53 protein-coding genes and 3 pseudogenes (2 of these 56 only partly in view) are annotated in these 56641 nt (G+C 73.5%); 37 read left to right on the top strand and 19 right to left on the bottom strand.

Going from position 1 to position 56641, the window contains the following annotated elements; translation table 11 throughout:
* The 8 genes from ABT112_RS05115 to ABT112_RS05080 all read left to right on the top strand — a co-directional run.
* A protein-coding gene (locus tag ABT112_RS05115; RefSeq protein ID WP_351505677.1) for a M20/M25/M40 family metallo-hydrolase crosses the window boundary here: on the top strand, window positions 1–10 show its final stretch. 1523 nt of this gene lie to the left of the window's left edge; 10 of the gene's 1533 nt are visible here — the last part of the coding sequence; its start codon lies off the left edge, out of view; the stop codon is at window positions 8–10.
* Window positions 7–2106, top strand: a complete 2100-nt coding sequence (locus ABT112_RS05110) for a prolyl oligopeptidase family serine peptidase (protein ID WP_351505675.1) — start codon at window positions 7–9, stop codon at window positions 2104–2106. Before ABT112_RS05115 ends, ABT112_RS05110 begins: the two co-directional genes overlap by 4 nt.
* 315 nt (window positions 2107–2421) lie before the next feature.
* Window positions 2422–3951, top strand: coding sequence for a sensor histidine kinase (locus ABT112_RS05105; RefSeq protein WP_351505673.1), 1530 nt, complete (start codon window positions 2422–2424; stop codon window positions 3949–3951).
* Between the two features lie 243 nt (window positions 3952–4194).
* Window positions 4195–4839, top strand: coding sequence for a LuxR C-terminal-related transcriptional regulator (locus tag ABT112_RS05100; RefSeq protein ID WP_351505671.1), 645 nt, complete (start codon window positions 4195–4197; stop codon window positions 4837–4839).
* 412 nt (window positions 4840–5251) lie between these two features.
* A complete protein-coding gene (locus ABT112_RS05095; RefSeq protein ID WP_351505670.1) occupies window positions 5252–5509 on the top strand; it encodes a DUF1049 domain-containing protein in 258 nt (85 codons plus the stop codon).
* Window positions 5510–6000: 491 nt separating this feature from the next.
* Window positions 6001–6207, top strand: a complete 207-nt coding sequence (locus ABT112_RS05090; RefSeq protein WP_351505668.1) for a hypothetical protein — start codon at window positions 6001–6003, stop codon at window positions 6205–6207.
* A gap of 299 nt (window positions 6208–6506) precedes the next feature.
* Window positions 6507–7943 (top strand): CoA transferase, encoded by a 1437-nt coding sequence (locus ABT112_RS05085; protein ID WP_351505864.1) that lies wholly within the window; start codon window positions 6507–6509, stop codon window positions 7941–7943.
* Window positions 7944–8211: 268 nt separating this feature from the next.
* Window positions 8212–8862, top strand: a complete 651-nt coding sequence (locus ABT112_RS05080; RefSeq protein WP_351505666.1) for a GNAT family N-acetyltransferase — start codon at window positions 8212–8214, stop codon at window positions 8860–8862.
* Between the two features lie 70 nt (window positions 8863–8932).
* Here ABT112_RS05080 and ABT112_RS05075 read toward each other — a convergent pair.
* Together ABT112_RS05075 and ABT112_RS05070 are read right to left on the bottom strand one after the other, a co-directional pair.
* Window positions 8933–9092, bottom strand: a pseudogene (locus tag ABT112_RS05075) (NF041680 family putative transposase); the annotation flags it as partial.
* 38 nt (window positions 9093–9130) lie between these two features.
* The gene (locus tag ABT112_RS05070) at window positions 9131–9283 is read right to left on the bottom strand and encodes a hypothetical protein (RefSeq protein WP_351505664.1); all 153 of its coding nucleotides are present in this window, start codon (window positions 9281–9283) and stop codon (window positions 9131–9133) included.
* A 595-nt stretch (window positions 9284–9878) separates the two neighbouring features.
* Here ABT112_RS05070 and ABT112_RS05065 point away from each other — a divergent pair.
* Entirely contained in the window at window positions 9879–10382 is a 504-nt protein-coding gene (locus tag ABT112_RS05065; protein WP_351505662.1) for a DUF3885 domain-containing protein, read from the top strand.
* A 36-nt stretch (window positions 10383–10418) separates the two neighbouring features.
* On the opposite strand, the pseudogene ABT112_RS05060 reads toward ABT112_RS05065, so the two are convergent.
* A pseudogene (locus ABT112_RS05060) lies at window positions 10419–10609 on the bottom strand (IS5/IS1182 family transposase); the annotation flags it as partial.
* 117 nt (window positions 10610–10726) lie between these two features.
* On the opposite strand from ABT112_RS05060, the gene ABT112_RS05055 reads away from it, so the two are divergent.
* Window positions 10727–11170: a hypothetical protein gene (locus tag ABT112_RS05055; protein ID WP_351505660.1), complete on the top strand. Its 444-nt coding sequence runs from the start codon at window positions 10727–10729 to the stop codon at window positions 11168–11170.
* Window positions 11171–11212: 42 nt separating this feature from the next.
* Here ABT112_RS05055 and ABT112_RS05050 read toward each other — a convergent pair whose 3' ends face one another.
* A complete protein-coding gene (locus ABT112_RS05050) occupies window positions 11213–11494 on the bottom strand; it encodes a hypothetical protein (protein ID WP_351505658.1) in 282 nt (93 codons plus the stop codon).
* A 138-nt stretch (window positions 11495–11632) separates the two neighbouring features.
* Entirely contained in the window at window positions 11633–12367 is a 735-nt protein-coding gene (locus ABT112_RS05045) for an SDR family NAD(P)-dependent oxidoreductase (RefSeq protein WP_351505656.1), read from the bottom strand.
* A 68-nt stretch (window positions 12368–12435) separates the two neighbouring features.
* On the opposite strand from ABT112_RS05045, the gene ABT112_RS05040 reads away from it, so the two are divergent.
* From ABT112_RS05040 to ABT112_RS05020, 4 genes are all read left to right on the top strand, one after another.
* Window positions 12436–13008: a MarR family winged helix-turn-helix transcriptional regulator gene (locus ABT112_RS05040; protein WP_351505654.1), complete on the top strand. Its 573-nt coding sequence runs from the start codon at window positions 12436–12438 to the stop codon at window positions 13006–13008.
* Between the two features lie 590 nt (window positions 13009–13598).
* The gene (locus tag ABT112_RS05030; protein WP_351505652.1) at window positions 13599–14117 is read left to right on the top strand and encodes a hypothetical protein; all 519 of its coding nucleotides are present in this window, start codon (window positions 13599–13601) and stop codon (window positions 14115–14117) included.
* A gap of 462 nt (window positions 14118–14579) precedes the next feature.
* Window positions 14580–17051 carry a DUF5107 domain-containing protein gene (locus ABT112_RS05025; protein WP_351505651.1) on the top strand — a complete coding sequence of 824 codons (2472 nt, stop codon included), beginning with the start codon at window positions 14580–14582 and terminating at the stop codon, window positions 17049–17051.
* Window positions 17052–17402: 351 nt separating this feature from the next.
* Entirely contained in the window at window positions 17403–18320 is a 918-nt protein-coding gene (locus ABT112_RS05020) for an NADP-dependent oxidoreductase (RefSeq protein WP_351505649.1), read from the top strand.
* 78 nt (window positions 18321–18398) lie between these two features.
* Here the strand turns inward: ABT112_RS05020 and ABT112_RS05015 are convergent, their stop codons facing one another.
* From ABT112_RS05015 to ABT112_RS04995, 5 genes are all read right to left on the bottom strand, one after another.
* On the bottom strand, window positions 18399–18755 hold the full coding sequence (locus ABT112_RS05015) for a VOC family protein (protein WP_351505647.1): 357 nt from the start codon (window positions 18753–18755) through the stop codon (window positions 18399–18401).
* Between the two features lie 155 nt (window positions 18756–18910).
* Complete coding sequence (locus ABT112_RS05010) at window positions 18911–20287, bottom strand: serine hydrolase domain-containing protein (protein WP_351505645.1); 1377 nt, start codon at window positions 20285–20287, stop codon at window positions 18911–18913.
* A gap of 121 nt (window positions 20288–20408) precedes the next feature.
* Complete coding sequence (locus ABT112_RS05005) at window positions 20409–21230, bottom strand: methyltransferase domain-containing protein (RefSeq protein ID WP_351505643.1); 822 nt, start codon at window positions 21228–21230, stop codon at window positions 20409–20411.
* Window positions 21231–21507: 277 nt separating this feature from the next.
* A complete protein-coding gene (locus ABT112_RS05000; RefSeq protein ID WP_351505641.1) occupies window positions 21508–23010 on the bottom strand; it encodes a bifunctional phosphatase PAP2/diacylglycerol kinase family protein in 1503 nt (500 codons plus the stop codon).
* A gap of 361 nt (window positions 23011–23371) precedes the next feature.
* On the bottom strand, window positions 23372–23755 hold the full coding sequence (locus ABT112_RS04995; RefSeq protein ID WP_351505640.1) for a DUF2795 domain-containing protein: 384 nt from the start codon (window positions 23753–23755) through the stop codon (window positions 23372–23374).
* A 126-nt stretch (window positions 23756–23881) separates the two neighbouring features.
* On the opposite strand from ABT112_RS04995, the gene ABT112_RS04990 reads away from it, so the two are divergent.
* The 6 genes from ABT112_RS04990 to ABT112_RS04965 all read left to right on the top strand — a co-directional run bounded on the left by ABT112_RS04990 (window position 23882) and on the right by ABT112_RS04965 (window position 28452).
* Window positions 23882–24160: a DUF6158 family protein gene (locus ABT112_RS04990; protein ID WP_351505638.1), complete on the top strand. Its 279-nt coding sequence runs from the start codon at window positions 23882–23884 to the stop codon at window positions 24158–24160.
* 447 nt (window positions 24161–24607) lie between these two features.
* A complete protein-coding gene (locus tag ABT112_RS04985) occupies window positions 24608–24775 on the top strand; it encodes a hypothetical protein (RefSeq protein WP_351505636.1) in 168 nt (55 codons plus the stop codon).
* Entirely contained in the window at window positions 24772–25374 is a 603-nt protein-coding gene (locus tag ABT112_RS04980) for a phage holin family protein (protein ID WP_351505634.1), read from the top strand. Before ABT112_RS04985 ends, ABT112_RS04980 begins: the two co-directional genes overlap by 4 nt.
* Window positions 25371–25760, top strand: a complete 390-nt coding sequence (locus tag ABT112_RS04975) for a DUF3618 domain-containing protein (protein WP_351505633.1) — start codon at window positions 25371–25373, stop codon at window positions 25758–25760. Before ABT112_RS04980 ends, ABT112_RS04975 begins: the two co-directional genes overlap by 4 nt.
* A 361-nt stretch (window positions 25761–26121) precedes the next feature.
* On the top strand, window positions 26122–26934 hold the full coding sequence (locus ABT112_RS04970; protein ID WP_351505631.1) for a SigB/SigF/SigG family RNA polymerase sigma factor: 813 nt from the start codon (window positions 26122–26124) through the stop codon (window positions 26932–26934).
* A gap of 282 nt (window positions 26935–27216) precedes the next feature.
* Window positions 27217–28452 (top strand): aminotransferase class I/II-fold pyridoxal phosphate-dependent enzyme, encoded by a 1236-nt coding sequence (locus ABT112_RS04965; RefSeq protein ID WP_351505629.1) that lies wholly within the window; start codon window positions 27217–27219, stop codon window positions 28450–28452.
* Window positions 28453–28470: 18 nt separating this feature from the next.
* Here ABT112_RS04965 and ABT112_RS04960 read toward each other — a convergent pair whose 3' ends face one another.
* Window positions 28471–29097, bottom strand: a complete 627-nt coding sequence (locus ABT112_RS04960) for a DedA family protein (protein ID WP_351505628.1) — start codon at window positions 29095–29097, stop codon at window positions 28471–28473.
* Complete coding sequence (locus ABT112_RS04955) at window positions 29094–29873, bottom strand: MBL fold metallo-hydrolase (RefSeq protein WP_351505626.1); 780 nt, start codon at window positions 29871–29873, stop codon at window positions 29094–29096. The genes ABT112_RS04960 and ABT112_RS04955 overlap by 4 nt, the downstream gene beginning before the upstream one ends.
* Before the next feature lie 444 nt (window positions 29874–30317).
* On the opposite strand from ABT112_RS04955, the gene ABT112_RS04950 reads away from it, so the two are divergent.
* Window positions 30318–32567: a phage holin family protein gene (locus ABT112_RS04950; RefSeq protein WP_351505624.1), complete on the top strand. Its 2250-nt coding sequence runs from the start codon at window positions 30318–30320 to the stop codon at window positions 32565–32567.
* Between the two features lie 496 nt (window positions 32568–33063).
* On the top strand, window positions 33064–34656 hold the full coding sequence (locus ABT112_RS04945) for an amino acid permease (RefSeq protein ID WP_351505622.1): 1593 nt from the start codon (window positions 33064–33066) through the stop codon (window positions 34654–34656).
* 69 nt (window positions 34657–34725) lie between these two features.
* Here ABT112_RS04945 and ABT112_RS04940 read toward each other — a convergent pair whose 3' ends face one another.
* Window positions 34726–34980 carry a hypothetical protein gene (locus ABT112_RS04940; RefSeq protein ID WP_351505620.1) on the bottom strand — a complete coding sequence of 85 codons (255 nt, stop codon included), beginning with the start codon at window positions 34978–34980 and terminating at the stop codon, window positions 34726–34728.
* Window positions 34981–35243: 263 nt separating this feature from the next.
* Here ABT112_RS04940 and ABT112_RS04935 point away from each other — a divergent pair, with 263 nt between their 5' ends.
* Window positions 35244–37316 (top strand): SpoIIE family protein phosphatase, encoded by a 2073-nt coding sequence (locus ABT112_RS04935; RefSeq protein ID WP_502975243.1) that lies wholly within the window; start codon window positions 35244–35246, stop codon window positions 37314–37316.
* Between the two features lie 534 nt (window positions 37317–37850).
* Window positions 37851–38516, top strand: coding sequence for a 4'-phosphopantetheinyl transferase family protein (locus tag ABT112_RS04930; protein WP_351505861.1), 666 nt, complete (start codon window positions 37851–37853; stop codon window positions 38514–38516).
* Between the two features lie 81 nt (window positions 38517–38597).
* Here ABT112_RS04930 and ABT112_RS04925 read toward each other — a convergent pair whose 3' ends face one another.
* Window positions 38598–40367 carry a hydroxysqualene dehydroxylase gene (locus ABT112_RS04925; protein ID WP_351505616.1) on the bottom strand — a complete coding sequence of 590 codons (1770 nt, stop codon included), beginning with the start codon at window positions 40365–40367 and terminating at the stop codon, window positions 38598–38600.
* Window positions 40368–40551: 184 nt separating this feature from the next.
* Here ABT112_RS04925 and ABT112_RS04920 point away from each other — a divergent pair, with 184 nt between their 5' ends.
* The 11 genes and pseudogenes from ABT112_RS04920 to ABT112_RS04870 form a co-directional block, all read left to right on the top strand.
* Window positions 40552–40866: a 4a-hydroxytetrahydrobiopterin dehydratase gene (locus ABT112_RS04920; RefSeq protein WP_351505614.1), complete on the top strand. Its 315-nt coding sequence runs from the start codon at window positions 40552–40554 to the stop codon at window positions 40864–40866.
* A gap of 549 nt (window positions 40867–41415) precedes the next feature.
* Window positions 41416–42762: an NAD(P)/FAD-dependent oxidoreductase gene (locus tag ABT112_RS04915; protein ID WP_351505612.1), complete on the top strand. Its 1347-nt coding sequence runs from the start codon at window positions 41416–41418 to the stop codon at window positions 42760–42762.
* Window positions 42759–43505: a DUF1365 domain-containing protein gene (locus ABT112_RS04910; protein WP_351505610.1), complete on the top strand. Its 747-nt coding sequence runs from the start codon at window positions 42759–42761 to the stop codon at window positions 43503–43505. The genes ABT112_RS04915 and ABT112_RS04910 overlap by 4 nt, the downstream gene beginning before the upstream one ends.
* A gap of 164 nt (window positions 43506–43669) precedes the next feature.
* Window positions 43670–44902 carry a class I SAM-dependent methyltransferase gene (locus tag ABT112_RS04905; protein WP_351505859.1) on the top strand — a complete coding sequence of 411 codons (1233 nt, stop codon included), beginning with the start codon at window positions 43670–43672 and terminating at the stop codon, window positions 44900–44902.
* Complete coding sequence (locus tag ABT112_RS04900) at window positions 44899–46188, top strand: class I SAM-dependent methyltransferase (RefSeq protein ID WP_351505608.1); 1290 nt, start codon at window positions 44899–44901, stop codon at window positions 46186–46188. The genes ABT112_RS04905 and ABT112_RS04900 overlap by 4 nt, the downstream gene beginning before the upstream one ends.
* On the top strand, window positions 46185–46988 hold the full coding sequence (locus tag ABT112_RS04895) for a DUF1295 domain-containing protein (protein ID WP_351505606.1): 804 nt from the start codon (window positions 46185–46187) through the stop codon (window positions 46986–46988). Before ABT112_RS04900 ends, ABT112_RS04895 begins: the two co-directional genes overlap by 4 nt.
* 569 nt (window positions 46989–47557) lie before the next feature.
* Window positions 47558–47788 carry a hypothetical protein gene (locus tag ABT112_RS04890; RefSeq protein WP_351505604.1) on the top strand — a complete coding sequence of 77 codons (231 nt, stop codon included), beginning with the start codon at window positions 47558–47560 and terminating at the stop codon, window positions 47786–47788.
* Between the two features lie 12 nt (window positions 47789–47800).
* Window positions 47801–48460 (top strand): hypothetical protein, encoded by a 660-nt coding sequence (locus ABT112_RS04885; protein ID WP_351505602.1) that lies wholly within the window; start codon window positions 47801–47803, stop codon window positions 48458–48460.
* A 166-nt stretch (window positions 48461–48626) separates the two neighbouring features.
* Complete coding sequence (locus tag ABT112_RS04880) at window positions 48627–49370, top strand: immunity protein CdiI family protein (protein ID WP_351505600.1); 744 nt, start codon at window positions 48627–48629, stop codon at window positions 49368–49370.
* A gap of 362 nt (window positions 49371–49732) precedes the next feature.
* Window positions 49733–50272: a hypothetical protein gene (locus ABT112_RS04875; RefSeq protein WP_351505598.1), complete on the top strand. Its 540-nt coding sequence runs from the start codon at window positions 49733–49735 to the stop codon at window positions 50270–50272.
* Between the two features lie 78 nt (window positions 50273–50350).
* Window positions 50351–50482, top strand: a pseudogene (locus ABT112_RS04870) (TetR/AcrR family transcriptional regulator); the annotation flags it as partial.
* A 143-nt stretch (window positions 50483–50625) separates the two neighbouring features.
* Here the strand turns inward: ABT112_RS04870 and ABT112_RS04865 are convergent.
* The gene (locus ABT112_RS04865; protein ID WP_351505596.1) at window positions 50626–50931 is read right to left on the bottom strand and encodes a 4a-hydroxytetrahydrobiopterin dehydratase; all 306 of its coding nucleotides are present in this window, start codon (window positions 50929–50931) and stop codon (window positions 50626–50628) included.
* On the bottom strand, window positions 50822–51772 hold the full coding sequence (locus tag ABT112_RS35310; RefSeq protein WP_502975246.1) for an NsdA family TPR-like regulatory protein: 951 nt from the start codon (window positions 51770–51772) through the stop codon (window positions 50822–50824). The genes ABT112_RS04865 and ABT112_RS35310 overlap by 110 nt, the downstream gene beginning before the upstream one ends.
* A 294-nt stretch (window positions 51773–52066) precedes the next feature.
* Between ABT112_RS35310 and ABT112_RS04855 the strand changes: the two genes are divergently transcribed.
* Window positions 52067–52774, top strand: a complete 708-nt coding sequence (locus ABT112_RS04855) for a protein kinase family protein (protein ID WP_351505592.1) — start codon at window positions 52067–52069, stop codon at window positions 52772–52774.
* Window positions 52775–52825: 51 nt separating this feature from the next.
* Here ABT112_RS04855 and ABT112_RS04850 read toward each other — a convergent pair whose 3' ends face one another.
* Genes ABT112_RS04850 through ABT112_RS04840 form a run of 3 tightly spaced genes read right to left on the bottom strand, consistent with a single transcriptional unit; the run spans window position 52826 to window position 55560 of the window.
* The gene (locus ABT112_RS04850; protein ID WP_351505590.1) at window positions 52826–54190 is read right to left on the bottom strand and encodes a cryptochrome/photolyase family protein; all 1365 of its coding nucleotides are present in this window, start codon (window positions 54188–54190) and stop codon (window positions 52826–52828) included.
* A 9-nt stretch (window positions 54191–54199) separates the two neighbouring features.
* Window positions 54200–54973, bottom strand: a complete 774-nt coding sequence (locus tag ABT112_RS04845) for an anti-sigma factor (protein ID WP_351505588.1) — start codon at window positions 54971–54973, stop codon at window positions 54200–54202.
* On the bottom strand, window positions 54970–55560 hold the full coding sequence (locus ABT112_RS04840) for a sigma-70 family RNA polymerase sigma factor (RefSeq protein WP_351505586.1): 591 nt from the start codon (window positions 55558–55560) through the stop codon (window positions 54970–54972). The genes ABT112_RS04845 and ABT112_RS04840 overlap by 4 nt, the downstream gene beginning before the upstream one ends.
* Before the next feature lie 222 nt (window positions 55561–55782).
* Here ABT112_RS04840 and ABT112_RS04835 point away from each other — a divergent pair, with 222 nt between their 5' ends.
* Window positions 55783–56641: the 5' portion of a class I SAM-dependent methyltransferase gene (locus ABT112_RS04835; protein ID WP_351505584.1), read on the top strand. 14 nt of this gene lie beyond the right edge of the window; only the first 859 of its 873 coding nucleotides appear in the window; its start codon is at window positions 55783–55785; the stop codon falls past the right edge of the window.

Here is a 56641-nt window from a genome sequence, read left to right as displayed (position 1 = left end):
CGGAACATGACCACGGTCCCCTACGGCGGGTGGCGCTCGCCGATCGATGCCGCGCTGGCCGCCGCGCGCGACGGCCGGCCGGAGTTCCTCGGCACCGTCGGGGCCGAGACCTGGTGGACCGAACCGCGGCCCGGTGAGCACGGCCGGCGGGCGCTGGTGCGGCGCACCGCGGACGGCCGCACGCATTCCCTGCTTCCCCCGCCCTGGAACGTCCGCAGCCGGGTCATGGAGTACGGCGGCAGCCCCTGGGCGGCCGTGCCCCGGGACGGGGGCGGACCGCTCGGCGTCTTCGTCCACTTCGCCGACCAGCGGCTGTACGCGTTCGAACCGGACGCGCCGTCGGATTCGGCGCCCCGCCCCCTCACGCCGCTGTCGCCGGCCGGCCGGGGGCTGCGCTGGGCGGACCCGCGGATCCTGCCCGAGCGCGGCGAAGTGTGGTGCGTCCTGGAGGAGTTCACCGGTGACCCACCCGGCGCCGTGCGGCGGGTCCTCGCGGCGGTGCCGCTGGACGGCTCGGCCGCCGAGGACCGGACCGCCGTGCGTGAACTCACCGGCGCCGGGCGCCGGTTCGTCACCGGCCCGCAGCTCTCCCCCGACGGCCGGCACGCCGCCTGGATCGCCTGGGACCACCCCAGGATGCCCTGGGACGGCACCGAGCTGCTGCTCGCCGACGTCCTGCCGGACGGCACGCTCGGCGCGCCCCGGACGCTGCTGGGGGCGCCGGAGAGTGCGGAAGAGGCCGTCGCCCAGGTCGCTTGGGCGGACGACGGGACGCTGCTCGTGGCGAGCGACCGCGACGGCTGGTGGAATCTGTACCGCGTCCGCCCGGAGGACGGCCGGGCCACCGCGCTCTGTCCGCGCGCGGAGGAGTTCGCCGGGCCGCTGTGGAAGCTCGGCAGCCGCTGGTTCGCCCCGCTGTCGGACGGGCTGATCGCCGTGGTGCACGGCACGGGCACCACGGCCCTCGGCATCCTCGACCCCCGGACCGGCGAACTGTACGACGCCCCCGGGCCCTGGACGGACTGGGAACCGTCCCTCGCCGTACAGGGCTCACGGGTGACGGGTGTCGCCGCCGGGCCGTACAGCGGCCACGAGGTCGTCGAACTCGACACCGCCACCGGCCGTACCCGGGTGGTCGGGGCCGCGCACCACGATCCGGTCGACCCGGCGTACTACCCGGAGATCCGGCACCGGAGCTTCCCGGGCCCCGGCGGCCGGGAGATCCACACCCATGTCCACCCGCCCCGCAACCCCGCGCACACCGGCCCGGCCGGGGAGCTCCCGCCGTACGTGCTGTGGGCGCACGGCGGCCCCACCGGCCGCGCCGCTCCCGTACTCGACCTGGAGGTCGCCTACTTCACCTCCCGGGGCATCGGGGTCGCCCTGGTCGACTACGGCGGCTCCACCGGCTACGGGCGCGCCTACCGCGACCGGCTGCGGGGACAGTGGGGGATCGTGGACGTGGAGGACTGCGCCGCCGTCGCCCTGGCACTGGCCGACGAGGGCAGCGCCGACCGCGCCCGGCTCGCCGTCCGCGGCGGCAGCGCCGGCGGCTGGACGGCCGCGGCCTCCCTGGCCCGCACGGACGTGTACGCCTGCGGCACCGCCGCCTACCCCGTCCTGGACCTCACGAGCTGGGCCGACGCCACCCACGACTTCGAGGCGCACTACCTCGACAGCCTGGTGGGCCCACCGGACGACCTCCCGGACCGGAACCGCGAACGGTCCCCGCTGCACCGCGCGGACGGGATCAGGGCGCCCCTGCTGCTCCTCCAGGGGCTGGACGATGTCATCTGCCCGCCCGAGCAGTGCGAGCGGTTCACCGCCGAGCTGGCCGCGCGGGGCCTGCCGTACCGGTACCTCACGTTCCAAGGGGAGGGGCACGGATTCCGCCGCGCGGACACCATGATCCGGGTGCTCGAAGCGGAACTGGCCCTCTATGCGGAGGTGTTCGGCCTTGTGCTGCCGGAGCCGCCTGCTGCTTCGGGGCCTCCGGGGCCTCCAGGGGCTTCGGGGCCTCCGGGCGCTTCGGGGGAAGCCGGGAGCGCCCGCGGTGGTGCCCACCGTCCCGGGACAGCGGCGGCACCGGGGCTCGGTGTGCCGTGAGGTGAGGGGCGCTCTGTCGCGACGGCGAGGACTGCCGCCTCAGGGACCGGGGTTCGGTGGGCCGGTGTTCGGAGGGAGGGGGGTGGGGGAGGCCGAACCCCCTGGACTCGTGGTGCCACCCTGGTGAGCCGCTGGTTCCGCGGGAGATCCTGGATTCAGCACGGCAGGGGAGACGGGGAACGCAACCCCGGGTGATGACCGGGAGCCCACCCGGGATGGTGTCCGGGGGACCGTCCAGGACGCCGACTTCGTCCGGGAATCCGTGAGGGAGGCGGACCGGAGCGGGGACCGCGGAGATTCCAGGAGGGGCAGAGCATGTCCGGCAGTGGCAGTGGCAGTGGCAGTGGCAGCGGCAGCAGCGGCGGCGGCAGTGGCAGTGGGAGCAGCGACGACAGCGTCGGCAGTGGCACGACGGCCCAGGGGGGACCGCGTCGGAGACGAACGGCGCGGCTGTTCACCGTGCCGTCCGCCTCCGGCAGTTTGGCCGCCGCGCTGTACGGGATCCTCGCGCTGCCTCTCGCGCTGGCCGGGGCGGTCCTGGCGGTGGCCGGGCTGCTCGTCGGCGGTGTGCTGTCGGTGACCCCGCTGGGGCCGTGGCTGATCGCCGGTACCGTGCGCGCCTGCCTGGGCGCCGCGGGTGGCCACCGTGCCCTGGCCCGGGTCCTGTTGGGCGAACATCTCGACGCGCCGGAGCGCCGTACCGCGTCCGGCCTCTTCAACCGGCGCCGCGCGATGCTCCGGGACCCGGCCGGGTGGCGGGCGGTGGGCTGGCTGCTCGCCGCCCCGGTGACCGCGGTGCTCCCGTTCGTCACCGTGCTCGTCGCCTACGTCTACGGGCTGGTGTTCCTGACCATGCCGGTGCTTCAGCGGTGGAACCACACCACGGTCCGGGAGCCGGACGGCACCACCCGCCGTGTCGCGGTGTCCTTCGCCGGGCTGGAGGTCGACTCCTGGCCGCTGCTGGTGGTGGTGTCGGTGGTGGGCCTGGCGCTGCTGCTCTGCGGTCCCCTGGTGCTGCGCGCCGCTCTCGCCCCGCACCGGTCGCTGCTGCGCGTCCTGCTCGGTCCGAGTGCCGCGCAGAGCCGTATCCGGGATCTGGAGGAGACCCGGGCCCATGCCGTGGACGACGCCGCGGCCACCCTGCGGCGCATCGAACGCGACCTGCACGACGGTACGCAGGCCCGGCTGGTCGGCCTGGGCATGCACCTCACCATGATCCGGGAGCTGGTGGACGCCGGTGCGGAGCGGCAGCAGCTGCTCTCGGTGGTCGACACCGCTCGCGACCACGCCAAACGGGCCGTGTCGGACCTCCGTGACCTGGTGCGCGGCATCCATCCGCCCGTCCTCGACCAGGGGTTGGGGCCGGCGCTGGCCACGCTGGCCGCGGACTGCGCGCTGCCGGTCGAGGTCTCGGCGGACGGCGTCGAGCGGCCGCCTCCGGCGATCGAGAGCATCGCCTACTTCTGCGCCGCCGAACTGCTGGCCAATGTCGTCAAACACAGCGGTGGCAGCGCCGCGGCCGTGGCGGTGCGGCGGGAGGGAGAGCTGCTCCGGCTGACCGTCTCGGACGACGGCGGCGGCGGAGCGCGGATCGGCGGCGGCAGCGGCCTGACGGGACTGCTGGCCCGGGTCCGGACGGTGGACGGGACACTCGTCGTCGACAGCCCGAGCGGAGGGCCTACGGTGGTCACCGTCGTACTGCCCTGTCCCGCGCTGTCCTGTCCTGCGCTGCCCTGTCCTGCCCCGTCCCGTCCCGTCCTGCCCGCTCTGCCCTGCCCGCCGTCGAGCCGACCGCTCGACGCCGTCCCCGCTCCGCCCCGACCGGCGTCCGCCGGTGACGCATGACGGGACGGAACACGTGGCTGGACACAGCGCATGGCAGGACACAGCGCATGGCAGGACGGAAGCGCATGGCAGGACGGAACGGATGACGGGACCGTGACGCAGGCCAGGACGGTGGCGGGGCGGGGCGGGCGGTGAAGCCGGGAGCGCGTGCGCCCGGGGCGGTGACGGGGCGGCAGGTCCGCCCGGGACGCCGGTGGCGGCGCGCGTCCCGAACGGTGACGAGAACACGGGGGTTGTCCGACGATGCGCGTCGTCATTGCCGAGGATTCCGCGATTCTGCGCGAGGGGCTCGCCGGGCTCCTCGCCCTGCGGGGCGTGGAGGTGGTGGCGGCCGTCGGCGACGCGGCGGCCCTGCACACCGCGGTGACCGAACACCGGCCGGACGCGGCCGTGATCGACATCCGGCTGCCGCCCGACCACACCGACGAAGGTCTGCGGGCGGCGATCGCCATCCGCCGGGAGACGCCCGAGGTGGGTGTGTTGATCTTCTCCCAGTACGTGGAGACCCGCTACGCGGCCGATCTGCTCGCGCAGGGCTCGGCGGGGGTCGGCTATCTGCTGAAGGAACGGGTCGTCGACATCGGTGAATTCGTCGACGCGCTGCGCCGGGTCGCCGACGGCGGCACCGCCCTCGACCCCGAGGTGGTGACCCGTCTGATGGGCGCGGGACGTCAGCCCCGGGGCCTGGAGCACCTCACACCGCGCGAGCGCGAGGTCCTGTCCCTCATGGCCGAGGGACACACGAACACCGGGATCGCTCAGCAGTTGGTGGTGTCGGAGCGGGCCGTCGAGAAGCACATCTCGAACATCTTCCTCAAGCTCGACCTGCCGCCGTCGGAGGACGGCCATCGCAGGGTGCTGGCCGTCCTCCGGTACCTGCGGGTCTGAGACCGCTGATGGCTCCGACGGCTGATGGCCCCGACGGCCGGGGCCGGCCCCGGCCGTCGGGGGCGTGGGCGTGGGCGTGGGTACCCGGGGGCCGAGCGGGTGCCTGGGGCCGAGGCGGTCCTGCTGCCGGTCCTGCCGGTTCGGGGCCCGGTCCTGCCCGGCTGGTCCTGCGGGTTCGGGCCGGTTCTATGGGACTGGTCCTGTGGGGCCGGTCCTGTGGGGCAGGTCGGGTCCTGCGGGTCCGCGAACACGGCGGCCGTCCGGAGTCGGACCCGGCTCCGGACGGCCCGTGGGCTCACCCGGACGGGTCAGCCGACCTCCCCGGAGGGACGGGACCCGCAGGCCAAGCCCGCGCCGGGGGCACATGCTGGACACAGAGGGTCTGCCGATGTCCCTGGAGGAGGGTCCGGACATGAGTCCCAAGACATCCACGAGCAGGGGAGGCAGGAGTCGCGGCGCGAAGGGACGCTTCATGGAGTCCCTGACGCCCGGCCGGGTGGCGGTGATCGTCGTAGCGGTCCTCGCCCTGGTGTTCATCCTCGAGAACACCGCCAAGACCAAGATCAGGCTGATCGTGCCGGAGGTGATCATGCCGCTGTGGGTCGCCCTGCTGGCCATGGTGCTCATCGGCATCCTGTGCGGCGCGTACCTCTTCCGGAGGCGGCGGTGAGACCCGGCGGGACCCCGGTTCCGCGGCTGACCACCGTACTGGCCCTGGCCGGAGTCGCCGCCGTCGCCGCCCTCGCCGCGGCCGTCCCACCGGCCCCGGCTGTCGCCCTCACCCGGGGGCCGTCCGGCGTCACCCCCGGGTCGGGGGGAGCTGCGGCCGTCCCGGGCTCCGGCCCGTCCGCCTCTATCGGCCCCTCCGCCCCTTTCGGCCCGTCAGCCCGTACCGACCCATCAGCCCATGAGGCCGGGCCGGTACCCACGGAGCCCCCGTCCGCTGGACTCGTGTCGGCCGGGCCCATGTCCGCCGGACCTGCTCTCACCATGCCCGTGTCCGCCGGACCCGCGTCCGACGGACCCGCTCCCACCGGACCAGTGTCCGCCGTCACACCTCCCCTCGGCTCCGCCGCCACCGGGGCAGCTTCTGCCGGGCGCACTCCGGACGGGCCCGCCCCCGCCGATCGGAGACCCCTGCCCGACCTCGTCGGGAAGACGGTGACCGCGGCCCAGGAGACGGCGCGGGCCGCGGGTTTCCTCACGCCCCGTACCTACGATGCGCTCGGGCTGGGCCGTGCGGTGACGGCGGGTGACCACTGGACGGTGTGCGCCCAGGACCCACGCCCGGGCGAGGTCGAGACCACGGCCGAGATCACGCTGGCCGTCGTTCAACTGGAGGAAACCTGCCCCGTGGCCCAGGGGTGAAGGGCCCGTGGCCCAGGAGCGGAGGGTGGGTATCTCCGCCCGCTGCCCGGGTGCTGCCCATGCTCGCTGCCCGTGTGCTACCCATGCCCGCTGCCGGTCCCCGCTGCCGGTCCCCGCTGCCGGTCCCCGCTGCCGGTCCCCGCTGCCGGTCCCCGCGGCCGCTGCCCGTCCCCGCTGCCCCTCCGAGCACTTCGCCCTCCCACCGGTCCCGGACGGCTCGATCGTCCGGGCGGCACGATCCCCTCGTTCGGCCGTCGCGCCCTGGCACGGGGTGCCAGAATCCCGATATGGATCATGTAATGGACGGAACGGCCTACGCCTGGTCCGCGCTCGGCGGCGACCGGGCGTTGCCCTCGCGGATCGACTACCGGGCCACGGAGGGGGCGCTGCCTTCGTCGCTCCCGGTCATGGAGCTGGCGCGGGCGTGCGTCGCCGCGTGCTCGCTGGCCGCCGCCGAACTCGCCGCCCGGCGGACGGGCGGAGACCTTCCCCGCGTGACCGTCGACGACGCGGCCGTCGCCACCGCGTTCGTCAGCGAGCGCGAACTGCTCGTGGACGGCCGGGTGCCGCAGACGTTCGCGCCGCTCTCCCGCTTCTGGCGGGCGAAGGACGGCTGGGTGCGGACCCATGCCAACTATCCGCACCACCGCGCCCGGTTGCTCGACGCCCTCGGGATCCCCGACCCCGGCGGCGAGACCGGTGACGACGAGGCGACCGTCGGCCGGCTCGCCACCGAGCTCACGCTCCGCGCCGCGGAGGAGGTCGAGGAGATCGTGAACGCGGCCGGGGGGCTGGCCATCGCCGTCCGCGGCCCCGTCGAGTGGGCCGCACACCCGCAGGGCCTGGCCGCCGCCGCGCTGCCGCTGGTGCACCGCGAACGCCTCGACCACGGCCCGGTGCGCTCGCTCCCCGCGCTGCCGGCGGCCGGACCGGTGCTGCCCGCCTCCGGGGTACGCGTCCTGGACCTCACCCGGGTCATCGCCGGCCCGGTCGCCACCCGGACGCTCGCGCTGCTCGGCGCGGACGTGCTGCGGATCGACGCGCCGCAGCTTCCCGAGATCGCCGACCACCACGCCGACACGGGATTCGGGAAGCGGTCCGCGGTGCTGGATCTCGGCAGCCGTGCCGACCGGGACACGTTCGAGGACCTGCTCTCCACCGCCGACGTCGTGGTCACCGGTTACCGTCCGGGAGCGCTCGACCGCCATGGGCTGGCCCCCGCCGCGCTGGCCGAACGCCGGCCCGGACTGGTGGTCGCCCGGCTGAGCGCCTGGGGGACGGAGGGGCCCTGGGCAGGGCGTCGCGGGTTCGACAGCCTGGTGCAGGCGGCGTCCGGGATCGCCGCGACCGAGTCGGGGCCGGACGGCCGCCCCGGTGCCCTCCCGGCCCAGGCCCTCGACCACGGCAGCGGCTACCTGCTGGCCGCGGCCGTGCTCCGGGCGCTCACCGAGCAGCAGGACGAGGGCGGCAGCCGGCTGGCGACCCTCGCGCTCGCCCGCACGGCGGCCTGGCTGCTCACCGGCGTCGGCGGCCCGGCGCCCGGCGGGGCCGCGCGGGAAACGGACCGGACGGGTCGGACGGCTCCCGCCGACGACACCCGGAGCCGGCGGGCCGAGACCACGGGCCCGCTCGGCACGATGCGCTACGCGCGCTCGCCGGTCGCGTTCGAAGGCTCCCCCGAGGACTGGGCCAGCCCGCCCGGCATCTGGGGCACCGACCGGCCCGCCTGGCGCTGACGCGAGCACCGGCGGTCCCCGTCCTGCGCTGTCGAGGGGGCATCGAGGGGGCCGTGCGGCATCGCCGAGGGGCATTGAGGGGTCCGTGCGGCGCCGTCGAGGGGCACCGACGGGCTCTCGCTCGTCGGCCGGTGAGGGGGCGCCCCAGTCCCCCCGACGCCTCCGTTCCCCGGGCCGCTCCCAGCCCCCGGGGCGGAAGCGGCTCCCTGGGACGGAACGCGGGCCTCGCCACTGGAGCCGGACGGACCCTCGTTCCTACGATGTCCCGATGCCTGACACTCACTACCTCGCCACCGGCCCCCGGGTCGCCATCCGGCACATCGGCCCCGAGGACATGGAGGAGTTCACCGCCGCCGTCCGGGCCAGCACGGCGCTGCTCCACCCGTACGCGTTCCTGCCCTCGAACGCGGAGGAGTTCGAGATGTGGAGCGCGAAATTCCAGGTGCCGTCCGGTGAGGGCTATGTCGTCTGCGACCGGGAGAGCGGCCGGATCGAGGCGGGCATCGCCATCAACAACATCGTGTACGGGGCGTTCCAGTGCGGAGCCGTCGGGTACGGGGCCTTCGCACACTCCGCGGGCCGCGGTCTGATGACCGAGGGGCTGGGGCTCGTCATCCGCCATGCCTTCGACGCACTGGGGCTGCACCGTCTGGAGGCCAACATCCAGCCCGGGAACGTCGCTTCCCTGAAGCTGGTCAAGCGGCTCGGCTTCCGCCACGAGGGGTTCTCACCCGACTTCCTGTACATCGGCGGTGAGTGGCGGGACCACGAGCGCTGGGCCGTCACCAGCGAGATGTTCCGGGACCGGCCGGCCGCGCCGACGGAATCCGGCGAGGGCGTTCCCACCCACCGTTCCACCACGAAGGGCTGCTCCACCGAAGACACTTCCTTGGGGGACCTCGACCGGCCCGCGTCCTGAGAGCGGCGCCGGACGGCCGGACCTGCCGCCGGCCAGGCTTGCCACCGACCGGACCCACCCCACCGGGCCGCCCGAGCCGGACCACGTCCAGGATCCCGGTCCACGATGTGGCGCCGGGCTCCAGGACTGCGACGAAGGAGTAGGGCGCCAGCCCGGGATGACCTGCGAGGCGGACTTCGTCCGCCCGTTGACGTGCAGAACAGCCGGTCCGCCGAGCACGGCGCGTGGGAATGCCGAGGACCGCTGCCCAACCACATGAACGAACTTGCTACTTGAGCGTGCCCGCCGCAACTGTCGCGCTTCGGCCGGCCGCCGCGGCGACGTCGCCTTGGTCGCCGTCGACGCTACCGCGATAGTGTTTCTGATGAATGGCGGCGGCCAACTCCATCGTCGGCACCTGCTCGCTGAAGCGCGCCGCCACCTCGCCCCCAGCCTTGCACGGCTGCCGCCGTGACCCTGGCTTGGACGAGAAGGTTACGGGCGCGCACCAGACCGGCCAGGGGAGCGGGAGACCCCGCGCTGGGGCGGGCCCGGCGGAGCGCGCGGACGGTGCGCGGGCACCGTCCCGGAAAGCCACCAGTACCTGGTAGCTGGGGCAGTAGATCAACGGCCGGGCACGGGGCAGGGTGCAGATGCCGGACCACGGTGCCCAAACTCGCCGAGCGAAGTACTTGATCGACACAGGCAAGGGCACCAAGTTTCGCGTGGCGCAGCAACGAACCTCGCAGAACAGGTGGGTACCGATCGGCGTGCTCGAATTCTCCGGTACGCCGAAAGGTGCCGCTGTCGACCATCAGCATGGAAACGGTCAAGGTGCCGAGGACATCGCCTGGGACGCGGTCGCTTTCAGAAGCTGCCACGCAAGCCAAAGAAGTCGCTTCTCTTGACGAGTGGGTGCCGGGCATCATTGTCGTCGATACGGGTCATACACGAGAGGGTGAGTGCAGCAGGTGTCTGGAGATGGGCAGACGGCTTTGACAGAGCTGTGGCAGCAGCGATGGCCCCACTGCCCTCCGGTGGGCTACAAGCTTCGTGACCCGTATCGAGATGTTTGGGTGCGCTTTCACAGCCTGCCGGAGTCGAAGCGGTACGCAGAGAATGAGAGCGAGTACGCCGTCGTCCTGGCTCGTTACAACACCGTCCTCGACGAGTTGTTCGCTGGCACGGACGTATACGTGATCACTCCCCACTGGGCGAGTGAAGCCGAGGTCCCCCCGTTCCAACCCGACGCCGGCTACTGGCAGAGCCTGCTGGTGGAGGACGATCCAGAGCCGGAGTTCCGCACCTACTGTCACCTCTTCGCCGCCCGCCGACCTTGGCAACGTGGCTGCATCGACGAGTTGCTCCGTGACATCGCCGACGACAGGGTGGCGGGAGTCCTCATCACCGACACTCGGATGCGGCGCATACACCACCCCTACGACGGTGGCGCCGACGTCTTCCTCACCACACCGCAGGAACGGGACCGCACGCGCGATCGGCATACCAACTGGCTCTCCAGTCATCCGTCAGGTCTCTGACAGCCCCGGATGACACGCCCGCCCACCGTGCCTGATTCAGGCCATCAGCCGGCGGAAGCAGATAAGCCCTGCCGCGATGCCGACGAAGACGAGAAGTGCTCGGCCTCACGCTCGTAGCGGCGGTGGACCGACAGCAGCCGGCCAACCAGGACACCGTCTTCCCGACCACCCAACGGTGGCGGCCGAGTCGACGTGAGGACTCCGCCCTTGCGGACGATGCGGTGGCTGTGCCGCACTGACGGGGCAGGGGGCGCGCACCGCCGACCGGACCGTACATGTTGCTGACGTGGAATTGCCCCCGAAATGTTTGGTTGTGGGGTGCTGGCCAACTCTCAGGAGGACACGTGATGCCCATGCTGAGTCGTCGAGAAGTCGAGGCGCATGTCGAGTTCTACGCCTTGTGGGCGGAGGACGCGGATGAGGAGGAGTTCGGCGAGAGCCCTGAGCCCGGGACGGCGCTCCTGGAGTCTCGGGTGGGACGGCTCATCTTCAGGAGCGGCGGCCATACACACCGCGCCGCCTTCACCGCTGAGGTTTGGGACGAGGCTCCGCCGCAGGACGGGCGGGACTGGGAGGCGAGCGCGGAGACGGAGTGGTTCTGCCGGTCGGGGAAGGTGTCGGTGTGGTCGTATGGCGGTCCCAACGAACCGGTGGTGGAACTGGGTGCGGCAGGCAAGCTGTGGCGGACACGGGCCTACGTCACCGGACAGGAACAGGTACGGGACCTCGCCCAGGAGGAGGTCCCCGTGAGGGTGGAACACTTCCTGGTGCAGTTCTGGCCAGCATGAAGCCGCGGCGACTTCAAGGGGTAAGCCCAGACTCTTCGCGATTCAGGAGCCGACAGGCTTCTGCAAGTCATGGGTGAGCACGGTCTCGGTGAGTCCCAGCTTCCGGTGGCGCAGTTCCTTCACGCGGGCCTGGTCGTCCTCGGTCTCTCGGTCCAGCCGGGGCTCTTGGGGCGCTCGCGGCTGGACCAGTAGCCGTCCTCCTTGGTCTGCCGGAACCCTGGTGCGGGTTCCGTCGACCTCGGCGCTGTCCACGGCCGCGGCGGAGACCAGGCCGATGCCGCCCGTCCGCGCGGCGGCGATGGCCGGGACCGCCGCCGCGCTCACCGGGGCCGGCTACGGCACCCCGGTGTCCTGGCAGGCCGAGATCGCCCACCGTCTTCCGTACGGCTGCACCCAGTACGCCGATTGCCGTGAAGCACCGCGTGAGCGGTGCTTCACAACGGCCCCGCCGCTCCTGCCCTCTCACCGGGTGCCGTACTCACCACCATTGACGTTGAGCACCTGCGCCGTGATGTCGCGGGCAGCTGGAGAGGCGAGGAAACCCACAGCGCCGGCGATGTCGGCCGGCGCGCCCGGGCGGCTCAGCGCGGTGGAGGCGATCAGTTGGTCCCGCCTCTCGGGCGTGAGCTTGTCGCGGAAGAACTCGGTGTCGGCGATGTAGCCCGGCGAGACGATGTTCGCCGTGATGTCACCCGGCCCCAGCTGCCGTGCCACGTCGAGGTTCCAGGAAGCGAGCCCCGCCTTCGCGGCGCCGTAGGCCCCGGCACCTTTGTCCGCCGCGATCGACCCGATGCTGATGACCGCGCTGCCCTCAGCGAGCCGGTCCCGGACGGCCTCGGTGGTCAGGGCCGCGCTCAGCAGGTTCGCGTCCAGGTTCGCGCGGAAGTCGCGGGCGAACCGTTCCAGGGCGCTGAGACCCTCGTCGTCCGACTCCGGTGCGTCGAAGTCCCGCTGGCCTCCGGCATTGTTCACCAGAACGTCGAGTTGTCCGGGCAGCTCCGGCAACAGTCGGGCCACCGCCCCTGGATCGCTGTGGTCACAGACCACCGCCCGTGCACCGATCTCCTCGGCCGCCGCCCTGAGCGGCGCTTCCCGCCGCCCCGTGATGACGACCTTGTCCCCGTTGTCGGCGAAGTGCCGCGCGACAGCGAGTCCAATGCCGGTCGAGCCGCCGGTGACCAGGACGTCCCGTGTCATACAGTGCCCTCCACAGAAGTCGTTCAGAGCTAAATTTAGACCTGAACATAACACTGACAGGAGAGGCCATGGCAAGCGATCACCATCGGATGGAGCACGTCTCCGGCTACCCCGTGGCAGAGATCGCCGCGGCGTGGGAACGCGAGCGCCCCGGCACACCCGTCTCCTCCATCGGCATCGTCACCCCGCTGTGGCGGCTGGCCAAGCTCTTCGGCGACGACCGCCGCCGCGTACTCGCCGACGCGGGTGTGGACACCGCCACCCTCGACCTGCTCAGCGTGCTGCGGCGCTCGGGCGAGCCGTACGCACTCACCACCCGCGAACTGGCAGCCCGTTCGCTCATCACGGCGGGAGCCATCTCCCAACGCGTAGCCCGCGCCGAACGTGAGGGCCTGGTCACCCGCCGCCCCGGCCAGGGCCGCCGCCGCTCCGTCCTGGTCGAACTGACGGAGCAGGGGCACGCACTGGTCGAGTCCACGGTCGACCAGGTCCTCACCCGCGAAGCCGACCTGCTGACGGGACTCAGCACCGAGCAGCAGAACCAACTCGCGGAACTCCTACGCGTTCTGCTGCAGGATGTTCAACGGCTCCTGAACGACGCAGGGTTGAGTCAGGTGGGAGAGACGGCAGAGCGCGACTGAAGGAGGGTTTTTCAACCTGACTGAGTGGGGGGAGTTGGGTGTGGAGGGTGGTGTCTGGCTCGCCGATCCGGCAGGGGGGCTGCGGGCATCGCCCGCTGCCCCGCGCAGTCCACGACATCAAAGCCGCGCGAACCCACAACCTCATCGACGCCCTGGAGGAAGCGGGGGTGGAGCGCTGGGGCGATAGGGGCCGAGGTGCCGGCCCTCTGCGCCTCTCCCGACGAACGTTGCCTTCCTGGAACGCTTGCTGATTGCCCGGGTCTGTAAGCCGGCTACGGATGGTCCGTGCGCTCCGGGCTGACTTCCTGGGATGCACAGTCTGTCCGGATTGGGGGTTAGTGCCACGGTCTCAATCAGCTGGGCGTCCAGCTGCTCGACCAGCAGAACCTCATTGTCGCAGGCGTGCGGGTTCCTTGAGGCGATACGTTAGGACGGAAGGGAGGCGAATATTGCCCGAGGACTTGAACACATCGATGCCACAGCCTGCCAGTGCTGCAAGGAACGAACAGCAGCCCGGTACAGGGCATAGGGCACAGCCACAGGCGCCGTTGTTATCCACCTTCCGGGATCGGTCACAGTGGTCGGCTCTCGTGGTCCTGCCCCTGATCGGGGCGATCGCGTTCTGGGCTGTGCAAGGGTTGTGGGGATGGGCTTGGGAGAAATTCTCAGGTCCACCGGGCCTGACGGCCTACGCGCCGGCTGCTCGCCCCTGCGACACCGTCACGCTTCCGCTCACACTCCAGGCAAAAACCGATCAGGCCATCGTGGTCACGGGAGTTGAGGTCGACGTCCTACCTGGGCCACCTCTCCCGGAGGAAGGGGCAGGGGACAGTCCCGGCCAGTGCTCCGATACCGCACATAAGCCCATCTTCAATGCAGACCTCACGAAAGATCCCGCAATTCTCGTGCCGGCGGCCCAAAAGGCTGAACCTGACAGCACGGACTTCCCCTTTACTGTCTCTGCCGACGAGCCCAAGCAACTGAATCTCCGGCTCCACCCCGGGAATGTCCGATTTTCCCTCAAGGTGGAGTGGGTGGCCGACGGGGAGTACGGCAGTGTGACGCTCGATAGCGACGGCCGCAACGGCTCCGATACCGGGCTCAGCTGATAGCGCGCCACGGGCTGAAGCGACCTTGCGTGAGCCACGGCCACGAAGCTTGAGAGCCGTGCAGCAGTGGGCGCGGCACTGGCAGGACGTCGCCTTCGAAGACGGCGGGCCTGCCGAAACGGACCTCGCCGCGTCGTTGCGCAGCAGCTCGTACCCAGCGCACCTCCGTCGTGTTGCCGCGAACGGGCTATGCCTGTCCGGGCCTCGGCAGGGTGTTCTTGAGGGCCCATCGTGTGGCGCGGCGGGCTGGAAGGTACGGGGCCAGCAGCACAATAGCCGGGACCGGCCGGGGAACGGCCACCTCCACACGGCGCTCCACTGACCCACAGCCTGGGCCCGCCCCCGGACGGCCCTTTGCACAACCCTGACCAGGGGCGGGCCTGTTCAGCCGGCTCAGGAGCGTGTTCCATGGTCATCGGGGCGCCGGAGAGGCGGCGGCCCGTACCAGGGAGCGAGGTTGCCGTGCCCACGACCGTGCGACGGACCGTACTGACCCTGCCCGGTGTGCCCCTCGGGCCCGAGAACCCTCTGCCCGCCCTGCGGCCGCCGGCCGGCCTCCACCGCGTCGGCGAGCGGGAACGCGCCGCGCTGCCCGCCGGGATGGCCCGTCGGGCGGGCTACGGCGCCCTCGAGTCGGTGCTGCCCGTGCGGTTGCGCGACGGCTACGGCCGCGGCCGCGGACCCGTCCACCTCGACGCGATCGTCATCGAGAACGACCGGCTGCGGGCCACCGTCCTGCCGGGTCTCGGCGGCCGGATCCACTCCCTGCTGCACAAGCCCACCGGGCGCGAACTCCTCTACCGCAACCCGGTCTTCCAGCCCGCCGCCTTCGCCCTCAACGGCGCCTGGTTCTCCGGCGGCATCGAATGGAACATCGGCGCCACCGGCCACACCACCCTCTCCTGCGCCCCGCTGCACGCGGCCCGGGTGCCCGCCCCCGACAGGCCGGGCGCCGAGCCCGGCGGCGAGATGCTGCGGCTCTGGGAGTGGGAGCGGCTGCGCGACACCCCGTTCCAGATCGACCTGTGGCTGCCCGAGGGGTCGGACTTCCTGTTCGTGGGCGTCCGTATCCGGAACCCGCACGACCGCCCGGTGCCCGTCTACTGGTGGTCCAACACCGCCGTTCCGGAGGGCGAACCCGATTCCGGTGGCACCGGCCGCCGAGTGCTCGCCCCCGCCGAGGAGGCCTGGCACTTCGGCTACGAGCGCAGCCTGCGCCGCGTACCGGTCCCCGAGTGGCAGGGCACCGACCGCACCTACCCGCTGCGCGGCGCGTACCCGGCCGACTACTTCTACGACGTACCGGACGGTGCCCGGCGCTGGATCGCGGCCCTGGACGACGACGGACACGGGCTGGTCCAGACCTCGACCGATCTGCTGCGCGGCCGCAAGCTCTTCCTCTGGGGCACCGGCCGCGGCGGACGGCGCCGGCAGCGGTGGCTGACCGAACCCGGAACCGGCGGCTACGCCGAGATCCAGGCCGGGCTCGCCCGCACCCAGCTGGAACACGTCCGGCTCGACGCCCACTCGGAGTTCGCCTGGCTGGAGGCGTACGGTCCGCTGTCCGCGGACCCGGCGGCGGTGCACGGCACCGACTGGGGTGCGGCCCGCACCGCCGCGGCGGCGAGCCTGGAGGCCGCGCTGCCGCGCGCCGAGGTCGACGCCGCCCACGCCGCCTGGCTGGCCCGCGCCGACCACGAGCCGGGGGAGCGGCTGGCCACGGGGTCCGGCTGGGGCGCGCTCGAAGTGGCGCGCGCCGGCTACGCGTTGCCGGGCACCCCGTTCGAACCGTCCACGCTGGGCGCGGAGCAGCGGCCGTGGACGGAGCTGCTGCGCACCGGCGGCATGCCGGCCCGGGGGCCGTCGGCCGACCCCGGGCCCTCGCTGGTCGCACCGGCCTGGCGCGACCTCCTGGAGGAGGCCACGCCGAGCGCGGCGGTCGACTACCACCTGGGGGTGGCCCAGTGGCACGCGGGCGACCGGGCGCAGGCGGCGCGCAGCTGGGAACGCTCGCTGCACGCCGCCCGGAGCCCCTGGACGCTGCGCTGTCTGGCGGTGGCGGCCCAGGAATCCGGGGATCCGGAACGGGCGGCCGACCGCTGGCTGCACGCCGTACGGCTCGCGCTCGCTGCACCGGACGACGGGACGGACCCGGGGGAGCGGCACGCGGAACCCGCCGCCCGGCCCGGTCCGGCCGTACGCGCCGGCGCTCCTGCCGGGCCGCCCGGGCCGCGGAGCCGGGCGCGGGGCCGTGCGGTATCGGGACGACAGGGCGGCTTCTGGCCGGAGGACGCGGCGCTCCTGACAGCGCCGGGCCCGGCCGACGGAACGGAGGGGACCGGTCCGGTCCGGCCGGCCGCGGAGCGCCGCGCACCGGTCCCGGCAGCGCGGGCGGCGGGATCGACGACGGATCCGGGATCGACCGCGGGCCCGGGCCGGACCATGGGTCCGGGATCGAACGCAGATCCGGGACCGACCACGGATTCGGGACCGACTACGGATTCGGGACCGGCCACGGATTCGGGACCGGCCGCAGATCCGGTGCCGGTGCCGGTGCCGGTGCCGGAGGCGGCGCTGGCCGCGCTCGGGCGGGAGGCCGTCGAGGCCCTGCTCGCCGTCGGCCGCGCGCCGGATGCCCGCGCCCTCCTCGACGCGCTGGCCCCGGAGATCCGGGACCGGGGGCGGTTCCGGCTGCTGCGGGCGCGGATCCTGCTGGCCGAGGGGGACGTGCGGGCCGCCCGGGCCGTCTTCGACGACGGCTTCGAGATCCCCGACCTCCGGGAGGGCGAGGAGACGCTGGAGGACACCTGGTACGCCGTCGCCGAACAGCTCGTGTCCGGGGGCGCCGTGGTGACCGAGGAGGTCCGGTCCCGGGCCCGCGCCGAACACCCGCTGCCCGAGCGGTACGACTACCGCATGCGCCCCCGGGAGTGACGGCGACGGGATACGGCCCCGGCCCGGTGACGCCCCCGGCGCCGGGCCGGAGACGTCTTCCGGAACGCCGGTCCGGAACGCCGGTCCGGAAGACGGGCCGCCTGGGGAGGGCGGACTGCGCCCAGGGAGGAGGGGCCGTGCCCGGACGGACCGTGCCCGGGCAGAGCAGCCCCGGCCGGGCGCGGGGCGGACCGCGCCCGGGAGGGGACCCGGACGGAGGCGGGGCGGCTCGTACCCCGGGGAGAGCAGCCCCGGCCGCGCCCGGGAAAGCGGACCGTTCCGCTCGCCCGGGAAAGCGGACCGTTCCGCCCAGGGGGGAATGATCGCCTCCGGTCCGCTGTGCTCCCGGACATGAAGGCAGTCACGATCAACGCATACGGAGAGAAGCCGCAGCTCACCGAGGAGCCCGAGCCCAAGGTCGGTCCGGACTCGGTACTGATCCGCACCAGGGCCGCCGGGGTCAACCCGGTGGACTGGAAGGTCGCCGCCGGATACCTGGACCAGGTGCTCTACTGCCACTTCCCCTTCGTCCCGGGCTGGGACGTGGCCGGTGTGGTGGAGCAGGTCGGGCCCGCGGTCACCGAATTCGCCCCGGGCGACGAGGTGATCGGCTACAACCGCCAGGACCATGTGCAACAGGGGACGTACGCCGAGCTGGTCACCGCCCCGGTGCGCACCCTCGCCCATAAGCCGGCCTCGCTGAGCTGGGCCCAGGCCGCGGGCCTGCCGCTGGCGGGGCTCACCGCCTACCAGTCGCTGCGCGCCGCCGGCGTCGGCAAGGGCGACACCGTCCTGGTGCACGCCGCCGCCGGTGGTGTGGGGTCCCTCGCCGTGCAGATCGCCGTGGCGTGGGGCGCCCGCGTGATCGGTACGGCCAGCGAGCGGAACCACGACTTCCTGCGTTCCCTGGGAGCGGAGCCGGTCACCTACGGCGACGGGCTGCCGGGCCGGGTGCGCGCGCTGGCGCCGGACGGGGTGGACGCCGCCCTCGACTTCGTCGGCGGCGCCGCGGTCGCCCAGTCGCAGGAGGTCACCGGGTCGCCGGAGCGCATCGTCTCCATCGCCGACTTCCAGGTGGCCGCCGTGGGCGGACGCTATGTCTTCGTCCGCCCGGACACGGCCGACCTCACCGCGCTGGCTGAGCTCGCCGACGCCGGGAAGCTGACCGTCCATGTCGACAAGGAGCTTCCGCTGGCCGAGGCCGCCGAGGCGTTCCGGATCAGTCAGGAGGGCCGCACGCGCGGGAAGGTCGTCCTCACCGTCTCCTGACGGTCGGGACCGTCCCGGCGGCCCGGGACTGCGGGGGCTGACGTGTTGTCAGCCCCCGCAGTGCGTCCTGAGGTGTCGTCAACCCGCGGCTCCGCCGCGGTCGACGTACTCGAAGACCGAGCCGTCGGGGTGGCGGGCCAGCAGGTTGCGGCCGACCGGGGTGTCCAGCGGGCCCGCGATGATCTGGGCGCCCACCTCGCTCAGCACCGCGTGTGCCTCGTCCACGTCCTTCACGGCGATGGTGGCGGTGACCTTGCGCAGCACCTCCAGCTGGCTCTCCGGCCCGCTCATCAGCAGAAAGGCGCCCACGGCCGCCACGGACACACCGGCGCGCTCGAAGCGGAGTGCCTCGACGCCCGTCAGCCGTTCGTAGACGCCGACCGCGGCTTCCAGGTCGTCGACGCACACCCGCAGCGAAGTTCCCAAGATCTCCATACGAACGAGCTTAAGGGGCACCCGGCGACCCGTGGAGCCGTTCCGGAATGCCATGTGCCGGAGGAACCGACGGCGGAAACAGCCGCCGGGGGCGCGACGGACGACACGGCGCGGAGCCTGCCCCGGAGAACGGCCGGGGCAGGCTCCGGACGTCGTCAGAAGCGCTGATCGGCCAGGGCGTTGACAGCGGCCGACGGCAGCGCGCGCCGCCCCTCCCCGCCGGTACCGTCGGCCGGGCCGGGTGCCTTGCCGCAGAACTCCGCCTCGATGATGTCGAAGTACACCGCCGAGTCGGTCAGCCAGTCACCGTTGATGTTGAACGTCATCCGGCGCTTGCCGTCCGCCGTGCCGACCATCGCGGACAGCGAGCCGTTGGTGCGGCCGGACTTCCCCACCACGGACACCCCACAGGACAGTGTGGCGGTCTCCACCCCGAGCCCGTAGCCGGTCCCGCCCGCCTCCACGGTGTCGAACATCGCCCGTTGCTGGGCGGGCGGCAGCAACGTGCCGCGCAGCAGCGCCCGGTGGAAGCGATTGAGGTCCCCGGTGGTCGATATCAGGTCGCCCGCGGCACCCAGCCAGGTCATGTTCTGCTCGGTGGCGTCGTGGACCGGGGCGTCGGGAGCGGTGCTGTGCAGCCGGGAGTAGCCGACCGGGTGCGGTGACGGCATCCGCGCCCCCGTGCCGGGGAACGATGTCCCGCGCAGCTTCAGCGGCTTGATGATGCGCCGGGTGGCCTCCGCGGCGTAGGAACGGCCCGTCACCTTCTCGATGACCAGGCCGGCCAGGATGTAGTTGGTGTTCGAGTACCGCGGCTTCCCGCCGGGCCCGGACGTCGGAGGGTGCCGCAGCGCGACGGAGACCAGCTCCTCCGGGGTGTGGGTGTCGTACCGGTGCTCCGGGAAGCCGGGGCCGGCCGCGTTGTCCACGAACGCGGTGTCCTCGGTGTAGTTGAACAGTCCGCTGGTGTGGTTGAGCAGCTGCCGCAGGGTGATGCGGCTGCCGTCGTAGCCGTTGCCGTGCACCAGGCCGGGCAGCCAGGTCTCGACGGTGTCGTCCAGGCTCAGCTTCCCTTCCGCCTCCAGTTGCAGCAGCACCGTCGCGATGAAGGGCTTGGTGATGCTCGCCGCCCGGAAGTGGTCAGCGGATGAACGTTTCCGCTGGGTCGTGGTGTCCGCGAACCCCGCCGAGCCGAACCAGCCTCCCCTGCCGCCCCCGGTCTCCGCCGCCACGCCGGGCAGGCCCCCGGCCTCGACCGCGCGGCGCAGCGCGGCACGGGTGGCGGCGTGGTCGCGCGCACCGGCCCGGCCCGTCGCACCGCCCCGCTCGCGCGCACTGTCCCGGTCGCGCGCGTCGTCCCGGCGCAGCGCATCGGCCCGGTTCGGCGCGGTGGCCCGGTCCGGCGCGGTGGTTCGGTCCGGCACACGGGACCGGTCCGGTGCGGTGGTGGCGTGGGCCGGGCCGAGCGCGGTGGCCCCCACCACGGCTGCGACCACTGCGCTGAGTAAGCCGGTACGTCCGCCTCGCTGCATCGTGCTGCTCCTCCCGTCGACCCGCGGCGGACGCACTGCCCGCCGCGTAACGCGAGTGACGCGGGGGGCGCGTGGAGGGTTGTTCCTGCTGCGGCCTTCGGGGCGCGGCCCGCCCGTCCGGTCAACGCCCCGGCGGCACCCGGCACAGCAGTTCGCCGTGGAGCAGGGCGAACCAGCCGTCCTCGGCCTGCCCCCACTGCCGCCACGCGGCGGCGATCCGGTGCAGCTCCGCCTCGGTGGCGTGCCCGCCGTCCACCGCGCGCCGGGCGTAGTCCGAAGCGGTCGTCCGGTCCGCCCAGAGGCCGCTCCACCAGGCGCGTTCCTCCGGTGTGGCGAAGCACCAGGCGGAGGCGGTGGCCGTGACATCGGTGAAGCCGGCCCGGTGGGCCCAGGAGCGCAGGACCCGTCCGGCGTCCGGCTCACCGCCGTTGGCGCGCGCCACCCGCCGGTACAGCTCCAGCCAGTCGTCCATGCCCGGAACGGCGGGGTGCCACGTCATCGTCGCGTAGTCGGAGTCGCGGACGGCCACCACGCCCCCGGGGCGGCACACCCGGCGCATCTCCCGGAGAGCCTGCACGGGATCGCCGACGTGCTGGAGCACCTGGTGGGCGTGGACCACGTCGAACGAGTCGTCGGGGAAGCCCAGGGCGTGCACATCGGCGACCGCGAACTCGACGTTCGCCCGGCCGCGTTCGGCGACGGTCGCGCGGGCCCGGCCGAGGATGTCCGGGGCGGCGTCGACCGCGGTCACCCGGCCGGGGGCCACCAGTCCGGCCAGGTCCGCGGTGATGGTGCCCGGCCCGCAGCCCACGTCGAGAACGGACCGGCCCGGCCGCAGCTCGTCCAGGAGGTACGCGGCCGAGTTGGCGGCGGTGCGCCACTGGTGCGAGCGCAGCACGGACTCGTGGTGTCCATGGGTGTAGACGGCGGCCTTCTCGGACATGGCGGTCCCCTCTCGACGGCGGGTCGGGCGCGTCACGGGCAGCCTAGAACCGCGTCCCGCATGACGAGAAGGGCGTATCAACATGTGGTCAGGAGGTGGGGCGGGTGGGGTGAGGAGGGCGGCCGAAGGGTGCGGCGGGACGCGATCGGCGCGGGTGGCCGGGAGAGTGACCGGACGGCGGTTCCGGCCCCGTCCGCGAGCGTCGCCCTGCGGGTGGGCCGGCGGGGTTGCCCGGTGGGGTTGCCTGGTGGGGTTGCCTGGTGGGGTGCCGCCGGGCTCAGTCGAAGTCCGGCCGGTAGACCGTCAGGGCCTCCTCCGCCTTGTCGAGGGTGAAGGCCGGGGGAGCGGGCGTCACTTCGCCGTCGAACGCCAGATGCGTGCCCGGTGCCAGACCGGAGATCCGCAGCCGCTGGGTGCGGATGGCCGCGTACACCGGGGAGCTGCGCAGCGCACCGCTCACGGCCGCCGCGAGCAGTCGGGTCCGGGCGAAGTGGCCGCCGTGGGCGATACGGACGTCCAGCAGGCCGTCCGCCAGGTCGTACCGGCGCACCGGCGCGACGCCCACGCTGCGGTAGGCGCCGTTGCCCGCGAACAGCAGCCACATGGACCGCCGCCGGCCGTTCACCTCGGCCCGCACGGGCCGTGACGTCCGCAGCACATGGATCACTCCGAGCATGCTCGCCAGGGGCCCGCCCAGCCGGGGAGACCAGCGCTCCCGGACCCGGACCAGCTCGGGATAGGAGCCCAGGCTGAAGGTGTTGAGGAAGTGCAGGGGCTCCCCGCCGTCGCCCGTGGGGGTCACCCGGCCCACGTCCACCTTCACCGCGGTGCCCGCCGCCACCGCGGCGCACGTGTCCTGGATCGTCTCCACCCCCAGGTCCACGGCGAAGTGGTTGAACGTCCCGCCGGGGAAGACCGCCAGCGGCACGTCGTGCTGCAGGGCCGCCGTCGCCGCGGCGTTCACCGTGCCGTCGCCCCCGCACACGCCCAGCGCGCCGCCGCGCTTCACGGCGTCCCGGGCCGCCTCCGCCAGCACGGCGGGCAGCGGACCGGCGCTCTCCTCGTACAGCACCACCTCCGCCTTCGGCAGCGCCGTCCGCAGCTGGCGCACCGGGTCGGTCACCGTGGGCTGGGCGCCGGAGCCCGGGTTCACCACGACCACCAGGCCGTCGCCGTCGGGGAGCACCGGCGCACCCGTTCGGGGCCGCGCCGGGGGCGGGAGCTGGGTCCGGGACGGCACGAGTCCGCGCACCGCGAACGCCGCGCCCGCCCCCAGCGCCGCGCCCGCCACCACATCGCTCGGGTAGTGGACGCCGGTGTACACGCGGGAGAAGGCCACCGACGCGGCGACCGGCGCCAGCACCGCGCCCCAGCGGCGCGATTCGAGCGCCGCTCCGACGGCGAAGGCCGCCGCGGAGGCGGCGTGCCCGGAGGGGAAGGAGGTGGTGACCGGCTGGCGCCGGAGCTGCCGGATCAGCGGCACCGAGTCCTGCACCGGCCGCGCCCGGCGCACCGAGCGCTTGCCCACGGTGTTGACCGTTGCCGAGGCCAGCGCGAGGGACGCCACGCCCCGCGCCGCGGCGCGCCGCCCGCGGGGGCTGCCGACCGCCCACATGCCCGCCGCGAGGCCGAACCAGAGCAGACCGTGGTTGGCGCTGCGGCTCAGCCGTGGCAGGGCCCGCTCGGCGCCCGGCCACTCGCGGGCCGCCACGAGCTCGAAGACGGACCGGTCCCGCGCGCTGAGCAGGCTGCGGACGCGGTGCCTCAACTGTTCATCCATGCCGACCGCATACCCGCTGTCGGCCGTGCGATGGGGGAGCCCTACGTCACGTGGCGGAACGGGGCCGCCGCACGGATCCCGGACGGCCGCCCACCGGCAGGTCTCCCGGGCGCCCACCGATGGGGCTCCCGGCCGCACACCGGTAGGTCTTCCGGCCGCCCACCGATGGGTCTCCCGACTGCACACCGGGGGCCGTCCGCCGTGCACCGGCGGCGAGCGGGCGGACACGGGCGACGGCCCGTTCCCGGCGGCCGGACGCCACCGGAAACGGGCCGTCTGCACCGCTCCGCGGTCCTCGCAGTGCGGTTCCCGCACTGCGGTTCCCGGAGTGGGGTCCTCGTTACGCGGGCATGCCGCGACGTTACGCGGGCATGCCGCGCCCGAGGGTCGTGACCATCTCCTGCACGTTGTGGAACGTCTCGTCCGGCGGGAGCTCGGTCACCACGTCGATGAGCCCGTCCGGCGCGTGCCGCTCGTGCAGCGTGCGCAGCAGTTCCCGGCGCTTCGCCGGGAACGGGGTACGGGCAAGGTGCCGGCCGAGCTCGAAGCGGAGCGCTTCCTCACCGGCGGCAGTTCCCGGCTGGGGCACGGTCCCCAGCGCGGCCGGCGGGTCGTCGTCGGCACCCGGCTCCGGGTCGTTCCACTCGTCGGCCCTGGTCGGGTGGCCGGAGCGCAGCAGCCCCTGGAGTTCGTGCTTCATCTCCTCGTCGCGGTGGACATTGAGCCGGTTGCTTCCTCGCTCCATTGCTACCTCCGTACTGCTCGGGGCGGACCTGTGTCGGTCCTGCGGGCCGGGTACCCGGTGACCGGGCAGCAACACGGCTGCACTGCGTGTCCGGCGGACCACGCAGGTGACGAAAGGGAGTGCACCATGGGCGACCAGGGACGGCGGGACGGCGGTGTCGACCCGTCCGCACTCGACGAACCACAGCTGCTCAAGGAGCTGGAGACCATCCACCGCACGCGACACGAGACCCTGCTGTACGGCTCGCAGGACGCCCTCGCCGCCCACAACACCCGGATGGCGCAGCTGGAGGGCGAGTACCTGCGACGTCACCCGGACCGCCAGGTGGCGGCCGGCCGGACGCGGGAGGGCGCCCGGAGCCGCAACTGCGACGGTGACTCCTCGCACGCGCACGGCAGATCCTGAGCGGGGCCGCCGGAGCGGGGTGGCCGCAGCGGCGTGGCCCGCCCGGCCCGCGCGCGTTCGCGGGGCGGTGGAGAGCGCGGGCACCCGGGGGCACGAGGGGGCTCCCCTGGAGGCCCACGCCGGCTGACGCGCCGGAGCGGACGCCCGCCGCCCCGCCGCCGGTCTGCGGAATAACACCTTCCGCCGCCTGGCCGCGCGGCGGAGGTTTGGCGTGGGGCATTGCGGCAACCCGAAGATCGGCCGAGCGGTCGTGAGTGGGGAAAACACGGCCCCGGGCCCGGGACTCAGGGACCCCGGGCCCGGGGCCGGTGTGCTTCCGGCCCGCCCCGACCGCCCCCGTGCACCCTGCCTCCGCTGTCCCCCGCGTTTGGCTCCGGCGAGGAGGGTCACCCGAAGCGGAGGCCGGCGCGTTCGACGGAGCACCCGGCCCCAGGAGAGGACAGGGCCATGGCGGTACTCGCCGTATTCATGCCGATAGCGATGCTCGGTGTCGTCCTGGCACTGGGCCGGTACGAGGACTTCATCCTCACGCCGACGGCGGCACGCGGCAGTCATGCCCGGCGACTGACCAGGGCCCCCGTGGCCAGGTCGCACAAGGGAGGTGCAGCCCGGTGACCGGAACTGTGCAGGACCGCAACCATCGCACCGGCCGCAGAGGACACACCGGCGGCCGGACGGGTGCCGGCGGGCAGCCGCGCCCGGACACCGCAACGGACCGTACGCGGCCCGGAGATGCTCGCACCGGTCCCGGAACGGACGGCACGGCACCCGGAACCGACGGCACGGGACCCGGGCCGGTCCGGGCGGCCCGCGGCGCGGCGCGGCCGGGGGAGCAGCAGCCCGTCGGCGAGCTCGTCAAGCAGGCCTCGGAACAGCTGTCCGACCTGGTCCGGAGCGAACTGCGCCTGGCCCAGGCCGAGATGGTGAAGAAGGGCAGACGGGCCGGACGCGGCGGCGGCCTGTACGGAGGCGCCGGACTGGTCGCCTTCCTCGGTCTGCAGGCGATGGTGGCCACCGGCATCGCCGCCATCGCGCTGGCGCTGCCCGTCTGGGCCGCCGCGCTGATCGTGACGGGCACGCTGTTCGTCGTGGCCGCGGTGCTCGCCCTGCTGGCGAGGCGGGACACCCGCAACGCATCACCGCTCAAGCCGCAGCAGGCGATCCGCGGTCTCAAGGCCGACGTCGAAGTGATCAAGGAGAGGGTGCACCGATGACGAACACCCCGGAGGAGCTGCGCGGCCAGGTGGCCGAGGCCCGCGAGCGGCTGGGCGCCACGGTGGAGGAGCTCGCGGCACGGGCGGACGTGAAGACCCTGGCGCAGCACAAGGTCGCCGAGATGAAGGACCACATGCAGCACACGGCCGCCTATGCCGCCGACGTCGTCCACGACACCCCGGAGCATCTGCGGACGGCCGCGCACGCGGCCGCGGAGACGGGACGGCGCCGCCCGGTTCCGGTCGCCGCCGCGGCGCTCGGCATGGTGCTGGTGGCGGCCCTGGCCGTACGCGGCCGGCACGGCCACGCCCCTGCGGCGAACCGGTACGTGAGGGGCCGGGAATTCGCCGCCGGCTACTGGCACGCCCTGGCCCGGCGGCACTGACCCGGCGGCACTGACCCGGCTCCTCGACCGGGCCGCCCTGCCCCGGCGCTGCGGTGCTGCGGGCGGCGGGCCGGGGCCCGGGAGGCATCCGGGGGACGGCGGCACGGGCGGCAGCCCCGGACGCGTCCGCGTCCGGGGCTGCCGGATGCGGGGCCGTACGGGGCGGGCTTACCGTGGAGAGTGCCCGTGGGGCCGACGGGGCCGGCGGTTTGGCCGGAGGTCCGACGGGCAGGCGCAAGACGTGCTTCGGACCGAAGGCACGCCCGCGGGAGCAACCGTGTATGCCCCGGTGGCGCGTTTCCGTTCGGTCGTGCGCGTGCTCCTGCGGTGATCCAGTCCGCCGTCCTGGGAGCTGTCCATCATGACGACCGCACAAATCTCGGCCAAGCGCCCTTCCGCGAAGCACCCTCACGACGACGCCCCCGACACCAGCGCCGAGTTCGAGGAACTCGCCCACCTGCCCGACGGGCCCGAGCGGGACGCCCTGTGCCAGGAGGTCGTCCGCGCCTGGATTCCCATGGCCGAACGCCTTGCCCGGCAGTTCCGCAATCGCGGTGAATCACTCGAGGACCTGGAGCAGGTCGCGGCTCTCGGCCTGGTCAAGGCGGTCCGGCGGTACGACCCCGAACGCGGCACGGCGTTCGAGAGTTTCGCCGTCCCGACCGTCGTCGGCGAGGTCAAGCGCCACTTCCGTGACCACATGTGGGGCCTCCACGTGCCCCGCCGGGTCCAGGAACTCCGCAACCGCGTCAGGACCGCCCACCGCGAGCTCTCCCACTCCCTCGACGGGCGCGGCCCCGGTGTCCGGGAGATCGCCGAGCACACGGGCCTCACCGAGCAGGAGGTGAAGCTCGGGATGGAGGCCCTGGAGAGCTTCACTCCGCTCTCCCTGGACGCCGAGCTCCCCGGCTCCGAGGACGGCTACGCGCTGGTCGACACCCTCGGTGACCAGGAGCCGGGGTACGACCTGATCGTCGACCGGGAGGCCCTGAAACCCAAGCTCAGCAAGCTTCCGGAGCGGGAGCGGCAGATCCTGTACATGCGGTTCTTCTGCGACATGACCCAGAGCCGGATCGCCGAACAGCTCGGCATATCCCAGATGCATGTGTCGCGGCTGATCAGCCGCACCTGCTCCGCTCTCTGCGACCAGGTGATGGCCGAGTCGCGCAACTGACCACGAGTGGAACCGGCAAGCACCACCGGCAAGCACAACCCACGAGCACAACCCACCAGCACGGCCCACGAGCCGCCGCGCGTCGGCGACGCCCGTCCGGCAGGTCCCGGGCCACCACGTCCGCGGCCACCATGCCCGCGGCCACCACGTCCGCGGCGGGCTCGTCCCGAGCGTGTCGTCCCCTCGGCCGTCCCCGGGTGATCTGCGAAGGTGTGGGTACCCGGCCTCCGGCGCCACCGGGGGCCCTCAGGCGCCGGAACGACCCATGTCGGAGGTGTACGGATGCAGCCGACCGCATCGGAGGGCCGCGGCCCGGCCTCGTTCGGGCCACCGGCACCCGCCCCGGGCCTGCCGGTCCTCCCCGAGCTCGCCGAGCGGCTCTTCCGGTGTGCCACGGGCGCGGGCCCGGAACCGGTGGGCGGCAGCCGGGACCTGCTGGAGGCGGCGTGCGGCTACTGGTCGCGGCGGGGCCTGGTGACCGACACCTACCACGTCGCCGCCGGGCCGGGGGCCCAGCCGCTGCTGCTCGCCCTGCTCGCCGCGATCGGCGGGGACGTCCTCCTCACCCGCCCCTGCGCGGCCTGGTACGCCGCCCCGGCCGTGCTGCTGGGCCGCCCCGCGTACCACGCGCCCACCCCGGCCGAATGCGGCGGCGTCCCCGACCCGTTCGCGCTGCTCGAAACCGTACGGCGGGTGCGGGCGGAGGGCGGCGACCCCCGGGTCCTGCTGCTGTCCGTGGCCGACGACCCGTGCGGCACCGTGCCCCCGCCCGAGGTGCTGCACGAGGCCTGCGAGGCGGCGCTCGGCGAGGACCTGCTGATCGTCAGCGACGAGACCTACCGCGACACCCTGCACGACCCGGGCACCGTGCTGTTCAGCCCCGCCGAGATGCATCCGAACGACGTCGTCGTCCTCACCGACCTCGGCGCGGCCCTCGTCCCCCCGGGCTGGCCCGCCGCCGTCGTCCGCTTCCCCAACACCTGGCGCGGCGGCGAACTGCACGCCGCCACCCTCGACATCATGGCCGCGCTGCGGACGGTGCTCGCCGGACCCGTGGCCGCCGCCGTGGCGCACGCCCTCGCCGAACCCCAGCCGGTCGCCGCCCGGACCGCGTCCGCCGCCCGGCTGCACGGCACTCTCGCCGCCGCGGTCCACCGCACGGTCACCGCGGCCGGAGCCCTGTGCCGTCCGCCCCAGGCCGGCAGCCATGTGTATGTGGACCTCGACCCGCTGCGCCATGCCCTGGAGGCCCGCGGCATCAGCGACTCGGTCGACCTGGAGGACCACCTCAGCGAACGGCTGGGCGAGCCCGTGCCGGGCGGACACCGCTTCGGGGACGCCCCCGACGCGCTCCGCGCCCGGCTCTCCACCGGTCCGCTGCTGGGCGGCTCGGACAGCGAGCGGCTGCGGACCCTCACCGCCGAGGATCCGCTTCTGCTCCCGCACGTGGACCGGGCGTTGACCCTGCTCCGCGACACCCTGGTGGAACTGGACGACGACCAGCGCGCCGACGCCTGACCGCGTACCGCGCGGGGCTCAGTCCGGTCCGGACCGGCGGGCGGCGAGCCTCCGCCACCCCGCGGGCGCCGCGCTGATCGCCAGGGTCAGCGCCACGGCCGCCACCACGCCCTGCCAGGGCTCGCCGAACAGCGCACCGCCGAGGATGCCGATCAGCTGGTACGTAGCCGCCCAGGCCAGGCAGGCCGGCGCGTCGCCGCGGGCGAACCAGCGCATCGGCTTCTCGGCCAGCAGGCACGCCAGCATCACCGGAATCCGCCCCGCCGGAACCAGCCGGGAGAGCACCAGCACCGTGACCCCGTGCGCGTCCAGCTTCCGCTGTGCCGCCTCCAGCCGGTCGGGAGCGGCCCGGTGACGCAGCCGTTCCAGCCGGCGCGCGACATTGCGGGACTCCGCCCCGCGCCGCCCCAGCCAGTACAGGACGAGGTCCCCGAGGAACGCCGCGGACGCCGCCACCGCGAACACCAGCAGCAGGGAGAGCGGCGCCGTCCGGTGGAAGGCCACCACCGCCGCGGAGCTCACCAGGGCCCCCGTCGGCACCACGGGCACCAGGGAACCGAGCACGATCAGCAGGAACAGCGTCGGATAGCCGACGGCCTGCTGGGTGGTCTCCGGGGGCACCGTCCCCAGCAACTCCCGGATCACCGCGCGGTCTCCGGCCGTACGCTCTCCCCGTGGGCCGGCCGGTGCACCGCCACCCCGGGGGCGAGCCGCGCCGCATGCCGGACGAACTCCTCACCCGGCGCGTGGAATTCGTGCGGGCGGACCGCGTCCAGCCCGATCGGCCAGTACGTGCCGTAGTGCACCGGCACCGCGCTGCGCGGCGCCAGCCGGACGAGGGCCTCGGCGGCCCGGCGGGCGTTCAGGTGCCCGGGCCCGAGGAACGGGCCCCAGCCGCCGACCGGCAGCAGCGCCACGTCGCACGGCCCCACCTCGTCGGCCATCTCCTCGAACAGCCCGGTGTCCCCGGCGAAGTACGTGCGCGCCTCCCCGCTGATCACATAGCCCAGCGCGGGCGACCGGTGCGGGCCGTACGGCAGCCGCCGGCCGTCGTGCGCCGCCCGGACCGCCCGGACCACGGCGTCGCCCACGGCCAGCTCGTCCCCCGGTTCGACCTCGGTGACGCGCAGCCCGCCCTCGGCCAGCCGCCGCAGTCCGGGCAGGGCCCGCTGGGCACCCCGCGGCACGAGCAGCCGGGTGCCCGGCCGCAGCCGGGCCAGCGAGGGCAGGTGCAGATGGTCGGCGTGCAGATGGGAGACGAGGACCGCGTCCGCCACGGCGGCCTCCGGCGGCGGCAGCGCGCCCCGGCGCCGCCGCAGATGGGCCAGCCGCGGTACGAACACGGGGTCGGTGAGGAACCGCAGACCGGAGTCCGCCACGGTGGCGGTGGCATGGCCCCACCAAGTGATCTCCACCGGCACCCGCCACCTCCTGCCGCTCCGCCCCGTACCGCCGGGCCCACGGCCCGTCCACCGGCCGTCCCCGCTGCTCCGGTCCCTCCATCCTCGCTCGGCTTCTTCCCCGTCCCCGGCCGGGTGCACGCCCTGCCGCGGACCGGGCAGCCATGCGTGGTGCCGGATCCCCGAGCCACCGCCGCCCGAGTCCTGTCCCCCTCCGCACACAGGTGCGAAACGCGGCAGGCCGGGGCCCGGACGGCGGTTCCTGTGCCACGCTGGGGAACGCACCCGCATGCCCGGTGCGGGGCGGGTGCACGAAGCCTCCCGGGGAAGCCGCACAGGTGCCGGGTGACCGGTGCCAGACGTCAGGTGATCGGCGCTGGATGACCGGTGACCGGTGACCGGTGACCGGGACCCGGCTCCGCGGTCCCGGCGGAGTCCGGACGGGAGGCGGCAGGCAGGAGCGTGGTGGTGGACGGCAGATGGCGGGCGGTCGGGGGCGCGGTCCTGCGGGTGCTGGTCGTCTGGGCCGCGAGCACCGTGACGCTGCTCGTCCTCGCCGCCCTCCTCCCCGACTTCCGGCTGCAGTCCCCGTCCGGTGACAGCGCCACCCGGATAGCGGCCACCGCGGCTCTCGGCGCCGGAGCGTTCGGCCTGCTCAGCGCCCTGGTCTGGCCGGTGGTCGTACGGGCGCTGCTGCTGGTGCCCGCGTTCGTGCTCGGGCTGCTGGTGTTCTTCCTCAACGGCTCGCTGCTGCTGATCGCACTGCGCCTGGTGCCGGACCAGCGGGGCGCGGTCGCCCCGGAGACGGCGGTCGTGGTCGCCGCCGTCATGTCCGCCGTCGCGTCCGCCACCAGCACCGCGCTCGCGGTGCACGACGACGGCGCGTACCGGCGGCGGCTGTACCGGCTCGCCCACCGGCGGCGCCGGGGCGACGCCCGCGGCCGTACCGGGACGACGGCGCCGGGCACCGTGTTCCTCCAGCTGGACGGGGTGGGGCACGACGTGCTGGCCGACGCGCTGCGGGAGCGGCCCGGACCCGCGGGCGGGCCGCCGCGGCCACCGGTCATGCCGACCCTGGCCCGCTGGTGCGCCGACGGGCGGTACCGGCTCACCCCGTGGCGCACCGACTGGTCCAGCCAGACGGGCGCCAGCCAGCTCGGCATCCTGCACGGCTCCAACCACGACGTGCCCGCGTTCCGCTGGTACGAGAAGGAGACCGGCGAGGTCATGGTGTGCAGCCGGCCCACCAGCGTCGCCGAGCTCCAGCGCCGGGCGGTGCTGCGCACCGGGCGGGGCGGTCTGCTCACCGCCGACGGCGCGAGCCGGGGCAATCTGTTCAGCGGCGGCGCGGACCAGTTGGCGCTCGTCCTGTCGGTGACCGCCCGGCGCGGCAGGGAGAACCGCTCCCGCGCCGGGTACTTCGCGTACTTCTCCGACCCGGCCAACGCCACCCGTACCGCGTGGTCCTACCTCGCCGAGGTCGGCCGGGAGATCGCGCAGTCGGCGCGGGCCCGGCTGCGGCGCGAGTGGCCGCGCGTCAAGCGGGGCGGGCTGTATCCGTTCATCCGCGCCTTCGCGACCGTGGTGGAGCGGGACGTGGTGGTCGCCTCGGTCATCGGGGACCTGCTGGTGGGCCGGACGGCCGTCTACGCCGACCTGGTCGGATACGACGAGGTCGCCCACCACTCGGGCCCGCGCGGCCGGGACGCGGAACAGGTCCTGGCCCGGCTGGACCGGAGCATCCGGCTGATCGCCCAGGCTGTCGGGCATGCGCCGCGGCCCTACCGAATCGTGCTGCTCTCCGACCACGGGCAGAGCTTCGGCCCGACCTTCGAGGACGCCTACGGGCTCACGCTCCAGGACCTCGTCCGGGCCGGGTGCGGGCTGCCGGTGCCGCGCCGGGCGGGCCGCTCACCGAGCGGAGCCGAGGCGCGGGCGGCGGCCCGCGCGGCCCTGCACCGCCCGGAGAAGGCGAACGGGGACCAGCGGCACCGCCGGGCCCGGGCCACCGAACCGCTGGTGCTCGGCTCCGGCAACCTCGGGCTGATCAGCTTCCCCGGCCTGCCCGGCCGGGTCAGCCGCGAGGAGATCGACCGCCGCCACCCGGCCCTGCTGCGCACCCTGGCGGAACACCCCGGCATCGGCTTCCTGCTCGTCCGCAGCGAGCGGCACGGTCCGGTGGTCCTGGGCGCGGGCGGCGCCGAGCACCGGCTCGGGGCGAAGGAACCGGGCGGCGGAGCGGGCGCGGGCGAGCCGGACGGGGCGGTGTCCGGCGCGGACGGGCCGGGCGAGCCGACGGCGGAGGGGCCCGGGAGCCCGGACGGGGCGGTGTCCGGCGCCGACGAGCACGGTGAACCGACGGCAGAGGGGCCCGGGAGCCCGCTCGCGCCGTTCGGGCCCGGCGCCGCGGAGGCCGTACGGCGCACCTCAGGCTTCCCGCACGCGGCCGACATCATGGTCAACTCGGCGTACGACCCGGCGACGGACGAGGTGTACGCGTTCGAGGAGCAGATCGGCTCGCACGGCGGGCTGGGTGGCGCGCAGTCCCGGCCCTTCCTGCTCTGGCCGGTGGAGCTGTCCCCGCCGGCCGCCGACGGCCGGGAGCCGGCGGGGGCGGAGCAGCTGCACGCCGTGCTGCGCCGCTGGCTGGAGGAGGCGGACGGCCCGCAGGTGCCGCTGACGTCGCCCGGGGAGCCGGCCGAGCGCGTGGGCTGAGCCGCCGAGCGCGTGGGGTGAGCGGCGAGCGCCGCATGGGGAAAGCGTCGAGCGCCGCGTGGGCTGAGCCGCCGGGCGCGTGCGCTGATCCCCGGGCGCGTGGGCTGAGCGCCGGCCCGGCGTGGAGCCGGTACGCCCGCACCGCACCCCTCCGGCGAAGCCCCCTGAGCACCCGCCGGAGAAGAATGCGCGGCCGAACACCCCCCGGACCGTCCGATTTTCGGCGCAGGGGGTTCCATCGGCGAACATCATCGGTGATTTGGTGCCGGGTGGACCATGCCCGACCATGGGGTCCCCCCGGAAATCTCACGGCTGGTGTGCGCCCCGCGCCACCGGCCGCGGCACGCTGCGCACCCGAAAGCGACGCGGACGGGCGGTGACGGCGGGTGACCGCCGGGAGCGGCCCGCCCCGGCAGCCCCGCCCGGCTCACCACCCGGCGGCACCACCACGCCGAACCGGCCGTCACGGGCGCGCAGCACAGGAAGGCGCCACCCCATGCACGACACCGGAACCGTTCCGCCGCCGGCTCCGGCCCCGGACGCGGCCCAGGCCCCCTCCGGGGAGGTGGTGACCGCCCCGGCGCAGGGCTCCCCGCAGCAGCCGGACTCCCCGCCGGAGGGCTCCGCACAGCAGCAGGGCCCGGCCAGCCGGCACGCCAGCCGTTTCGGACTTCCGGTCGCCACCGCGCTGGTGATGGGCAACATCATCGGCGGCGGCATCTTCCTGCTGCCGGCGTCCATCGCCCCGTACGGCACGGTCAGCCTGCTCGCCTTCGGCGTGCTCACCATCGGCGCCATCGCCCTCGCGCTGGTGTTCGGCAAGCTGGCGCAGCGGGATCCGCGGACCGGCGGTCCGTATGTCTACGCGCGCGAGGCCTTCGGTGACTTCGCCGGCTTCCTCGCCGCCTGGTCGTACTGGATCACGACCTGGGTGAGCAACGCGGCGCTGGCCGTGGCGGCCGTCGGCTACCTCGACGTGCTCCTCCCGGTGGAGGGCTCGGTCTGGAAGATGACGGTCGCGGCGCTGCTGCTCCAGTGGTTCCCGGCCCTCGCCAACCTGGCGGGGACCCGCTGGGTCGGCGCGGTGCAACTCGTCTCCACCGTCCTGAAGTTCGCGCCCCTCCTGCTGGTCGCCGTCGGCGGTCTCTTCTTCTTCGACCCGGACAACCTGGGCCCGTTCCAGGGGACGGACGGCAGCGCCCTCGGGGCGGTCTCGGCGTCCGCCGCGATCCTGCTCTTCAGCTACCTGGGCGTCGAGTCGGCCGCGGTCAGCGCGGGCGAGGTCCGCGACCCGCGGCGCAACGTCGGGCGGGCCACCGTTCTGGGCACCCTCGGTGCGGCGCTGGTCTACCTGCTCGGCACCCTCGCCGTCTTCGGCACCGTGGCCCACGAGAAGCTGGTCTCCTCCGGGGCGCCTTTCACGGACGCGGTCAACGCCATGTTCGGCGGCACCTGGGGCGGTACCGTGGTCGCCTGCGCCGCCCTCGTCTCGATGGTGGGCGCGCTCAACGGCTGGACGCTGCTGAGCGCCCAGACCCCGTACGCCGCCGCGCGCGACGGGCTGTTCCCGGAGCGGTTCGCCACCAAGCGGCGGGGCGTGCCGACCTTCGGCGTGCTCGTCACGGTCGTCCTCGCCTCGCTGCTGACCGTCTACAACTACACGGCCGGTACGGCGCGGGTGTTCGAGATCCTGGTGCTGGTCACCACGTTCACCGCCACCGTGCCGTACCTGCTGGCCGCCGCCGCCCAGCTGTACTTCCTGATCTCCGGGCAGCGCGACCGGGTCCGCCCCGGGCGTTTCGTCCGCGACGTGGCGCTGGCGCTCACCGCCTTCGGCTTCTCGCTGTGGCTGGTCGCGGGCGCCGGCTACGCGGCGGTCTACCAGGGTGTGCTGTTCCTGTTCGCCGGGGTGCTGGTGCACGCCTGGATGTCCGCCCGCCGGAAGCGGGCGGCGAGCGGGGAGCCGGCGGACGCCGCGGAGCCGGCGGACACCGCAGTGCCCGCGGACAGCGCGGTGCCGGCCCCGGCGGAGCCGGCGGAGCCGGTGGACACCACGAAGGCGGCGCCCACCGGCGAGAGCGTCGCCTGAGCCGGAGCCGCCACCGGCGTACGCCCGCGGGGGCCGTCGACTGCCCCCGCGGCAGGCGACGGCCCCGCGTCACTTCTGGACGTCGCGCCGGTTGGTCACCGCCGCCTGGGCCATCGGGGAGAGCGCGCTGACCATGTTCGGCCCGCCCTCCGGGGGCTGGATCAGCGACACCCAGCCCTTGTCCGCCAGGGACTCGAGGTTCCGCCGCGCGTCGTCGCCCAGATCGGCCGCCAGTTCGTCCTCCGTCGGGTTGCCGCCGGCGGACAGCCTTTCCTGAATGCGGAGGACGAGCGCCTCCTCCGCGTCGGTGATGTTGAAGTCCATGGTTCGACCGTAGGTCCCGGCGCGGTGCCGCGCTCGTCGGATACCCCCGCCGCGACCGCCCCGGGACCGGGCCGCGGCGGGCCCGGGATCGCCGCCGCCCCTCCCCGCAGCCCCTCGGATACGCTGGTCGTGAGGAGCCTGCGCCCGAGGACCCTGCGCCCGCGGACGCTGTACCGATGGTGCGTGGGCGGCTTTCCGCACCGGAACGCGGCCTTCGGTACCGGCGGAGCGGCGGCGGGAAGCGGCCCATGGCCAGGATGGTCATGGCGGTGGACACACACGAGCCGACGAGCGACACACCGGAACCGCCCCGGCCCGGGGTCGGGTATGCCGGTGTGTTCCGTGAACTGCTGCCGATCGCGCTGTGGCGGGACGACGCGGACGGGCACATCGTCCAGTGGGCACTGGCCGCCGAGGAACTGCTCGGCCACGCACCGGAGGACGTCCTCGGCCGCCCGGTGAAGCAGACCCTCGTACCCGAGGAGAACTGGGGCCTCGCCGACGAGCTGACCGTGCGCGTCCGGTCCGGGGAGGCCGTGGTCGGCACGCTCCCGGTGCGCCACCGGGACGGGCACTTCGTCCAGATGGAGATGTGGATCTGCCCCACCGCGGACCCGGAGGGCCGCACCGGCAACCTGGTCATCGCCGCCGAGACCTCCGCCGTCGTCCGGATGCGGGACTCCCTGGCCGCGCTCGAAGGCCTGTTCGCCCAGTCGCCGATCGGGCTGGCCATGCTCAGCCCCGAGCTGGACTACGTCCGGGTCAACGACGCCCTGGCCCGGATGAACGGCGTCTCCGCCGCCGAGCACATCGGCCGCCGGGTCACCGAGGTGGCACCGGAGGTCAACGCCGAGGAACTGGAGACGGTGATGCGGGAGGTGCTGGCCGGCGGCGAGGCCGTGGTGGACTTCCGCCGCATCGGCCGCACCCCGGCCGCCCCCGGCGAAGACCGCGTCTGGTCCAGCTCCTACGCCCCGCTGCTCGGCGGCTCCGGCCGCCCGCTGGGCCTGATCGCCTCCCTCATCGACATCACCGAGGGGCAGCGCGCCCATGTGAACGCCGAACGGGCGCGGCAGCGGTTCGCCCTGCTCGCCGAGGCCGGGATCAAGATCGGCACCACGCTGGACCTGCGGCAGACGGCCGAGGAGGTGGTGCAGGCCCTGGTGCCCCAGCTCGCCGACTCGGCCGACGTACAGCTGCTGGAGGAAGTGCTCAACCCCGATGAGACCGCCGCCTCCGCCCAGGGCATGGTGCGCCGGATCGCCGCCGCCTTCACCGATCCGGACGCCCCCGACGAGGAGCTGGCGGTCGGCCGTACCTACCGCATCCCGCCCTCCTCGGTGTACGAGCGGGTCGTCTCCGAAGGCCGCCCGCTGAACCTCTACCTCCCGGACATCGCCGCGCTCATCACCGACCCGGAGGAGGAGCGGCTGCGCGGCTACCTGCGGACCTGCCTCGGCTCGGCGCGCATGGTCCCCCTGGTGGCGCGGGGCAAGGTGCTCGGCGCGGTGATGGCCACCCGCACCCGCCGCCGGGAGCCGTTCGACGAGCAGGACAACGTCCTCATGGACGAGTTGGTCGGCCGGGCCGCGCTGAACATCGACAACGCCCGGATGTACACCAGCCAGCGCGAGGCGGCCCTCACCCTGCAGCGCAGCCTCACCAACAGCGCCCTGCCGAGCGTCCCCGGGCTGGATCTGACCGGGCGCTACCTGCCCGCCAGCGAGCAGGAGGTCGGCGGCGACTGGTTCGACGCCATCGCCCTGCCCGGCGGCAGAACGGGGCTGGTCATCGGGGACGTCATGGGGCACGGCATCCACGCGGCGGCCGTCATGGGGCAGCTGCGCACGGCGGTACGGACGCTGGCCCGCCATGACATCCCGCCGTCCGAGATGCTGCGCTCCCTGGACGCCGTCGTCGCCGACCTGGGCGAGAACGAGATGGCGACCTGCGTCTACGCCGTGCACGATCCCGCCGCCGGCGGCTGCCTGATCGCCCGCGCCGGCCACCCGCCGCCGGCCGTCGCCGACACCGAGGGCACGATCACCTTCCTCGACGGCCCCTCCGGCACCCCGCTGGGCACCGGGGGACAGGACTTCCGCACCGAGCGGGTGGCGCTGCCCGAGCGGAGTCTGCTGGTGATGTACACCGACGGGCTCATCGAGGCCCGGGACCGGGACATCGACGAGGGCATGCGGCAGCTCGCCCGGTCGCTGCGGCACCTGGAGGACCCGCTGCCGGAGATCTGCGACTGCATCCTCGCGCACCTGCTGCCGGCCGGCTCCCAGGACGACGTCGCGGTGCTGCTCGCCCGTCCGGTGCGGCCGGACCGCTGACCCCGGCGGGGGCCGGACGCGCCGGTCCGCGCGGCCCCGGAGCGGCGGCGCGGCGTGAGCACGGCACAGCGGGGTCCGGAGGCGGGCCGGGGGCGGGTCCGAGGGCGTACCTCCGTTCCGGTACGCCCCCGGCCCGGGCGCGGGAACGGCTGTCCGTGGCGGGCGAGGGGGCGGCGGGGAAGTGTGCCGGTCCGTCCCGGGTGAGCAGTTCCGGTCACTTGGGCGGGTCCCTGGAGCCTCACCCAACTGCCCCTGATGGAAAGAGAGTTGAGCGACGATCGCGCGCCGCGCGCGCCGCCGGCTCCGGCCCGGACGGGGCGGCCCCCGGTAGGATGAACGGCGTCGACGGCGACCGCGGGCGCGGCCGCCGCCGCTTGAGGATTCCGGTTCCCTCGCCGCCGCAGGAAGCAGCGGAACTCCTCGGGTCCACCGTTCGAGCACCGCCCCGGCACCGTGACCGTCCACCCGGCGGTCGACGACCCCTGAGGAGTCGCCGTGCAGAGTCCGCCCGTCCGTGGCGCGTCCACCTCGCTCATGGGCAGGCTCCTGCCGTCCCGCGCGGTGACCGCCGAGTCCTTCGGCGACGACGTACCGGCCGGCGAGGCGCGGCTCTTCCCCGAGGAAGAGGTGGCGGTGGCCCGGTCCGTGGACAAGCGGCGGCGGGAGTTCACCACGGTCCGGGTCTGCGCACGGCGGGCGCTGGCCGGGCTCGGCCACGCCCCGGTCCCGCTGGTGCCGGGGGAGCGCGGCGCGCCGAGCTGGCCGGCGGGGGTCGCGGGCAGCATGACGCACTGCGACGGGTACCGGGCCTGCGCGGTCGCGCGGGACACCGAGGTGGTGAGCCTGGGGATCGACGCCGAGCCGGCCGGCCCGCTGCCTGACGGGGTGCTGGACTCCGTCACCCTGCCCGGCGAGCGCGAGCTGCTCCGCGCCCTGGCCGCGAGGGACGCCGGCATCCACTGGGAGCGGCTGATCTTCTCGGCCAAGGAGTCCGTCTACAAGACGTGGTTCCCGCTCACCCGGCGCTGGCTGGGCTTCGAGGACGCGTTCGTCGAACTGCGCCGGGACGGCACCTTCGGCGTGGAACTCCTCGTCCCCGGCCTGGAGGTGGCCGGGGCGCCGGTCCGGATGCTGGAGGGCCGGTGGCTGTCCGAGCGGGGCGTGGTCCTCACGGCGGTCGCCTGCGAGGCACCCGCCTGACGCCCCCCCGGCCCCAACGGCCGGCGCCAACGGCCGGTCCCCGGCCCGATGACCGTCCCCGGGTGAATGACCGTCCCCGGCTCACCCCAGGTCGAACAGGTTCGGCAGCCCGAGACCGTAGCGGAACTCGTCGTGCCGCTTGAGCGCGTCGAACTCCGGTGCCCGGTAGAGCGGGGTGACCGTGCACCGCGGCGCCGGTGAACCGGAGGCTTCCAGCAGGGCGTTGACGGCCTGCCGGGCCGCGGCGTTCGCGCCCTCCATCGTCGCCAGGTCGATGTCCACGGCCACGTAGTCCCCGGCGAGGAAGAGGTTGGGCACCGCGGTGCGGGCGGTCGGCCGGTTGAACCAGGTGCCCGTCGGATGGATGAGCAGCTGGTCGTCGTTGCGCGGCTCGGGCGTGCCGATGCCGTCCACCGCCGGGTCCAGGAACCAGGAGTGCAGGGCGCTGTCCCGCAGCACGGTGCGCCCGGTGTCGTTCAGCGCCGCCTTGAGCTGCGCCCACACCTCGCGGGCGACCTCCTCCCGGGTGCACTGCTTGGCCGTCCGGCCGTAGAGGATGCCGGGCCGGCTCCACTCGGAGATGTCGACGGACAGACAGTCGCGGACCTGCCCGTCCCCGTAGTCGGCGGGGAAATTCCGGCCCTTCCAGAACTGCGCCTGGCCGACGGAGGTCAGGGACCAGGGGGAGTCGAGGTGGTTGATGTGCCCGTGGATCACCGGGGTCGGCTCGGTCAGATAGAACTGGATCCCGGTCATCCAGTCGGTCTCAAGCCGGTCCGCGCGCCCCAGCTGCGGGTCGGCGGCCCGCAGCGCCCGGCCCCAGACGGTGCGGGCGTGCTCGACGGGCATGGCGCAGACGTAGTGGTCGGCGGTGACGGTGCGCCGGGTGCCGTCCGCGTCCCGGACGACGGCCCCGGTGACCCGGCCGTCGGCGTACGGCAGGTCCAGCACGGTCGCGCCGACCTCGAACCGCACCCCCAGGCTCCGCAGATGGGCCACCCAGGGGTCGATCCACGCCTCGTTCGTGGGGGCGTTGAGGACCCGGTCGGGTTCGCCGTCCGCGGCCCGCCCCAGCATGTTGAAGAAGAACGCCTCGAAGCAGTTGGCGACCGTCCGGGTGCTGGCCACCTCGGCCTTGGTGGCGACGATGTTGCGGGTGATGCCGATGGCCAGCAGCTGCTGGTAGTCCGCGGACATCCGGGCCGCCCGCAGGAACGACCACCACGAGGTGCGCTCCCAGTCGTCCAGCCGCCGCTTGTCACAGCTGGTGAAGAAGACGAGGACCCGGTTGGCGAAGTACGCGACCTCGTGGGCGGGCAGGTGGGCGGCCGTGACGAGCAGTCCCGTGACGGTGCGGAGCAGATCGTCGGGGGAGAGCGGTCCGGGCGGCGTACCGAGGGTCGAGAAGGGCAGCCGGATGTCCTCGCGCCCGGTCCGGGCCAGCATCACCTCGGTCGAGGCCACGAGGTTGTCGTGACAGCCGTTCCGGTTGCCCGGGAACGGGATGCGGCGCAGGGTGTCCGGCAGATTCCGGTAGAAGCCCGGGATGAAGCGGAAGCCGTGCTCACCGGGCAGCGGCTTGCGGCCGCCCCGGGCGCTGTCCGGCACGTCCATGCTGCGGGCCTTGCCGCCCAGGCCCTTCTTCTCCAGGACGGTGACCGCGAAGCCGCGTTCGGCCAGCTCATGGGCGGCGGTCAGCCCGGCGACACCGCCGCCGAGCACGGCGACGGTCCGCCCGGCGCGCGGCCCGCGGGGCGCTGCCGCCGCCTGCCCGGCCGGGAGGGCGGCGCTGCCGGCCGCCGCCGCTGCGCCCGCCACGAACGTCCGTCTGGTCCTGCCCGTACGGTGCATACCGCCCCCTACTACCGCCGGTAACCGCAACGTCCGGCGGAGCATAGAAGCCTCCCGGGTCACCCGGAAGGGAACTCCCGCGCCGGGAGCACATTGGCGCGAATCCGACCCCGTCCGGTGGCAGGGTGGAGATGCGGCACCCACCGGGGCCGCGACCGGGCACCGAGCACGGAGGGCAGCACCCATGGCACCCGAACCGCTGACGCGCGCACAGATCCAGGACGGACTCGCGGAGCTGCCCGACTGGTCCCTGCAGGGGGACCGGATCGAGCGGACCTACACCTGCGGGGGACATCTCGCGGCGGCGGCGATGGTCGGGCAGATCGCCCGGGTGCAGGAGGCCCTGGGCCACCACGCCGATCTGACGCTCGGCTACAACAAGCTGACCGCGTCGGTGAACACGCACAGCGCGGGCGGCAAGGTGACGGAGCTGGACCTCGAACTGGCGCACCGCATCGAGCAGATCGCGGCGGAGCACGGGGTGGGCGGCACGGGCTGACGGGATTCAGCCGCCCGCCGGTCCACCAGGTTCTCGCGGTCCGGCCGCCACCCGGTTCACCCGGTCCGCCCGGTCAATCCGGTCAACCCGGTCCGTCCGGTCCACCGGATCCGGCACCCGGCCCGGCCCGTCCACCCGGCCCGGCCCGTCCACCCGGTCCGCTGGGCGTCAGCGGCGCCGGCAGGCGCGCGGCACCGGAAGCGGCTGCCCCGGTCCCTCGGGCGGCGGGGCCACGACCCATGGCGCCCACCGCCCCCGAGACAGCCGCCGCGGCAGCGGCCGCGATGGAGGGGAGCCTGCGCCGGTGAGGGCGCCGCTCACGGTCCGCTGCCGCCATCCGGAGCGAGCCCACCGAAGGACACCCGGCCGCCGGTGGCCGCTCACACCCCGCATTCGTCGCGAACCGGTCCGATGGATGGGTCTCCTCACTCGAAAGAGTGAGCGTGCCCCCGGACTGAAAAAGATCGCGGAACCGACCAATCCGCGACCCCCGCCACACCGAATGAGCTGCGAGGGATCGGTTCGCGGCAGGTGCGGAGGGACAGCGGCATGGCGGTGGAACGGCGGCGGACGGCCGTGGTGGGCGGCGGAGTGGCCGGGCTGACAGCGGCCCACGTGCTGCACCGCTCGCACGAGGTGACCCTGTACGAGGCCGACGACCGGCTCGGCGGGCACGCCCACACCCACGACGTCCCGTCCTCCGACGGCCGGGTGCACCGCGTCGACTCGGGCTTCATCGTCCACAACGAACGCACCTATCCGCATCTGCTGCGCCTCTTCCGTGAACTCGGGGTGACCACCCAGGAGTCCGAGATGAGCATGTCGGTGCGGTGCGAGGGGTGCGGTCTGGAGTACGCCGGGGCGCGCGGCCCGCGGGGCCTGTTCGCCCGGCCCCGCAACGCCGTCCACCCCTCCTACCTGCGGATGCTCACCGAGGTCACGGCCTTCCACCGCCGGGCCCGGAAGCTGCTCGCCGAGGACGGCACCGGCACCGAGAACCGCGGTGGCACCGAGGATGGCAGCGACACCACCGACCGCAGCGGCACACCCGACCGCACCGCCACCACCGACCGCACCCTGGGCGACTTCCTCGCCGAGGGCCGCTTCTCCGCGTACTTCACCGCCCACTTCATGACCCCCGTGGTCTCCTGCGTCTGGTCCTGCAGCTCCGAGACCGCCCTGCGCTACCCGGCCCGCTACCTCTTCCGCTTCCTGGCCAACCACGGGCTGCTCGGCATCGCCGGCTCCCCGACCTGGCGCACCGTGACCGGCGGCTCCCGCGCTTACGTCGACCGGGCCGCCAAGCAGCTCACCGCCGTCCGCACGGCCACCCCGGTGCGGGCGGTGCGCCGCTTCCCGGGCGGCGTGGAGATCGTCACCGAGGACGGCGACACCCACCGCCACGACTCCGTCGTCATCGCCGTCCACCCCGACCAGGCGCTCCGGCTGCTCGCCGACCCCACCGACGACGAGCGCGCGGTGCTGGGCGCCTTCCGCTACTCCCGCAACCCCACCCTGCTGCACACCGACGCCTCCCTGCTGCCCCGCAGCCCCGGGGCGCGCGCCTCCTGGAACTACCTGATGCCCTCCTGCGGCGCCTCCGCCGACGCGGTGCGGGTCAGCTACCACATGAACCGGCTCCAGCGGCTCGACGCCCCCGAGGACTACCTCGTCACCCTGGGCGGCACCGACCGCGTCGCCGAGGACGCCGTCCTGGCCCGGATGGTCTACGAACACCCCGTCTACACCCCGGAGTCCGTCGCCGCCCAGCGGCGGCTGCCCGGGCTCAGCGGCCCGGTCACCGCCTACGCCGGCGCGTACCACGGCTGGGGCTTCCACGAGGACGGCTGCCGCTCCGGCGTCGAGGCGGCCCGCGCCCTGGGGGTGGCCTGGTGACCGCCCCGGCCCCGCCGGCCGCCCCCGCCCTCTACGCCTGCACGGTGGCGCATGTGCGCACCCGGCCGCGGCGCTACGCCTTCCGGCACCGCACCTACCTCTGGTTCGTCGACCCCGACCGGCTCCCGCGGCTGCCCCGCCCGCTGCGCCCGCTGGCCCGCTTCGACCCCCGCGACCACTTCGGCGGCACCGCCCCCACGATCCGCGCCGGGCTGGACCGGTACCTGGCCGCCCAGGGCATCGACCTGGCGGGCGGCCGGGTCCTCATGCTCGGCCACGCCCGCGTCCTCGGGTACGTGTTCAACCCGCTGACCCTCTACTGGTGCCACGACCGCGACGGCGCCCCGGTCTGCGTCGTCGCCGAGGTCCACAACACCTACGGCGGACGGCACTGCTACCTGCTCCGCACCGACGCACGCCACCAGGCCCGGGTGGACAAGGAGTTCTACGTCTCGCCGTTCTTCCCGGTCGACGGCGGCTACCGGATGCGGCTCCCGGAGCCCGGCGACGCCCTCGACCTGACGGTGCACCTGGAACGCGAGGGGCAGCGGCCGTTCACCGCCACCCTCCGCGGACGGCGCCGGCCCGCCGGCCCGCTCGGCCTGCTGCGCGCGGCCGTCCGCCACCCCTGGTCCACCGCCGCCGTGTCCCTGGGCATCCGGATGCACGGCATCCGGCTGTTCCTGCGGGGGCTGCCCGTCCAGCCCCGTCCTCGTCACCGAACCCAGGAGGGTCAGCAGTGAGCCTGTCCGCGTCCACGGACACCCGTACACCCGCCGGCGCGAAGCCCCCCGTCACCACGGGAACCCCCGGCAGCCCCGTCCTCGTCCCCGCGCCCGGCGGCTCCGCCCCAGACGCCGCCCCGACCGCCCGCGCCGCCCCGACCGTCCGCCCGGCCGCGCCCGCCGTGCGCACCGCGGACCCGGAGCGGTGGCCCGACGTGGCCGCCGTGCCCCGGTGCTCCCGGCCGCGCACCGCCGCCGCGGAGGCGCTGGTGCGCCGCGCCCTGGACCGGCTGCCGCTCCGGGTGCGCCTCGGGGACGGCGACACCATCGGCGCCGGGGGCCCGCTGATGGAGATCCACGACCCGGACGCCTTCTTCCGGCGCGTCGGCACCACCGGCACCATCGGCTTCGGCGAGTCCTACATGGCGGGGGAGTGGGAGACCGACGACCTGGTGGGCGTGCTGTCCGCGGTCGCCGAGCACGTCGCCACCCTGATCCCCGAACCCCTCCAGCGGCTGCGCGGGCTGTGGGCCCGGCGGCGGCCCGCCGCCCAGCGCAACACCCCCGACGGCGCGCGCGGCAACATCCACCGCCACTACGACCTGTCGAACGACCTCTTCGCGCTCTTCCTCGACCCGACGATGACGTACTCCTCGGCGGTGTTCCGCGGCTTCCCCGCCCAGCAGTCCCTGCTGCCCGCCGCCCAGCACCGCAAGATCGACCGGCTGCTGGACCTGGCGCGGGTCGGCGCCGGCACCCGGCTCCTGGAGATCGGCACCGGCTGGGGCGAGCTGGCCCTCCGCGCGGCGGCCCGCGGCGCCGAGGTCGTCTCCGTGACGCTCTCCGCCGAACAGCGCGACCTCGCCGTACGCCGCATCGAACAGGCCGGTCTGGCGGACCGGGTCACGGTGCTGCTCCGCGACTACCGCGAGGTCGAGGGGGAGTACGACGCCGTCGTCAGCGTGGAGATGATCGAGGCGGTCGGCGCCGAGTTCTGGCCGGTCTACTTCTCCGCCCTGGACCGGCTGCTGGCCCCCGGCGGCCGGGCCGCCCTCCAGGCGATCACCATGCCGCACGACCGGATGCTGGCCACCCGCACCACGTTCACCTGGATCGGGAAGTACATCTTCCCCGGCGGCCAACTGCCCTCCACCGAGGCGATCGAGCAGGCCACCGCCGGCCGCACCCGGCTGCGGGTGGCCGCCTCGGAGGCGTACGGAGCGCACTACGCCGAGACCCTCCGCCTGTGGCGGGAACGCTTCACCGAACGCGCCGACGAGGTCGGCGCGCTCGGCTTCGACGCCACGTTCCGCCGTATGTGGACCTTCTACCTCGCCTACTCGGAGGCGGGTTTCCGGTCCCGCTACCTCGATGTGCGGCAGCTCCTGCTGACGAAGGAGGCGACCGCCCGATGACCGGCGCCGCCCACCACCTCGCGCCCCTGCTGGAGCAGTTCCTCGGCGGCCGGCTGCCCGTACGGCTGCGGGCCTGGGACGGCAGCGCCGCCGGCCCCGAGGACGCGCCCGTGGTCGTCCTCCGCTCCCGGCGCGCCCTGCGCCGGCTGCTCTGGCAGCCCGGCGAACTCGGCCTCGCCCAGGCCTACATCGCCGGTGAGATCGACATCGAGGGCGACCTGGCCGACGGCCTGCGCACCGTCTGGCGGGCGGTCCGCGAACGCGGTCTGCACGCGCCCCGGCCCTCCGCGGCCGACCTCGCCCGGGCCGCCGGGACCGCACTGCGGCTCGGCGCCGTCGGCCCGCGCCCGCCGGCCCCCGGCACACCGGCCGGCCTGAGCGGCGGCCTGCACAGCAAGGCCCGCGACCGCGCCGCCATCAGCCACCACTACGACCTCTCCAACGACTTCTACCGGCTCCTCCTCGACGCGACCATGGCCTACTCCTGCGGCTACTGGACCAGCGAGGACCCCGAGTACGGGCCCGCCGACGCCCAGCGCGACAAGCTGGAGCTGATCTGCCGCAAACTCGGGCTCGGGCCCGGCATGCGGCTGCTGGACATCGGCTGCGGCTGGGGCTCGCTCACCCTGCACGCCGCGCGGGAGCACAAGGTGCGGGTCACCGCCGTCACGCTCTCCCGCGAACAGCGCGACCATGTGCGCGAGGAGATCCGGGCCCGCGGCCTGGAGGAGTTCGCCGAGGTCGAACTCCGCGACTACCGCGACCTGGCGGGCGGCGGATACGACGCGGTGTCCACCATCGAGATGGGCGAACACGTCGGCGACGCCGAGTACCCGCACTTCGCCCGCACCCTGCACCGGATGCTCCGGCCCGGGGGCCGGGTGCTCGTCCAGCAGATGTCCCGCGGGGCGAACGCCCCCGGCGGCGGCGCGTTCATCGAGACCTACATCGCCCCCGACATGCACATGCGCCCGCTCGGCGGGACCGTCTCCCTCCTGGAGGACGCGGGCCTGGAAGTGCGGAACGTGGAGGCCCTCCGGGAGCACTACGTCCGCACGATCGGCGCCTGGCACCGTACGCTCGAGGAGCGGTGGCCGGAGTTCCTGTCCCTGGTCGGCCCGCAGACCGCCCGGGTGTGGCGGCTCTACCTGGTCGGCGCCGCGCTGGCCTTCGAGGAGCGCCGGATGGGCGTCGACCAGATCCTGGCCGTCCGCCCCTCGCCCGAGGGGGTGAGCGAGCTGCCCGCCACACCGCGCGCCTGGTACCCCGGAGGTGACGGACCGTGAACGGCTTTCCCTGGGCCGCGTTCGGCACCGGCCTCGCCGTCTCGGCGGCCGTGGCCCTCGCCGTCATGCTCGCCACCTTCGGCATCGCCCTCGCCAAGGGCCTGCACCGGATCGTCGACGTGGCCTGGGGCGTGGCCTTCGCCGCCGTCGCCCTGGCCTCGTACGGCATGTCGGCCGGCCACGGCGACGACGGGCGGCGGCTGCTGGTCACCGTGCTCACCGTGGTGTGGGGACTGCGGCTCGCCGGGCACATCGCCCGGCGCGGCCGCGGCCACGGCGAGGACCCGCGTTACGAGCGGCTGCTCGCCAAGGCCCCCGGCAGCCGCAACGCCTACGCGCTGCGGACCGTCTATGGGGTGCAGGGCGCGCTGGTCTGGCTGGTCTCCCTGCCCGTCCAGGCGGCCGGATACGTCCCCGCCCCGCTGAACGCCCTCGCCGCCGCCGGGGCGGCCCTCTGGCTGCTGGGCCTGGTCTTCGAAGCCGTGGGGGACGTCCAGCTCGCCCGCTTCAAGGCCGACCCGGCCAACCGGGGACGCCTCATGGACCGCGGCCTGTGGAGCTGGACCCGCCACCCCAACTACTTCGGCGACTTCTGTGTCTGGTGGGGCCTGTACCTGCTCGCCTGCGGCACCCCGGCCGCCGCCGCACTCACCTTGATCTCCCCACTGGCGATGAGCTACCTCCTGATCAACGGCAGCGGCAAACGCCTCCTGGAACGCCACATGGCCGACCGCCCCGGCTATGCCGACTACCGGGCACGCACGAGCGGCTTCTTTCCCTGGCCACCGCGCGGGAGGTGAGAGGGCGGCGCCGACATCGGCCCGACCCCGGGCGACAACGGATACGTGATCGGAGCGTGTGCTCGATGACGCCGAGTCGGTTCTTGAGGGGCAGCCTGGGCCGTCGGTGGAGAGACCCGACGACTTCGCGATCCGCCTGGTCCTGGCCTCGACAGCGAATCGCGCCCGGCGGCGTGGGCCGGATTCCGTCGCCTGCGCCATCAAGAGGTCCGACATACACGGCCGGGTAACCCCTATCCCGCCACAAACTCGCCAAGGCCGCTCGTGCAGATGCGGACGCGGCAAACAAGGAGGCCGGCAAGGCCCTGGCGGCTTCGGCGAAGGCGGCGGGCTTCGCGCACGTCACGGCCCAGGCTGCGGTCGACGCGGGCAAGGCGGCCGGGCAGGTTGCCAAGCCGGCCAACGACGCGATCCAGCCCGGCTTCGAAGGCTGTGAAGTCACCTTCACCGTCACCTTCAGTGCCGTCGTCGACTTCTTCCTCTGCACCAACCCGGACATCCCGGAAGGCATCGTCTGCCCCGACGAGGACACGCTGCTCATCGAGAGCAAGTGAAAGAAGCCGAGCAACGTGGGGTTCGACCCCAATCGTGACCTCTTCCCCATCGAGTGGGAGCTGCGCGGCGAGGGATCCCTCGGCAAGATCTGGCGAAAGGGCGCCGCAGGTCCTGTAGACGCCGGCAGCAAGGTGAGCATCCGGATCAAGGCGGTACGGGGCAAGGGCAACAGCCACGGAGGTGACGAGGCTACGGGAGTCCCGGACAACTTCGTGATCTACACCGCCTTCCCACTGCCACAGTAGGAGAGAGAAGACATGGCGCAGCCATACCGGCACCTCGGTGTCGACATCGGGCTCAGCGGGGTCATCAAGTGGATCAACATTGGCGGGGCAAACAGCGAAGCCGCCGGTATGAGGGTCATCACGAGCAGTCCCGATCAGTTCGAAGGAGCCTACGCCCACCAGTTGCTGTGGGACTGCCTCGCGCTGCTGGAATCGCCCCTGTCCAGCAGGGACATTGAAATCCTGTGGCTGGCGGGGACCTTCCGGGCCGTCGATCTGGAAGAGCTCGGGATCGACGGCCGCGATTGGCTGAGCCGGATCGTGGAAAGCTGTGTCGAGAGAATCCGGCACGACGACCCCTCCTACACCCCCACCGCCGCCACACCCGAGGTGGACGAGGTGGTGAAGGAGGCGGTCCGTACCGAGATCAGATCGGTCGGGCCCGCCCTCGAGCAGGCCACAGCGCACAACTCCTTCAATCCGCTCGCCGGTGTCGTCCCAGCGCTGGAGCAGGTCGTCGACGTCGATCCGGACCTCGCCTTCCGCCTGCTGCTCCGCGCGCTGAAGGGGTACTTCGTACGGATCAGCGAAGTGCGATACGAGCGTTATCTGGCGCTCGGGGACGAGCTCGGCCTCGGTGAGGACGTCGTCGACGACACGGACTTCAATATCTGGCCGGAGATGAACGAGTAACAGCAGAGCAATGAGACGGGCGCTGCTCGTACAACCAACGGGGCTGGGGTCCCCCTCACGTGGGGGTGGACCCCAGCCCCGTTGAGCTGCGCGAGGGGTGAGGGGGCGGTGCCAACGTCGGCCCGGCCCCGGGCGACAACGGATATGTGATCGGAGCGAACATCGCATGACCCTCGAAGCACCACGGGACATCCTCGTGCAGGCACGGGGCGAGCCGTCTCCGCTGTACGAGCCGCAGGACCCCGGTGCCCACCAGGACCTCGGCACCTTCACCCGCCACGTCCCCCTGGACGATGACCGGCTGTCCCTCCCGGCGGATCTGGCGGAGGCGCTGCGATCCTGGTCGCTCTCCCGCCCGCCGGGAGGATTCACCTCCCGGCCGGACCTGCGCAGGCACGTCAAGCAGGGTCTGACGACTGCTCAGCAACTGGCTGTCCGCCTCGGGCCGTCGTGGACGGTGCGCTACTGGGACGAGCACCAGAGGACGGTGAAGTGGCTGTGCTGGGGCTGCGACCGTCTGCACTGGGAGCGGGACAGCCACGACGCACCACCGCACCCGGTCGACCTCACGATCGAGGGCGAGTACCAGTACGGTCCGCTGCGTGCCGACGGATTCGGGGACTTCTTCCCCGACGACCCCGCCGCCGCGCTGACCCTGTCCGACAGCCTGGTCTCCGGTCTGTACGCGTGGGCGAAGGGCATCGACGGACTGGTGAACCGCTTGGTGCAGGACCGGGACGAGGGAACGTACGACGAGGAGTGGCAACGGCTGTTCCGCGAGGGGATGGAACTGGCGAGACGCGTCGCGCACGAGATCGGCCCCGACCGGAAGGTGACCTACAAGGGCATGGCGCACGGCGGTCTGTCCGTGCTGACGTCGGTCACCTGGCAAGGCGAGCGGCAGGTGTAGGCGGGACCTGATACGCCAGTCCGGTTTCGTGACCTCGGGGTGACACCCGGCCGGGAACGGGTGCGGCCACCGCGTGATCATCGGAGAGTCGTGTGGACTCCTGGAGACCGTGCGGTGGCCGCAGGTCGTAGCGTGGACCCTGACCGATGGCGGGCGATGTTCGACCAGGCCATCGCCCGGATCGCGGGAGGTTCGGCCTGCTCTCGCTGTTCCGGCTATCCGTATCCGTAGGCGATTTTCGCCTACGGATACCAGCACCCTCGTCTCAAGATCCACCGGCCCGAATTCCGCTGGGTGATCTCGTCATCGACCGCTACCGTGCCGGGCAGGATCCACAGGGGGAGGGGGAGCTTGTGCGCCCAGTGCTGTTGGTTGATGTGGACGGACCGCTGAACCCGTATGCCGCGAAGCCGCACCGGCGGCCTGCGGGCTATGAGACGCACCGGCTGGTCACGCCTCGCTGGGAGGCGTCCGAGCGGCGCCGACTGACCGAGTGGGGGCTGCCGAACAAGCCAGTGAAGCCGCTCCGGGTGTGGCTCAACCCGAACCACGGGCCGGCGCTGGCCGCGCTCCCCTTCGACCTGGTCTGGGCCACGACGTGGGAGGAGGAGGCCAACGACTTCCTCGCGCCGGTCCTGGGGCTGCCCGCCCTGCCCTACATTCCATGGCCTTCACCCCGGCCCGAGCCTCCCAGCGGCGTGTTCTGGAAGACACCGGAGATCGTCGCGTGGGCGAAGGGGCGCGCGTTCGCCTGGGTCGATGACGAGATCACCCTCGCGGATCGAGCATGGGTGGAGGCTCACCACGACGGTCCCGCTCTCCTGCACCGGATCGATCCCAAGTCCGGCCTGTCCATCGATGATTTCGCCAAGCTGACGGAATGGGCGGCAGGCCTGGACTGACTCCCCCGGCCGAGCGCCAACCGAGGAGACGCTGCAGATCTCCACGCTGGACAAGGCATTCGTGGACTTCTGGCACTCGACATCGACCAGGCGCTGTTCGAGATCGTCGCCGCCGGACTGGCACTGAACGCGGCCATGCAGCTCCAGCGCGACCGGACCGCCGCGGACCGGGCCCGCCGCGCGATCGAACGGTCCATGGACCAGTCCTGACCGCACGCCGGACCGGTAGTGGGCCGAGCACGCCAAGCGAGAGGCCTGCCCGGAGGCGATCGAGCAGGCCCCAACGACTTCGCCACTCTGGATACGACCGCCTGACTGCGTTCCCGCTGGTCAGCCCGTATCCGACCGAATGGCTAAGCGGTGAGGCCGTGCTCTTCGGCGAGACCGCTGATGGTCCGGGCCATCGCGACGTCCCGTTCGGTGATCCGGTCGCCGGCGTCATGCGTGGTGAGGGCGAACGTCAGGGTGTTGTAGAGGATCGTGATGCGGGCGTGGTGGTTCGCCGAGTCCTCGGCGGTGGCCACAGCGGCATAAAAGGATGGCAGTTGCTCACGCTTGCCCTTGTACGAGGCGGTCAGCGCGCCCCCTTCCACAGTCCAGCCGGGCAGTTCGGCCAGTGCGGAGGTGATGTGCCGGTCCGTCAGCGGCTCCAGAGCCACAGTGGTTCTCCTTCGGTGGGATGGGTCGGACAGCCATGGCTTGATCGAGTTCGTATCCGATCCTGGTGGTGGCCCAGGGCCGCATTGCTGCCCGTAGGACACCGAGTTCCTGGCGGTGCCGTGCTGATCCTGTTTCCCGGGCGATGGCTGACGAATCCCGGGCCGGCGCGACGGCATGCTCAGGTTCCCCGGTGCAAGCGTAGGAGGTGGCCTGCCGGGCGAGAAACACCCCGGTGTCCCGGCGGGCCGTGGAGGGCATGACGGCGTTGATCTGCTCCCACATGCGGACCGCCTCTTGGTGCAGCCCGAGGCGGCCGTAACAGGTCGCACGCTGGACCTCGAAGTAGCACGCGTTCCGGGCTGCGGCAGAGCCCCATGGGACAGTCGGATCGACCTGTTCCACTGCGACCGCGGCAGTATCCAGGAGTCGATCCGCTGCACGCCGGTCACCTATGAGGGCGTAGCCGTGAGCCTGCTGGCACTTGATCGTCACCTGAATGCGGTCGGACAGGTTGCCCCGCTCGGACAGCGCCGCGTCGCAGAGGTCGACGGTCGAACGGCCGTCGCCGAGGTCGGCATACAAGTGCCCGGTATGGGAGAGGGTGTAGGCGATCAGATCCGCGTCCCCGGTCATCCGGGCGTCGCTCTGAGCCATGCCGTGCCAGTAGGCGGCTTCATCCCACATTCCGGCGTCTTGGTGAAGCCACCCGAGGAGCGCGCCGTGGGCGGAGACAGCGGTAAGAAGCCCTGACCGTACCGATCGGCCCGCACCCCGCGCCAAACGCTTGATCAACTTGTACTGCTCGGAAACCACCCCGGTCAGCACACCGGCGCCGAGCATCATGTCAGGGACGAGGACGAGGACGAGGACGACGGCGGAGGCGGCAACCCTCCGACCGGCGACAGCGACGATGGACGCGACTACCTGACCTGACGGCCAGTAGTCTCCCCTGACCCGGGGCCGACTCCCTGTGACAAGGGGTCGGCCCTGCCGCTGAGAGGACTTCACATGCCCGACCGAGGACCGTTCGATCTCCCGGACCACGTTCAGAGCGTCGTGACACCGGTGAGCAAGCGCCTCGTCGTCAACCGGCGTGGTTCCACCGTCTGGGACGTACGAACTCCCGCTGGTCGCATGGCGGTGAAACTGGGCTACCCGAGCCGGACCCACGCATGGACGGCGTTGGCCCCCGCCCGAGAAGCCGCCATTCTCAGGCAACGTGTCGGCCCCGAAGAGATCCGCTTCGGAGAGTGGGAGAGAGGCACGTGGAGTGCTCAGCCCTGGCATGAAGGCGAATCCCTCTACGGTCTGTGGGAGCGCCTTCGGCACACGGATGATCCCATGGCCCCCGACCTCGGTGAGGCTCTGTCATGTGCTGTGGCACTGGCCGAGCTGCATGACGACGGGTGGGCGCATGGCGACGTGCAGCCCAACCACTTCGTCATCGGCCGTGCCGGTACCTTCCTCATCGATCTGGCGCTGGCACACGGTGGCGAGGTTCCCGGCCGCTACGACTTCCGGTACCGGGGCTGCCTGGTCCACTACGAGGCGCCGGAGATCTCTCGGAGCATCCTGGAGAGCGATACCGCCGTGCCGACGAAGGAAGCCGACGTATACGCGCTGGGTGCATCGTTGTTCCTCTCCGCCACCGGTCGCCGGCACGTGCCCTACCCGGACGATGCCGACCGGAAGGACCAGCGGCGGGCCATCGTGGACAAGCCGCACCGGCCGATCGACGTGCCGGGCCGGCTGGGCGGGCTCATCGATCACATGATGAGCCGCACCCCCGCCGACCGGCCGACCAGTGCCGAAATCTGCCGGGAGCTCCGCGGAGCGCTCTGACAGACGCCGACGCGGTGTCGTCACCACACCCCCCCGCGCCCCCAGCCGCCCTCACCCGATCCCCCGAGCCTCCTGGAACCGTGCCAAGCCGTCCCCCAGGTCCACCACCGGCTCCGGATAGTCCAGCCGGTCGCGCACCTCGGCCGGCAGGTCCCACGGGCGGTGCACGGCCGGGCCGGCCACTTCGGAGAGTTCCGGGACCCAGCGGCGGACGTACTCCCCGTGGGGGTCGAAACGCTTCGCCTGGGCCAGGGGGTTCAGGACCCGGTTGGGGCGGGTGTCCGTGCCGGTGCCCGCCATCCACTGCCAGTTGAGCTGATTGTTCGCCACATCCCCGTCCACCAGCAGGTCCAGGAAGTGCTGAGCACCCACCCGCCAGTCGATGTACAGCGTCTTGGTCAGAAAGCCGGCCGCCAGCAGTCGCGCCCGGTTGTGCATCCAGCCCTCGTGGATCAGCTGCCGCATCGCCGCGTCGACCACCGGGTAGCCGGTCCGGCCCTCCCGCCAGGCGGCGACCTCCTCCGGGGCCCGCCGCCACCGGTCCTTCCGGGTCCGGTAGTCGCGGTACGACGCGTCGGGGCGGGCCGCCAGGACCTGGTGGTGGAAGTCCCGCCAGGCCAGCTGCCGGACGAAGGCCTCGGCCCCCGCGCCGCCCGCCTGACGGGCCCGGTGCACCAGCTCCACCGGTGACAGCGCGCCGAAGTGGAGATAGGGCGAGAGCCGGGACGTCGCGTCGCCCGGCAGATCGTCGTGCCGGTCGGCGTAGGCGTCGATCCCGCCGTCCGTCCACGCCTTGAGCTGCCTGCGGCCCTCGGTCTCGCCCCCGGCGGCCAGCCCCGGGGAGACGCCCTTCAGATCCGTCCGGCACACCAGGTCGTCCGAGCGGATCCCCTCCGGGACCCGTACGACCCGGGGCGCCCCCAGCCGGTCGCGCAGCCGCTCGTTCTCCCAGCGCCGGAAGTACGGGGTGAACACGGCGAAGTGGTCCCGGTCGGACGGGGTCACCGCGCCCGGCGGCAGCGCCGTGATCACCGCGTCGTGGACCTGGAGGTCGCACCGCTCCTCCCGGAGCGCCGCCCGGAGCCGCTCCTCGCGGCGCAGCGCGTAGCCGCTCACGCCGCCCGCGATGTGCACCCGGCGCGCCCCGGCCTCGTACGCCACCCGGCAGACCTGCTCCACCACATCGCCCGTACGGATGACGAGCCGTCCGCCCCGGTCCCTCAGCCGGGCGTCCAGGTCGGCGAGGCAGTCGGCGAGGAACGCCCGGCGGTTGGGGGCGTCGAAGCCCGCCTCCCGCACGCCGGAGTCGACGACGAACAGGGGCACCACCTCATCGGCGCCGCGCAGCGCCGCCCGCAGCACGGGCTGGTCGTGCACCCGCAGGTCGGATGTGAACAGGGCAATGGACACCCTCATGCGCCACTCCTACACGCCCTGGCCGGGCGGGAATTCCATCAGTGCGAGGGGATCGGTGGTCGGCTGCTCGGAGCCGCCCGCAGGCTCGACGGTGATGCCCATCCCCGAGGCATCCCCGACCGGACCGCGCATCAGCATCGCCGGCTGGGCGGAGGCTTCCACCAGTCCCGCGGAGCGCATCTTCCCACCGTCGGCGAACCACAGTTGGTACACCTTGCCCGACGGCAGCGGCGGCAGGCCCGAGGCGAGGAACGCCGCCTTGTCCTGGCTGCGCGAGACGACGACCGTGGCGGACGCGCCGTCCTTCAGCTTGCCCCCGGTGGCCCGCGCGTCCGGAGCGGCCAGGACCTTGGTGATCTCCTCCTGCCGCTGCTCCGCCTGCCGGGCCTCCTGCCGGGCCTCCTGCCGGGCGTCGTCCACCTGCTGGTGCTGCCAGACGGCCACCCCGCCCAGCCCCGCGGCGGCGGCCAGACACGCCGCCAGCGCGAACCGGTACGGCGACCTGGCGCGCCGTCGGGACGGTCCGCCGACCCGGCGCCGGGAGACGCTCGGCGGCTCCTGACGGACCGTCACGATCTGTCTCATGACCCGGTCCTTCATCTCCGGCGGGGGCACCATGGACACGGCCAGCCCCAGCCGTCCGGCGGTCGCGGTCAGTTCTCTCACCTCCTGGGCACAGGGCGCGCACTCCACGAGGTGGCGCTCGAACTCCTCGCGTTCGGTCTCCGGCAGCGCCTGCGTCGCATAGGCGCCGGTCAGCGTGTGCAGATCCGCGGATTTCACGCGGTCACCCCCAAGCAGTCGCGCAGCCGGATGAGCCCGTCACGGAGGCGGGTCTTCACCGTTCCGAGCGGGAGGGACAGCAGTTCGGCGACCTCCCGGTAGGTGTGTCCCCGGTAGTAGGCGAGGGTCACCGACTGCCGTTGCAGGTCGGTGAGGGTGCGCATGCAGCGGCGCACCTGCTCCCGCTCCAGCCGTGCCTCCACCTGTTCGGTGACCTCGTCGAAGGCGGGGGTCCGGTCCAGCAGGGCCGCCCGGTGCTCCCGGTCCGTCGCGGCCTGCGCGGCCCGCACCCGGTCCACGGCCCGCCGGTGGGCCAGGGTGAGCACCCAGGTCATGGCGCTGCCGCGGTCCGACCGGAACCGCGCGGCGGTCCGCCACACCTCCACCATGACCTCCTGCGCCACCTCCTCCGACTGCGCCGGATCGCGCAGCACGCCGCGGACCACGCCGAGCACCGGGCCGCAGACCGCGTCGTACACCCGGCTGAACGCCTCCTGATCGCCCCTGGCCACCATGACCAGCAGCTCCTCCAGATCGGGCCCGGAAGGGCCGGGCCGTGGATGGCTGCGGAGACCAGCGGACCCCATGTTTCCTCCAAGCACCGGGCGGCTCGTGACGCCACCCATCCTTCACGCGGGCAGGCCCGCGTCCGCGCAGGCTCCACGAGTCATTCGGGACCGGGACCGGCGCGGATTGGCCGCGGGAGGGACATCTTTGCGGAAGTGGCACACCTGTTGGTGCACCAGGGGTGACTCCCGACATCCTCAGCGGCGACAGGCACGGCACGCACCGACCGGAGGCGGACAACGATGACCGACCATCACCATCACAGCACGAAGATCGACTGGGATGCCATGGGACCGCTCCTCGAACTGGAGGGTGAGGTCCAGATCCCGCTGCTGGAGCAGGCCACCGGCTGGCTGCGCGGCCGGAGCGGCGGGGTGCGGCGGGTGCTGGACGCCGGCAGCGGTCCGGGCGTCATGAGCTGCCTGCTCGCCCGGGAGTTCCCGGCGGCCGAGGTGGTCGCCGTGGACAGCGGGCGGGAGCTGCTCGACCGGGCCGAGCGGCGGGCCGCCCGACAGGGGCTGGCCGAGCGGGTCCGCACCCACCTCGCCGACCTGCCCGGCGGGCTGGACCCGGTCGGGCCGGTGGACCTCGTCTGGTCCAGCAAGGCGGTCCACCACCTCGGCGACCAGGTGGCCGCACTCGCCGCGCTCGCCCGCTGCCTGCGCCCCGGAGGCCTCCTGGCGGTGTCCGAGGGCGGACTGCCCCGCCGCTGGCTGCCCCGCGACATCGGGATCGGCCGGCCGGGGCTCCAGGAGCGGCTGGACGCCCTCAACGCCGACCGGTTCACCGAGATGCGCGCCGAGCTTCCCGGCTCGAAGTCCGAGGTCGAGGACTGGCCCGCGCTGCTCGCCGCCGCCGGTCTCGAACCCGCCGGCACCCGGACCTTCCTGCTGGACCTGCCCGCACCGGCGGCGCCCGGGGTCCGGGAGTTCGTGGCCGCCGACCTGGCGCGGCTGCGCGAGAAGCTGGCGGACCGGATCGACGCGGACGACCGGGCGGCCCTCGGCCGGCTGGCCGACCCGGACGACCCGGAGGGCATCCACCGCAGGCCGGACGTCTTCCTGCTGAGCGCCCAGACCGTGCACACCGCCCGGCGGCCGG

Source organism: Streptomyces sp. NPDC002055 (genome assembly GCF_040296705.1).
Lineage (GTDB): Bacteria > Actinomycetota > Actinomycetes > Streptomycetales > Streptomycetaceae > Streptomyces.
The sequence above is the reverse complement of the archived record's forward strand: the minus strand, read 5'-3'. Positions and strand labels throughout refer to the sequence as shown.

Bases quoted from the DNA above. Each gene is read 5' to 3' on its own strand.
- ABT112_RS05110 (WP_351505675.1), top strand. From the start codon at position 7: ATGACCACGGTCCCCTACGGCGGGTGGCGCTCGCCGATCGATGCCGCG.
- ABT112_RS05105 (WP_351505673.1), top strand. From the start codon at position 2,422: ATGTCCGGCAGTGGCAGTGGCAGTGGCAGTGGCAGCGGCAGCAGCGGC.
- ABT112_RS05100 (WP_351505671.1), top strand. From the start codon at position 4,195: ATGCGCGTCGTCATTGCCGAGGATTCCGCGATTCTGCGCGAGGGGCTC.
- ABT112_RS05095 (WP_351505670.1), top strand. From the start codon at position 5,252: ATGAGTCCCAAGACATCCACGAGCAGGGGAGGCAGGAGTCGCGGCGCG.
- ABT112_RS05085 (WP_351505864.1), top strand. From the start codon at position 6,507: ATGGACGGAACGGCCTACGCCTGGTCCGCGCTCGGCGGCGACCGGGCG.
- ABT112_RS05080 (WP_351505666.1), top strand. From the start codon at position 8,212: ATGCCTGACACTCACTACCTCGCCACCGGCCCCCGGGTCGCCATCCGG.
- ABT112_RS05045 (WP_351505656.1), bottom strand. From the start codon at position 12,367: ATGACACGGGACGTCCTGGTCACCGGCGGCTCGACCGGCATTGGACTC.
- ABT112_RS05040 (WP_351505654.1), top strand. From the start codon at position 12,436: ATGGCAAGCGATCACCATCGGATGGAGCACGTCTCCGGCTACCCCGTG.
- ABT112_RS05020 (WP_351505649.1), top strand. From the start codon at position 17,403: ATGAAGGCAGTCACGATCAACGCATACGGAGAGAAGCCGCAGCTCACC.
- ABT112_RS05015 (WP_351505647.1), bottom strand. From the start codon at position 18,755: ATGGAGATCTTGGGAACTTCGCTGCGGGTGTGCGTCGACGACCTGGAA.
- ABT112_RS05010 (WP_351505645.1), bottom strand. From the start codon at position 20,287: ATGCAGCGAGGCGGACGTACCGGCTTACTCAGCGCAGTGGTCGCAGCC.
- ABT112_RS05005 (WP_351505643.1), bottom strand. From the start codon at position 21,230: ATGTCCGAGAAGGCCGCCGTCTACACCCATGGACACCACGAGTCCGTG.
- ABT112_RS05000 (WP_351505641.1), bottom strand. From the start codon at position 23,010: ATGGATGAACAGTTGAGGCACCGCGTCCGCAGCCTGCTCAGCGCGCGG.
- ABT112_RS04995 (WP_351505640.1), bottom strand. From the start codon at position 23,755: ATGGAGCGAGGAAGCAACCGGCTCAATGTCCACCGCGACGAGGAGATG.
- ABT112_RS04990 (WP_351505638.1), top strand. From the start codon at position 23,882: ATGGGCGACCAGGGACGGCGGGACGGCGGTGTCGACCCGTCCGCACTC.
- ABT112_RS04985 (WP_351505636.1), top strand. From the start codon at position 24,608: ATGGCGGTACTCGCCGTATTCATGCCGATAGCGATGCTCGGTGTCGTC.
- ABT112_RS04975 (WP_351505633.1), top strand. From the start codon at position 25,371: ATGACGAACACCCCGGAGGAGCTGCGCGGCCAGGTGGCCGAGGCCCGC.
- ABT112_RS04970 (WP_351505631.1), top strand. From the start codon at position 26,122: ATGACGACCGCACAAATCTCGGCCAAGCGCCCTTCCGCGAAGCACCCT.
- ABT112_RS04965 (WP_351505629.1), top strand. From the start codon at position 27,217: ATGCAGCCGACCGCATCGGAGGGCCGCGGCCCGGCCTCGTTCGGGCCA.
- ABT112_RS04945 (WP_351505622.1), top strand. From the start codon at position 33,064: ATGCACGACACCGGAACCGTTCCGCCGCCGGCTCCGGCCCCGGACGCG.
- ABT112_RS04940 (WP_351505620.1), bottom strand. From the start codon at position 34,980: ATGGACTTCAACATCACCGACGCGGAGGAGGCGCTCGTCCTCCGCATT.
- ABT112_RS04935 (WP_502975243.1), top strand. From the start codon at position 35,244: ATGGCGGTGGACACACACGAGCCGACGAGCGACACACCGGAACCGCCC.
- ABT112_RS04930 (WP_351505861.1), top strand. From the start codon at position 37,851: ATGGGCAGGCTCCTGCCGTCCCGCGCGGTGACCGCCGAGTCCTTCGGC.
- ABT112_RS04925 (WP_351505616.1), bottom strand. From the start codon at position 40,367: ATGCACCGTACGGGCAGGACCAGACGGACGTTCGTGGCGGGCGCAGCG.
- ABT112_RS04920 (WP_351505614.1), top strand. From the start codon at position 40,552: ATGGCACCCGAACCGCTGACGCGCGCACAGATCCAGGACGGACTCGCG.
- ABT112_RS04915 (WP_351505612.1), top strand. From the start codon at position 41,416: ATGGCGGTGGAACGGCGGCGGACGGCCGTGGTGGGCGGCGGAGTGGCC.
- ABT112_RS04900 (WP_351505608.1), top strand. From the start codon at position 44,899: ATGACCGGCGCCGCCCACCACCTCGCGCCCCTGCTGGAGCAGTTCCTC.
- ABT112_RS04885 (WP_351505602.1), top strand. From the start codon at position 47,801: ATGGCGCAGCCATACCGGCACCTCGGTGTCGACATCGGGCTCAGCGGG.
- ABT112_RS04880 (WP_351505600.1), top strand. From the start codon at position 48,627: ATGACCCTCGAAGCACCACGGGACATCCTCGTGCAGGCACGGGGCGAG.
- ABT112_RS35310 (WP_502975246.1), bottom strand. From the start codon at position 51,772: ATGCTCGGCGCCGGTGTGCTGACCGGGGTGGTTTCCGAGCAGTACAAG.
- ABT112_RS04855 (WP_351505592.1), top strand. From the start codon at position 52,067: ATGGCGGTGAAACTGGGCTACCCGAGCCGGACCCACGCATGGACGGCG.
- ABT112_RS04850 (WP_351505590.1), bottom strand. From the start codon at position 54,190: ATGAGGGTGTCCATTGCCCTGTTCACATCCGACCTGCGGGTGCACGAC.
- ABT112_RS04840 (WP_351505586.1), bottom strand. From the start codon at position 55,560: ATGGGGTCCGCTGGTCTCCGCAGCCATCCACGGCCCGGCCCTTCCGGG.